Source organism: Catenulispora subtropica (genome assembly GCF_039531675.1).
Classification (GTDB): Bacteria; Actinomycetota; Actinomycetes; order Streptomycetales; family Catenulisporaceae; genus Catenulispora; species Catenulispora subtropica.
This window is the reverse complement of sequence record NZ_BAAAQM010000009.1, coordinates 56,194-113,310: the sequence shown is the minus strand read 5'-3', so window position 1 is coordinate 113,310 and position 57,117 is coordinate 56,194. Positions and strand designations below refer to the sequence as shown.

Below are 57,117 nucleotides of genomic sequence, written 5' to 3'. Positions count from 1 at the left end.
CCCTGGGGACTCTGCCGGCTCCGCTGGGCGACCGCCGCGCGCGTCGCCGCCGCGGCGGTCTGGCAGAACCGGCCGATCAGGCTGCTCGTCGAGTTCTTCAGCGCGGCCTGCGCGGCGAACGAGCCGTCGTAGTCGCCGGGCCAGTAGTCCAGGGCCAGCAGCCGGGCCAGCGCCTCAGCCAGCTCCCCCGGGTCGGCGCCGGGCGCGTACCGGGCAGCCGTGAGCTCGAACAGAGCCGTCTGCTCCTCGCGCGACAGCAGGGCTTTCGGGACGAGATGGCCGGCGTGCAGGGCGTCCTCCAGGTCGTGGACCGAATAGGCCACATCGTCCGACCAGTCCATCACCTGCGCCTCGAAGCAGGTCCGGCCGGTCTCGACGCCGGACCGCATCCACGCGAACACCGGCTCGTCGTCGGCGTAGACGCCGAACTTCGCGGTGCCCCGGGCCTCGCCCTCGGCGCGGGTCCACGGATACTTCGTCGCGGCGTCCAGCGCGGCACGGGTCAGGTTCAGGCCGCCGGGCTCACCGCCCGGGCCCAGGGCCTTGGCCTCCAGCCGGACCAGGATCCGGAACGACTGCGCGTTGCCCTCGAAACCACCGCAAGAGGCCGCGGCCAGCGCCAGCGCCTCCTCCCCGGTGTGGCCGAACGGCGGATGGCCCAGGTCGTGGGACAGGCAGGCGGCCTCCATCAGATCCGGGTCGGCCCCGAGCTCCTTCCCCAACTCCCGGCCGATCTGCGCGCACTCCAGGCTGTGGGTGAGGCGGGTACGCGGGCTGTCCAGATAGGCGCCGAACACCGAGTCGCTGGAGCCCGGCGCCACGACCTGCGTCTTGGCGGCCAGACGGCGCAGCGCGGCGCTGTGCAGCACCCGGGCGCGGTCGCGCTCGAAAGGCGTGCGGCGGACGTTGCTCGGGTGGTCCGGCAGGTGACGTTCCCGGTCGGTGTCGGTGTAGGCATCACTCACCGCCCCACGGTAACGCCCGGAGGTAACCCGTCCGGGCCAACACGAACTGAAGACTCGGCGTAGTCGCAGCTGGCTGGTCCGCGAATCCGTCTCCAGACCTTGGTGATGTGGAGCCAGGGCGCAACGCCGACGTCGGTGAGATCGTCGGCGATCCATCGATACTGATCGGTTGCTCCCAGTAAGAAAGGAAGCGAGCAGCGGACTCGCTCATGACGGCTCCCCGCTCGTGATCAATGACGTCTCACCCTCACTGACCGGCGAGGCCACCGCCACTCACCGCAGGAAGCCCGAAAGTCTCGAAGATGCCACCGCCCGCGAAGACGACGTTCGCGGTGACCAGGCCCTCGGCGACGCTGAAGACCTGCAACGTGTGCGCCCGGTGCCCGCCGTCCGCGGCCGGATCCGGCGCGTAGGCCGCCATCGCCGGCTGGCCGTTCGCGGTGGTGAGGCGGGCACTCCAGCCGGTGCCGACCATGCGGAAGACGCGCTCCATGAAGCGCGCGTAGTCGTCGCGGCCCTGATACCAGAGCGGGACCGGGGGCATCTCCATGATGACGTCGTCGGCCAGCAGTCGGACCAGCGCCGGCACGTCCGCGTCCTCGAAGGCGCGCAGATATCGCTCAACGACGGCACGCTGCTCCGGGTCATCAGCCTCGCGCACCGCCTCGGGCTTCTCCACCCCCCGCACCGTCACCCGCGCGCGCTGCAAAGCGCTGTTCACGGAGGCGACGGTCGTATCGAGCTGCTCCGCCACCTCCGAAGCGGAGAACTCCAGAACATCCCGCAGAACCAGCACCGCCCGCTGTCGCGCCGGCAGGTCCTGCACCGCCGCCACCCAAGCCAACCGCAGGTCAGCACGCGCCTCCACACTGAAGCGGCTGTCAGGGAACGGCTCCAACCACGGCACATCGAGCGCCGGCTTCAACGGCGCCTCGGTGTCACGGCTCGCCGCACCGATCCCGCTCGGCAGCGGACGCCGCTTCCGCGACTCCAGCGCCGTCAGACAGACATTGGTCGCGATGCGATACAGCCAGGTCCGCACTGACGCACGCGAGGAGTCATACTGATCCCGCGCCTTCCACGCACGCAGCAACGTCTCCTGAACCAGGTCCTCCGCGTCATGGACCGAACCCAGCATGCGGTAGCAGTAGGCGGTGAGCTCCGCACGATGTGCTTCGAGATCCACGCGATCAGAGTACGGGCAGGGGCCGACACAGCGGACACACCCTCACTACCGTTCCCTCATGACCGACAATCGCCCACCCGCCATCGCAGCCGGCGAGAAGGACACCCTCATCGCCTTCCACCGCTACCTCCGCGAAGCGATCATCCGCAAAGTCGAGGACCTCCCCGACACCGCAGCCCGCACCCCCGGCGTCCCCTCCGGCACCAGCCCCCTGGGCCTGATCAAACACCTGACCGGCGCCGAACTCGTGTGGCTGGAGTGGGCCTTCCTCGGCCGCGACCCCTTCCCCGAACTCGGCATGGACGTCACCGAGACGGACACCGTCGAGTCCTGCATCGCCGCCTACCGCGCAGCCGCGGCCCGCGCCGACGAGATCTGGGACAGCCTCGACGACCTCGACGCCGTCTCAGCACGCGAAGACCGCACCCTACGCTGGATCCTGGTGCACACGGTCGAAGAACTGGCCCGCCACGCCGGACACATCGACATCCTGCGGGAGCAGATCGACGGCCAGGTCGGACGCTGACGACGTCTCGCACCCTCGACACCCCCAGAACCGCACCACCGACCCCTGGCGCACCTTCGCACGACGTCTCGGCCCACACTTCGGCCATCGAGCGCCGCGGCCGGTCAACACAGGTTCTCGAACGCTCCGGCCCCTGGCTGCCCTCGGCACATCGACGCATCGGCGCATCGGCGCCACCGCCTTAACCGACTCCCCGCACCTCATCACTCCGCCACGCCGCCCACCAGGCGAATAAACACCCGAAAACGACCCATTTGGCGGATATCACACCACCTTACCCACAACCCACAATGGTGATGCGGCCGGGATGATCGCGACACCCGGATCCGGCAGACCCGCGACTGCTGCGCGCCAAGACGTCAGCACGCGCGACCGGGGGGATGTCCCGCAGCTCTCGATGACGATGTCGTCGACTGCTCGAGGCCGGCGTGGCGAATAGCCTCCGGCTCTTGCCAAGTCGGAGGCAACGGGGGTGCCACCCCCGGTCTCGAGCAGGTTCTCCCCGGAGGACAAGCACCGCCGGGTCCGGACACCCCACCCCAGGTAACCGGACCCGGCACCACCGGCGGCGCTCAGCACCGCCGGGCGATACCCCATGTCACCGCGAGTCGCTCTCCCCCGACTCGATCGCCGCCCGCGCAGCCTCCAACCGCGCAACCGGCACCCGGAACGGAGAACAGGAGACGTAATCCAAGCCCACCGCGTTGAAGAAGTGCACCGACTCCGGGTCGCCGCCGTGCTCACCACAGACCCCGAGCTTCAGCTCCGGCCGCGTACGCCGACCCTCCTCAGTCGCGATACGCACCAGCTTCCCAACCCCATCCCGGTCAATCGTCTCGAACGGCGACACCCCGAAGATCCCACGGTCCAGGTACGCCGAGAAGAAGGCCCCCTCGACATCATCACGCGAGAAACCCCAGGTGGTCTGGGTCAGGTCATTCGTCCCGAACGAGAAGAACTGCGCAGCCTCAGCAATCTGACCAGCGGTCAGAGCCGCCCGCGGCAGCTCGATCATCGTCCCGATCAAAGCCCGGATGTCGGCCCCGGTCCGGGACTTGACCTCATCCAGAACCGTCTGAGCCTCCTCCCGAATGATCTCCAGCTCCTGCACGGCCCCCACCAACGGCACCATGATCTCGACCCGCGCCACCCCGCCGGCCTTGGCCACCTGCGCCGCAGCCTCAGCGATAGCCCGCACCTGCATGATGAACAGGCCCGGAATCACCAGCCCAAGCCGCACACCACGCAAGCCCAGCATCGGGTTGGCCTCGTGCATCTTGTGCACAGCCTGCAACAACCGCAGGTCACCCTCATTGGTCTCACCCCGGGCCTCCGCCACGGCCACCCGCACCGACAGCTCAGTGATGTCAGGCAGGAACTCATGCAGCGGCGGGTCCAGCAGCCGCACGGTCACCGGCAGACCGCCCATCGCCGTGAAGATCGCGACGAAGTCGTCCCGCTGCATAGGAAGCAACTCGGCCAACGCCGCCTCGCGCTCCGCTTCGTCCTCAGCCAGGATCAGCCGCTCGACCAGCGCGCGCCGCTCGCCGAGGAACATGTGCTCGGTACGGCACAGGCCGATGCCCTGCGCGCCGAAGCGACGCGCGCGGGCCGCGTCCTCAGCGGTATCGGCATTGGCCCGGACGTACAGCCGGCGGCGCTCATCGGACCACGTCATGATCCGGTGCACCGCGCGCACCAGGTCGTCGGCGGACGGGGAGTCAGCGCCGAGACGGCCTTCGAAGTACTCCACCACGGGCGAAGAGACGACCGGAACCTCGCCAATGTAGACAGCACCGGAGGTGCCGTCGATGGAGATGACGTCACCCTCCTCCACAACCACGCCATTCGGCGCGGTCATGCGGCGACGCTTGGTGTCGACGTCCAGCGTCTCGGCACCGCACACGCAGGTCTTGCCCATGCCCCGGGCGACGACGGCAGCGTGAGAGGTCTTGCCGCCACGGGACGTGAGGATGCCCTGCGCGGCGATCATGCCGTTGAGGTCGTCGGGGTTGGTCTCGCGGCGGATGAGGATGACCTTCTCGCCCGAGCGGGACCACTTCACCGCGGTGTAGGAGTCGAACACGGCCTTGCCGCTGGCGGCGCCCGGCGAGGCGTTCATGCCCTTGGCGATCTTCTCGGCCTTGGCGTTCTCGTCGAAGCGGGGGAACATCAGCTGGGCCAGCTGAGCGCCGTTGACGCGCTGCACCGCCTCGTCCGGGCTGATGCGGCCCTCGTCGACGAGCTGCACGGCGATGCGGAAGGCCGCAGCGGCGGTGCGCTTGCCGATGCGGGTCTGGAGCATCCAGAGCTTGCCGCGCTCGATGGTGAACTCGATGTCGCACAGGTCGCGGTAGTGCTCTTCGAGCTTGGCCATGATGGCGGTCAGCTCGGCGTAGCTGGACTCGTCGATCTGTTCGAGCTCCTGCAGCGGCACGGTGTTGCGGATGCCGGCCACGACGTCCTCGCCCTGGGCGTTCTGCAGGTAGTCGCCGTAGACACCGGTCTGGCCCGTGGCGGGGTCGCGGGTGAAGGCGACGCCGGTGCCGGAGTCCATGCCCAGGTTGCCGAAGACCATGGAACAGATGTTGACCGCCGTGCCCAGGTCGTTGGGGATGCGCTCCTGGCGGCGGTAGAGCTTGGCGCGTTCGCCGTTCCAAGAGGTGAAGACGGCGCGGATCGCCAGGTCCATCTGCTCGCGGGGGTCCTGCGGGAAGGCGCGGCCGGCCTCCTTCTCCACGATCACCTTGAAGGCCTCGACCAGGCCACGCAGGTCGTCGGCGTCCAGGTCCAGGTCGTTGTGAGTGCCCTTGGTGCTCTTGGCCTCGTCGAGGGCGTGCTCGAACAGTTCGCCGTCGACGCCGAGGACGGTCTTGCCGAACATCTGGATGAGGCGGCGGTAGGAGTCCCAGGCGAAGCGCTCGTTGTCGGCCTGGGCGGCGAGGCCGCGGACCGAGTCGTCGTTCAGCCCGATGTTGAGGACGGTGTCCATCATGCCCGGCATCGAGAACTTGGCGCCGGAGCGGACCGAGACCAGGAGGGGGCCGTCGGGCTGGCCGAGCTTCTTGCCCATCTTCGCCTCGAGCGCGTCGAGGTACTGGCTCACCTGGTCCCGGAGCTCCGGGGGCTCCTGACCGTGCTCCAGATAGACGCGACAGGCGTCGGTGGTGATGGTGAAGCCGGGAGGGACCGGCAGCCCGAGGTTGGTCATCTCGGCGAGGTTGGCGCCCTTGCCGCCGAGCAAGTCCTTGAGGTCCTTGTTGCCTTCGGTGAAGTCGTACACGAACTTCGGCACGCAGATACTCCCTGACTGATCTGAGTGGCACACCTGCGGCGGCGGCGGGACGGTTGAGGGGAGTCCCACCGCATTGCCCTGACGCTGCGGAGCGTAGCGCGTCAGCGCCGTGCGCTCCTCACGGCTATACCCCTAATACATCGTTTCGTTCCTGTGAGCCGCCTCACCCGAGGTGGAGCCATTGTTCACCCGGGCGGACCCGTCTACGGCACACCGGGAATGAAAGTGCCGCAGGGTGTGCTGTAGCGGGACGATAGGTTAGTTGAAAGCTAAACCAAGATCGTCGCTCGCTCGAGCCAACTAGGAGGAAAGTCCGCAATGAGCACCGACTACGCGTCCCTGACCGGTGACTACACCTTCGACACCGCCCACAGCACTGTCGGCTTCATCGCCCGGCACGCGATGGTCACCAAGGTGCGCGGTGGCTTCAACGAGTTCGAGGGCAAGGTCCACATCGACGGCGCGAACCCCGAGAAGAGCAGCGCCGAGGCCTCGGTCACAGTCGCGAGTGTGGACACCCGCAACGAGCAGCGCAACGGCCACTTGCTGTCCGGAGACTTCTTCGAGCAGGACAAGTACCCGGTGATGTCGTTCAAGTCGACCGGCATCGCGGCGAAGGGCGACGACCAGTTCGTGCTGCATGGGGACCTGACCGTCAAGGACGTCACGAAGCCGGTCGAGTTCGACGTGGAGTTCCTGGGGACCACCGTGGACCCCTACGGGAACACCCGCATCGGCTTCGAGGCCAAGACCACGGTCAGCCGCAAGGAGTTCGGCATGACCTGGAACGCGGCGCTGGAGACCGGTGGTGTGCTGGTCAGCGACAAGATCCAGATCGAGCTGGAGATCTCGGCGATCAAGCAGAGCTGAGCTGCTCGTTCGCCGCAGGATGGGGCGCCGGAACCGCCTGGAGGGTTCCGGCGCCTCGTGCTGTCCCGCAGGCTGAGGTGGGTGGCCGAGGATCGAAAGCCGACGAGCGGAAACCGGCGGACGGGGCACCGATGGCGCGGAAGGCGACGAGCGCGGCAGACCGCGACGAGCGGTACGGGGTGCAGCGACGAGCGGCATGGTGCGTGCAGCAACGAGCGGCACGGGGGACGGTGGACGGGCGACGGGCGACCGGGGACGGCCAACGGTGGACGGGCGACGGGCGACGGGCGACGGGGGACCGGGGACGGCCAACGGTGGACGGGGACGGTGAACGGCTGACAGCGCACGGCGGACACACGGCGGACAGCGCGAGACGGACCACGCGAGACGGACCACAAACCGCGAACTGCGGACGGCAGACGCCAACAACGGAAGGCGGAAAGGCGGAAGGCGGAAAAGGCGCAAGGCGGAAGGCGAGCGACGGACGTCGCACCGCGAACGGCGAGTAGCACGTAGCCGGTAAGCCGAGGTCAGCGAGCCGGTGGCAGCCGCGCCTCCGGTCGACGACCGCGCATCCGTGCGAGTCTGATCACACGACACGCTCGGGCAGCAGCCGTTCCAGGGAAGCGACGAGCTCAGTCGCGCCGAACGACCGGCTGACCCCCTCAGCCCCCCGAATCCTCCATCTCAGCCCCCGTCGGCACCGTGTCGTCGTCGCGGTCCTCGAGCCAGCCGTACGGCAGCGATACCTTGCCTGGCGAGTTCGTGCGGCCGCGTGGCTTGCCGAGGGTGTCGGTTGGGAAGGGGGCGTCCGGGTCCAGGCGGGCGAAGTACTCGTCGAGTTCGCTCAGGGATGACGACATGGCCAGGGCGCGGCGGATGTCGCCGCCTACCGGGAAGCCTTTGAGGTACCAGGCCACGTGTTTGCGGAAGTCGACGACGCCGTCGCGTTCGGTGCCGAGCCAGGAGGCCAGGAGTTCGGCGTGGCGGCGCATGGTGGCCGTCACCTCGCCGAGGGTGGGGAGTTTGCGTTCGGTGCGGCCCGAGAAGGCTGCTGCCAGGTCGGCGAAGAGCCAGGGGCGGCCTAGGCAGCCGCGGCCGACGACGACGCCGTCGGCGCCTGTTTCGGTGACCATGCGGAGGGCGTCGTCGGCTTCCCAGATGTCGCCGTTGCCGAGGACGGGGATCTGGAGGGTTTCCTTCAGTTCCTTGATTGCCGTCCAGTCTGCTTCGCCGCTGTAGCGCTGGGCGGCTGTGCGGCCGTGGAGGGCTACCCAGGTGGCGCCGGCTTCCTGGGCCAGGCGGCCGGCTTCGAGGAAGGTGTGGTGGTCGTCGTCGATGCCGATGCGCATCTTGACGGTGACGGGGATGCCTGCGGGGGTGGCGGCTTGGACGGCTGCTTCGACGATCTGGGCGAAGAGTTTGCGTTTGTAGGGCAGGGCTGCTCCGCCTCCCTTGCGGGTGACGCGGGGGACGGGGCAGCCGAAGTTCATGTCGATGTGGTCGGCGAGGTCTTCGGCGGCGATCATCTCGACGGCTTTGCGGACGGTCTGCGGGTCGACGCCGTAGAGCTGGAGGCTGCGGGGGCGTTCGTCGCCGGCGAAGGTGACCATGCGGAGGGTCTTCTCGTTGCGTTCGACCAGGGCGCGGGTCATGACCATCTCGCAGACGTACACCCCGGCGCCGTGCTCGCGGCAGAGCTGGCGGAAGGCGACGTTGGTGATGCCGGCCATGGGGGCCAGGACCACGGGTGGCGCAACCGGCAGGGTGCCGAGGGTGAGGTGCGGTTTGCGGGGGGAAGTCACGGTTCCAGGATCCCATACCGCGGGGCGGCACCCGTTCGGGATATTTCGAGTCGGTGTCGGGACAACCGGCCCAGTACTCTGAACGTCATAAGGAATGAGTTAAAAAACCCGGCGGGGGGACCGCTGGAACAACGGGAACAGCGGGTAGGCGAGAGTGAGAAGCGAAGTGGTGGCAAGGAGCCGTGCCGGCGGAGGCGGCACGGACCAGGACGGTCCGCGGGGGCGGGCGCCTGAGCGGGGGCGCGACAAGCTCGCGCAGTTCCTGCTGGCCGGCGCCCTGGGCGTCTTCGTCGCGGTCGGCATCTCGGCGTGCAACACGAATCCGCACGCCGCGGACGTGCCGCCGCCGTCGACCGTGGAGCAGCAGGCCGGGCCGGGTCAGACCCCGGACAACGCTTCCTCCGAGCATCACACCAAGCAGAAGCCGGGCATACAGCTGCCGAACACCATCCAGGTGCTTTACGCGACCACCCCGGCCTTCCAGGACCTGACGCACCACATCGTGCTGTGGAACGCGTCCCAGGCCTACAAAGCCCAGTACGCGGCCGCGTACCAGCCCGTCACGGCGGCGACCGCGGACCTGAAGCGCTACTGGACCGGTGCCGGCTACGCCCAGGCGCACGGGTGGGCCCAGAACTGGATCGACACCAAGCACCAGCCGGTGGGGCAGGCGGTGCTGTCCAACGTGAGCGTGGAGAGCCTGACCGCCGAGCAGGCCACCGTCGGCTTCTGCGAGGACCTGGCCGGTGTGGTGCGCGGCGACGTGCTCACCCACACCCCGGGCAAGGCTCTGCAGGAGCACGGCACCCTGGGCAACCGGATCGTCTTCACGATGGTGCCGACCGGTTCCAAAGGACAGTGGCAGGTGAACGCCGAGGCGGTCACCAAGGCCTCGCCGCTGTGCCCGACGCCGACCGAGAAGAGGCACCGGCACTGACCTCGGGGGAAATGCATTCGCCATAAGGGCCGCCGCGTGAATCACGCGGCGGCCCTTATGTTTGCGATCAGCAATGAGGGCGATTCAGCCGGTCAAGGCCTGGAGAAGGGCCCTGGAGGGACTCAGGCGCCGATCAGGCGCGCCGCCAGGTAGCCCTCCACCTGGTCCAGCGCCACCCGCTCCTGCTCCATCGTGTCCCGCTCGCGGACCGTCACGGCGTGGTCGTCCAGGGTGTCGAAGTCGACCGTGATGCAGAACGGGGTGCCGATCTCGTCCTGGCGGCGGTAGCGGCGACCGATGGCGCCGGCGTCGTCGAACTCGACGTTCCAGTTCCGGCGAAGCTGCTGCGCCAGGTCCCGGGCCTTGGGCGAGAGGTCGGCGTTGCGCGACAGCGGCAGCACCGCGGCCTTCACCGGCGCCAGCCGCTTGTCCAGGCGCAGCACCTTGCGGACCTCCATCTGGCCCTTGGCGTTGGGCGCCTCGTCCTCGGCGTAGGCGTCCAGCAGGAACGCCAGCATGCCGCGGTTCACACCGGCCGCCGGCTCCACCACGAACGGGGTCCAGCGCTCGCCGCTGTCCTGCTCCAGCTGCGTGAAGTCCTCACCGGAGTGCTTGGAGTGGGTGGACAGGTCGAAGTCGGTGCGGTTGGCGACGCCCTCCAGCTCGGAGAACTCCTGGCCGCCGAAGTTGAACCGGTACTCGATGTCGACGGTGCGCTTCGAGTAGTGCGACAGCTTCTCCTGCGGGTGCTCGTAGAAGCGCAGGTTCTCGGCGCGCAGGCCCAGGTCGAGCCACCAGTTGTAGCGCTCGTTGAGCCAGTACTCGAACCACTTCTCGTCCTCGCCGGGCTTGACGAAGTACTCCATCTCCATCTGCTCGAACTCGCGGGTCCGGAAGATGAAGTTGCCCGGCGTGATCTCGTTGCGGAACGACTTGCCGATCTGGCCGATGCCGAACGGCGGCTTCTTGCGGGAGGCGTCGCGGACGGTCTTGTAGGACACGAAGATGCCCTGGGCGGTCTCCGGACGCAGGTAGGCCAGACCGGTCTCGTCCTGGGTGACGCCGAGGTGGGTGGTCAGCATCCCGTTGAACATGCGGGGCTCGGTGAAGGTGCCCTTGTTGCCGCAGTGCGGGCAGTTGATGTCGGCCAGGCCGTGCTCCGGCTCCCGGCCGTGCTTGGCCTCGTAGGCCTCGATCAGGTGGTCGGCCCGGAAGCGCTTGTGGCAGGACTGGCACTCGGTCAGCGGGTCGGTGAACTCCTTGACGTGGCCCGAGGCCTCCCACACCTCGCGCGCCAGGATGACCGAGGAGTCCAGGCCGACGACGTCCTCCCGGCCGGTGACCATGGCCTTCCACCACTGGCGCTTGATGTTCTCCTTCAGCTCCACGCCGAGCGGCCCGTAGTCGTAGGCGGCACGCGTGCCGCCGTAGATCTCGCTGGAGGGGAAGACGAAGCCTCGGCTCTTCGCGAGCCGGACGATGGTCTCGATCTTGTCGGCGGCCACAGTCGCTCTCTTTCTTGTTGCCACCGCATCCACGGTGGCGAAGCCCGGCCGGATGCCGGGTTTCGGATGATGCCCCAGCTTAGCCGGTCGGGTGATCCGATCCGGGGCGGTTTTCCGGCTAAGAGGAGACGGTTCGGGGACGACCGGCCGACGCGCCGCCGGACCCGCACGAGGACCTCTCAGCGGTCCAGCCTGCGGAGGTCCGATGATCAGGCAAATTGACAATCGTTTTCATTTTCAGTCACGATGGCCCCATGCCCATCCCGCGCCGCGCCGTCCCCCTCCCCCGCGCCCGCCGCACCGTTCCGGCGGCCGTAGCGGTGGCCACCGCCGCAGCCCTCGCCCTCGGCGGATGCGTCAAGGCCGCCGACCGGCCGGGCGCCGGAGGCTCCGGTGGCAAGCTCGACGTCGTGGCCGGCTTCTACCCCTTCGCCTTCCTCGCCGAGCGCATCGGCGGCGCGCACGTCGCCGTCAAGAACCTCACCAAGCCCGGTGCCGAGCCCCACGACCTGGAACTGACGCCGTCCCAGGTCGCCGCGGTCGGCCAGGCCGACCTCGCGATCTACGAGAAGGGCCTGCAGCCCCTCGTGGACTCCGCCATCGGGCAGGAGAAGCCCAAGGCCACGCTCGACGCCGCGACCGTCGTCCACCTCGAGAACCACGGCGACCTCGGCGAGGGCGGCAGCCACGACGCCGACCCGCACATCTGGCTGGACCCGGTCGACTTCGCCAAGGTCGCCGACGCCGTCTCCGCCAAGCTGCAGCGGGCCGACCCGGCTCACGCCGCCGACTACCAGGCCAACCAGGCAGCGCTGGACTCCCAGCTCACCGCGCTCGACGCGGACTACAAGGCCGGGCTGGCCCAGTGCCAACGCAAGGACGTCGTCACCAGCCACGCCGCCTTCGGCTATCTCGCCGAGCGCTACGGCCTCACCCAGGTCCCGATCTCTGGGCTGTCCCCGGACGACGAACCGTCCGCCTCCCACCTCGCGAAGATCCAGGACCTGATCAAGACTAAGGGCGTGACCACGGTCTTCTTCGAGACCCTGGCCAGCCCCAAGACCGCGCAGACGCTCGCGGCGGACACCGGGACCAAGGCCGCGGTGCTCGACCCGATCGAGGGCGTGCACGATCCCTCGAGACAGGACTACGTCTCCGTGATGCGCGACAACCTCGCCGCGCTGCGCACCGCGCTGGGATGTGCGTGATGGCCCGCGGCGCGTCCGACATAACCGCCCCGGCCGTGGCGGTGCACGAAGTGACCGTCACCCTCGGCGGCCGGCCGATCCTGCACGGTGTGGACACGACCGTCGGGCGCGGCGAGACCGTCGCGCTGCTCGGCGCCAACGGCTCCGGCAAGTCCACGCTGGTCAAGACCATCGTCGGGCTGTATCCGGTGGAGAGCGGCCGGATCGAGCTGTTCGGCACCCCGCTGCCTTCCTTCAGGGCCTGGCAGCGCGTCGGCTACGTACCGCAGCGCACCACCGCCGCGGCGGGCGTGCCGGCCACCGTCGGCGAGGTGGTCTCCAGCGGGCTGCTGACCCCGCGCGGCTGGGCCGTGCGCCGCGGCCGCTCCGACCGGGGCGCCGTGCGCGAGGCGCTGGCCACCGTCGGGATGCTGGACCGGATCGGCGACCCGGTGGCCGCCCTGTCCGGCGGCCAGCAACAGCGGGTGCTGATCGCCCGGGCCCTGGCCCGCCGCCCGGACCTGCTGATCATGGACGAGCCGATGGCCGGCGTGGACCTGGTCAGCCAGCAGGCGTTCGCCGACGCGCTGGCCGGCCTGGCCGAGCACGGCACCACGATCCTGCTGGTCCTGCACGAGCTCGGACCGCTGGCCAAGCTCATCGACCGCACCGTGGTGCTGCGCGCCGGGACGGTTCTGTACGACGGCACGCCGGTCGAGCACGGCGAGGAGGATCCCGCCCACGGGCACGAACGTCCCGGGCACGACCACGTCCACCCGCACGACACGCCGAGCGAGGCGCCCGGCACGCCCGAGTGCCCGCCCGGGCCGACGCCGGTGGAGACGCTGAAGGCGGCCACCACCCAGGCCACGACCTGGAAGGAGTCCCCCGCATGCTGAGCGGCACCATCTTCGGCCTGGCCTTCATGCAGCGCGCCTTCCTCGCGGCCCTGGTCATCGGTCTGGCAGCGCCGGCCATCGGCACGTACCTGGTGCAGCGGCGCCTGGCGCTGATGGGCGACGGCCTCGGCCACGTGGCGCTGACCGGCGTCGGGCTGGGCCTGATCACCAAGACGTCGCCGGTGTGGGGCGCGGTCGTGGTGGCGGTGGCCGGCGCGGCGGCGGTGGAGCTGATCCGCGAGCGGGCCAAGGCCAGCGGCGACGTGGCCCTGGCGATGCTGTTCTACGGCGGCCTCGCGGGCGGCTCGATGCTGATCTCGCTGTCCGGCGGCAACGCGAACCTGAACTCGTACTTGTTCGGCTCGATCCTGTCGACGTCGGACGGGGACCTGTGGGCGATCGCGGCGCTGGCGGTAGGGGTCCTGGTCGTGACGCTGGGACTGCGCCGCGCGCTGTTCGCGGTGTGCCAGGACGAGGAGTTCGCACGGGTGGCGGGGCTGCCGGTGCGGAGCCTGAACCTGCTCATGGCCGTCACCACCGCCGTGACCGTGACCGTGGGGATGCGGGTGGTCGGCGTCCTGATGGTCAGCGCGCTGATGGTGGTGCCGGTGGCGGCGGCGCAGCAGCTCACCCGGGCGTTCGCGGCCACGATGGGAGCCGCCATGGCGATCGGCGTCGGTGCCGCGCTGTCCGGCGTCACGTTGTCGTACTACGCGGACACGCCCCCCGGGGCGTCGATCGTGCTGATCGCGATCGGCGTGTTCCTGCTGGCCAGCATCGGGGCCGGGCTGCTGCGCCGGGGACGCGGACGCTCGGCGGCGGCCCGCGCGCGCCGCGCCCCGGGCGGTCCCGGCGCCCCCGGCGCTCCCGACGGCGCCGCGGTTTCGGATCCGCGGCCCCAACCACCGGCCGCGACCGCCTCGAGCCTGCCACAATGACTGCTGGCCGTCGCGCCCGCAGGCCGGCACCGCACGCCACCGCACCGCAGGGAGAAGGACCAGTGAGGACCGCAGACAACTCCGGCGACAACGAGGGCGCGCGCGGCCTGCCCTCCCAGGGCCGCTCGACCCGGCAGCGCTCGGCGGTCGCGGCCTTGCTGGACGAGGTCGACGACTTCCGCAGTGCCCAGGACCTGCACGACCTGTTGAAGCAGCGGGGGGAGTCGGTCGGTCTGACGACGGTGTACCGGGCGTTGCAGTCGCTGGCGGACGCCGGCGAGGTGGATGTGCTTCGCACGGGTGACCGCGAGGTCATCTATCGCCGGTGTTCCACGCCGCGGCATCATCACCATCTGGTGTGCCGGGAGTGCGGGAAGACGGTGGAGGTCGAGGGTCCGGCGGTGGTGGAGAGCTGGGCTGAACGGGTCGCCGCCGAGCACGGGTATTCGAACGTGTCGCACACGTTGGAGATCTTCGGCACGTGCGGCGACCACTGAGCGGCGGGTGCGACCGGTGGGCGGCGGGTGCGACCGGTGGGCGGCCGGTGAGCGTTCGCTGATCGCCCGCCGGAGCGGGTGCGACCGGTAGTTTGGGGGCGGCGCGGGGGCGCGCCGCGACCGTCGCATGATCGCGGAGCGTCCCCGGGTCACCGGGCCGTCGAGGGCAGTTCCCCGGGGCGGAGCTCCAGGTAGGTGTCGAGCCGCTTGCCGGTCGCGTCGTAACCCACGAACTTGTCTCCCTCGCTGGGATGGAAGGCTCCTGAGTTCGGGAAGACCACGACTCCCTGGGTGAAAGGCGCCGGGAGTGGGAGGACGGCCATCTCCTGCCGGAAGCCGTCGGTCCCTTCCCACGCCACCTTGGCCGTGCCGTGGGGGACGACGAACATCCACACCTGCTCGGCCTGGCTGTTTCCGATCATGACAGTGCTCTGCCCCGTGGCCAGGGGGTCGGTGGCGCCGGCCACACAGTCGGAGCTCAGGATCAGTCTCTGTCCCGCCATCCACAGCGCGAGGAGGTCACATGACTTCCCTTTCTCGCCGGTGAGATCGGGGCCGGTGTAGACGCTCGCCTGCCACGGCTTTCCGTCGGTGGTGCCGCTGGCCACGACCGGGTGGTTGTCGGGAGCAGTCTGTCCGGGAGCGAGGCCGGCCTGTACCGTCACGTGCGGCACGTACCGCGGTCCGGGTACGGTGACCGGCGCCGAGTTCGGGGCGGCCTGCGAGGTGTGCGCCAGGGCCGGAGTGCTCGAGCGCTGACCCGGCGGAAGCTGGCGTACCCCGGAGGACCCGGCGAACGCGATCCCCAGCGCGCTCGCCGTCCCCGCGATCACCACCACGCCCACGACCGCGGCCACGGCGCGCCGCCGTCCGGCCCGGCGCCGCGCCCCGGCCAGCACCGCGTCGATCGGTGGCGCACCGACGTCCAGGGACCGGGCGCGCGCGGCGAGCTCCGCCTGGAAGGCGCGCTGCGGGATCTCGTTCATGCGCGTCCCTCCTTCGGCGCGTCGAGCAGCAGGGGGTCGTCGTCGGCGAGCAGCGGGCTGACTCGTAGTTTGGCCAGGGCTTTGTGGGCCTGGCTGCGCACTGTGCCGATGGCGCAGCCGAGGATCTCCGCGGTCTGTGATTCCGAACGGTCTTCCCAGTAGCGGAGGACGATGACGGCGCGTTGGCGCCGGGGCAGGGTGGCGAGTGCGGCCAGGACGAGTTCGCGGTCTGCGAGGCGCTGTGCGGGGTCTGGGGCTGCCGGGTCGGGGGCGGCGGGGTCCGGCATGCTGGGGGCGAGGACCTCCTGGACTCGCTTGCGGCGGAATCGCGAGAGGTGGGTGTTGACGAGGATGCGTCGCACGTAGGCGTCGACGTCGTGGGCGTCGCGTACGCGGCTCCACGCCATGGCTGTTTTCTCCAGGGCGACTTGGGCCAGGTCCTCGGCGAGGTGGCGGTCTCCGGACAGGAGGTATGCGGTGCGGACCAGCGCCGGCCAGCGGGTGGCCATGAAGTCGCGGAACTCGGCCTCGTCGGTGGCTTTCACAGAGAACTGACCCCCTCTCACTCATGAGGAGTGTGAGGGGGTCGTGTTTCTATGCCTACGCGTCCGGGTCTGCGTACTCGCTTTCGTCGTACTCCCGCTCTTGTTCGGCTTCGGCGGCGAACTGTTCCTCGTTGGTGATCGCGCCGCCGTAGCGGCGGTCGCGGCCGGCGAAGACTTCGCAGGCGCGCCAGAGGTTGGTGCGGTCGAAGTCGGGCCAGAGGGCGTCGTCGAAGTAGAGCTCGGCGTAGGCGGACTGCCACATCAGGAAGTTGGAGGTGCGGTGTTCGCCGGAGGAGCGGATGAACAGGTCGACGTCGGGCATGTCCGGTTCGTCGAGGTAGCGGTTGACGGTGCGCTCGTTGATCTTCTCGGGGTCCAGGCGGCCGGCCTTGATGTCGCGGCCCATGGCGGCCATGGCGTCGGCGATCTCCCAGCGGCCGCCGTAGTTGACGCACATGGTGAGGGTCAGGAGCTTGTTGTCGCGGGTGCGTTCCTCGGCCCATTCCAGCTCGTCGATGACGGACTTCCACAGGCGGGGGCGGCGGCCGGCCCAGCGGATGCGCACGCCGAGTTCGTCCATCTCGCCGATGCGGCGGCGGATGGTGTCGCGGTTGAAGCCCATGAGGAAGCGGACTTCTTCCGGGGAGCGCTTCCAGTTCTCGGTGGAGAAGGCGTAGGCGGAGATGTGGGTGATCCCGCCGAGCTGCACGGCGCCTTCGACGACGTCGAACAGCGACGCCTCGCCGACCTTGTGGCCCTCTATGCGGGACAGGCCGCGTTCCTTGGCCCAGCGGCCGTTGCCGTCCATGACGACGGCGACGTGCCGGGGCACCAGGTCCAGGGGGATGTCCGGCGGCAGAGCGCCGTGCTTGTGCGGGAAGGGATCCCGGGTGACGCCCGGCTGCCGCTTGGCGAGGCGCTCCTCGAGGATCCGTCGGGTCAGTCTCACCGTTCCACCTATCTCGTACTGTTCATGCTAGCCGTCCGCTTGCCGCGCGGCCGCTCAGCGCTCGACCAGCCGCAGGGAGCGCAGGCCGCGCTCCAGGTGCCACTGCAAGTAGGCGGCGACCAGGCCGCTGCCTTCGCGCCGGTGCTTGTCGGCGCTGGCGTCGGCCGTGCCCCAGTCCCCCGCGAGCAGCGCTCCCAGCAGGGCGAGTGTCTCACGGGCCGGGGCCACGGACCCCGCCGGTTTGCAGTCCGAGCACACCGCCCCGCCGGCCGGCAGGTTGAAGAACCGGTGCGGTCCCGGGTCGCCGCAGCGGGCGCAGTCCTCGAAGGACGGCGCGTAGCCGGCGACGGCCAGGGAGCGCAGCAGGAACGCGTCCAGGACCAGTCCGGCGGCGTGCTCACCGGAGGCCAATGTACGCAGGCCGCCGACGAGCAGGAGGTACTGCTGCACGGCGGGCACATCATCTTCACTCAACCGCTCCGCGGCCTCCAGCATGGCCTGGCCGGCGGTGTAGGCGGGGTAGTCGGCGACCAGGGTGCCGCCGTACGCCGCCAGGGTCTCGGCCTGGGTGACCAGGTGCAGGTCGCGGCCCTGCTTCTCGAAGATCTGGACGTCGACGAAGGTGAACGGCTCCAGCCGGGAGCCGAACTTGGAGGAGGTGCGGCGCACGCCCTTGGCCACCGCCCGGACCCGGCCGCGGTCGCGGGTGAGGAAGGTGATGATGCGGTCCGCCTCCCCGAGGTTGCGGGTGCGCAGGACGACGCCTTCGTCGCGGTGCAGGGGCATTGTCCAAGTGTAGGTGGCGGCGCGGGCGGTGCGGGCCGCTTTCAGCGCTGGTGCGGCGGGTACTCCTGGGTGACGTGGGTGGGCTCGTCGGCGGGGTCCACGGGCGGCTTCGGCGGGATCACCATGGTCTCCAGGGAGGAGGTGTCCTGCGTCACAGGGGCCGGCTTGGGCGGGATCGGCATGGTCCCGAGGGAGGAGGTGTCGGTGGCCGGCTTCGGCGGGATGAGCATCGTCTCCATGGAGGAGGTGTCCTGCGCGGCCGGGGCGGGGCGCGGCGGGATCACCATGGTCTCCATCGACGACGAGGTGTCGACCTGGGTGGCGTTCTGGTCGAAGCCCCGGGGGGCGGCGTCCTGCATGGCGTTCTGGAGTCCGGGGTTCTGGACGCCGGTGCCGTGGAAGCCGGTCTGCGTCATCTGGGACGGCGCCACCGATGCGACCACCCCGGCGACGTGGGTCTGGGTCATGCCGAGCGCCGCGCCGACGGCGTCGATCACGGCGCGCTCGTCGGCGTCGACGGGCCCGTCGGCGGCGGCGACGCGGACGGCGCCGAGCACCAGCGCCTCGCGCCCGGCCTCGGGCAGCTGCCCGGCCAGTCCGGCGAGCATCTGGCTCAGGTCCTCGGGGACGACCTGCATGTCCTGCGCCAGGTTGGCTTCGTTGTAGCCGGCGGCGCCGGCCGAGACGATCTCCTGGAGGGCGATCGCGCGCGCCCCGGGGTGTCCCGCGCCTCCGCGCCTGAGCACGTTCACCATCACGCCGCGCACGCTGTTCTGCAGGAGGTCGGTGAACTGTGCGGCGGTGGGGCGGGCCAGCACGGATTCGCGGAAGTCGGTCTTGCAGTAGGCGCACCGGACGAATTCGCCGATGACTTTGAGCGGGATCAGGGGGATGAAGAACAGCGTGAAGAACCGCTGAGCGCGTCGCCGCTCGTAGTTCCGGTCGGCGCCACAGCTCGGGCATGAGAACACGCCGCTACCGACGACCCGGAAAACGGTCCGCCAACCCCAGATAAGCATCGGTACGAATCCCCTCCGTCCCGCTCTCTGCGGAACGGAGGAGATCCTGCCACATCGTGGGGAACTACCTGAAGGCCCGGTTCACCGCGGAGACGATGGCCTTCAGGGAGGCGGTGACGATGTTCGCGTCGATCCCGACGCCCCACAGCACCCGGCCGCCGATGGCGCACTCCACGTAGGAGGCGGCCTTGGCGTCCTCGCCGGAGGACAGCGCGTGCTCGACGTAGTCCAGGACGCGAACGTCGATCCCGACGCCGCCCAGCAGGTTGGTGAACGCGTCGATGGGGCCGTTGCCGACGCCTTCCAGCGTGGTGGTGGCGTCGTCGACCGCCAGGTCGACGCTGAGCTGGTCCTTCTCCTCGACCGCGGAGGACGAGTGGTGGCCCAGCAGCCGCAGCCGGCCCCACGGCGCGGCGGGGTTGGGCAGGTACTCGTCGACGAAGACGTCCCAGATCTCCTGCGGCGTGACCTCGCCGCCCTCGGCGTCGGTCTTGGCCTGGATGACCTGGGAGAACTCGATCTGCGCGCGCCGCGGCAGTTCCAGTTGGTGCTCGGTCTTCAGGATGTAGGCGACGCCGCCCTTGCCGGACTGGGAGTTGACGCGGATGACGGCCTCGTAGGTGCGGCCCACGTCCTTGGGGTCGATCGGCAGGTAGGGCACGGCCCACACGATCTCGTCGACGGTCTTGCCGGCCGCGGCGGCGTCCCGCTCCAGGTGTTCGAAGCCCTTCTTGATGGCGTCCTGGTGGGAGCCGGAGAAGGCGGTGTAGACCAGGTCGCCGCCGTAGGGGTGGCGGGGGTGCACGGGCAGCTGGTTGCAGTATTCGACGGTGCGCCGGACCTCATCGATGTCGGAGAAGTCGATCTGGGGGTCGACGCCCTGGGAGAACAGGTTCAGGCCCAGGGTGACCAGGCAGACGTTGCCGGTGCGTTCGCCGTTGCCGAACAGGCAGCCCTCGATGCGGTCGGCGCCGGCCTGGTAGCCGAGTTCGGCGGCGGCGACGGCGGTGCCGCGGTCGTTGTGGGGGTGCAGCGACAGGATGATGGAGTCGCGGCGTTCCAGGTTGCGGTGCATCCACTCGATGGAGTCGGCGTAGATGTTGGGGGTGGCCATCTCGACGGTGGCCGGCAGGTTGATGATGACCTTGCGGTCGGGGGTGGGCTGCCAGACGTCGGTGACGGCGTTGCAGACTTCGACGGCGTACTCCAGCTCGGTGCCGGTGTAGGACTCGGGCGAGTACTCGAAGAAGATCTCGGTGCGGGTGCCGTCGGGGCGCGGGGGCATTGCGTCGGCGAACTTCTGGCAGACCTTGGCGCCGTTCACGGCGATCTGGGTGATGCCGGCCTTGTCCAGGCCGAACACGACGCGGCGCTGCAGGGTGGAGGTGGAGTTGTACAGGTGGACGATGGCCTGCTTGGCGCCGCGGATGGACTCGAAGGTGCGCTCGATGAGTTCTTCGCGGGCCTGGGTCAGGACCTGGATCACCACGTCGTCGGGGATCCGGTCCTCGTCGATGATCTGCCGGACGAAGTCGTAGTCGGTCTGCGAGGCGGCCGGGAACCCGACCTCGATCTCCTTGTAGCCCATGGCGACCAGCAGCTCGAACATCTTGAGCTTGCGGGCGGGGGACATCGGGTCGATCAGCGCCTGGTTGCCGTCGCGCAGGTCCACGGCGCACCAGCGGGGGGCCTCGGTGACGACCTTGTCGGGCCAGTCCCGCTCCGGCAGGTCGACCGGGGCGAACGGCACGTACTTGTGGATCGGCATACCGGACGGCTGCTGCGGCTGTACTCGCATAGTGCTCAGGGCTCCCTGGAGGTCTCCGACGAAGGGGGACGGCCGACGGCAACACGAACTGGCCGCGGCGAGGGAGCCGGCCTGTTGTTCCTTACAGGCCCTCGCCGCGGCTGCTAAGGAGAAGCAGGCCGCGCAGGCAGGAGTTGCACATAGCGTTGCGACTCTATAGCGGTCGTCTCATCTGACGCACTTCGAGTCCGGGATCTGAGACGGCGCCCGGGCATCGTCCCGATTCCCGCCCCGGGCATCACCCGTTCAGAGTAATCGCAGGTCAGAGTGCGGGCAGAACTAGTGACGTGGCTCACATTTGCGTTCATAGTTACCGCTATGACCAGGGGAATCATCCGTGTCAAGAGCCAAAATCAAGCACTTTCGCAACCTGTCTCCACCGAGCCGCCGGTGTTCTGCGGCATCGTCCCCCCGCACATCCTGAACCGGCTGGCCGGCTCCGGTCTGCGCGTCGCCGACGCCGCCCGCCGCACCCTCGTCGCCGACGTGCGGCACCGCCTGACCCGCAGCGCCGTGCCGTGGGTGGGCGAGCGCCACCTGGCGCCGCCGGCCGAGGCGGAGCAGCGCGACGACCGGGCCGTCTACGACGACCACGACACCGAGAACCTGCCGGGGTCGGAGGTCCGGGCCGAGGGCGCGGCGCCGACCGGCGACCAGAGCGCCGACGAGGCCTACGACGGCCTCGGCGCCACCTTCGACTTCTACCTGAAGGTCTACAAGCGCTGGTCGGTGGACGGCCAGGGCCTGCCGTTGAAGGGCACCGTGCATTACGGCGTCCAGTACGACAACGCCTTCTGGAACGGTTCGCAGATGGTGTTCGGCGACGGTGACGGCGCGGTGTTCGGCCGGTTCACGTCCTCGGTGGACGTGATCGGCCACGAGCTGACCCACGGCGTGACGCAGTACACCGCGAACCTGGTCTACCGCGGCCAGTCCGGGGCGTTGAACGAGTCGGTGTCCGACGTGTTCGGCTCGATGGTGAAGCAGTACCGGCTGGGCCAGGACGCCGCGGACGCGGACTGGCTGATCGGCGCCGGGCTGTTCCTGCCGTCGGTGCGCGGCGTGGCGCTGCGTTCGATGAAGGACCCGGGCACCGCCTACGACGACCCGGCCATCGGCAAGGACCCGCAGCCGGCGACGATGTCCGGGTACGTCGACACCTCCGACGACGACGGCGGCGTGCACATCAACTCCGGGATCCCGAACCGCGCCTTCTATCTGGCGGCGACCGCGATCGGCGGCGCTTCGTGGGAGGGCGCCGGGCTGATCTGGTACGACGTGCTCACCTCGCCGACGCTGCCGGCCGCGGCGACGTTCGCGACGTTCGGCACCGCGACCGTGCACGCCGCCGAGAAGCGGTTCGGGCGCAGGTCGCACGAGGCGCACGCGGTGGCCGCGGCGTGGAGGGAGGTCGGGGTGTCGGTGCACACCTGACCGGCGAGGCGGTGTGCCGGACAGCCGTGTGCCGGACAGCGGTGTGCCGGACAGCGGTGTGCCGGACAGCGGTGCGGCCGACAGCGGTGCGGCCAGCGGCGTGGCCGACAACGGTTGTGCCCGATATTCGATCGCCGCCGACGCGGACCGGTGCCTAGCATCGGCGGCGATGACTATCGAGATCCGAGAACTGGACCCCGTGCTTCCGGAGACCCAGGAGACGCTGCTGCCGCTGTTCCAGGCCGCGAGCGCCGCCGACATGCCACGGCATCCGGAGCCGACCGCCGGCTTCCTCCGCTTCATCACCGGCCCGCGGGTCGCGCGGCACCGCCTGTGCGTGACCGCGTTCGACGGCGGGGCGCCGATCGCCTTCGGCTGCCTGAACCAGGACCTGGCGGCGAACCCGGACATGATCTTCGGCGACATCTGGATCCTCCCGGAGCGGCGCGCCGAGGCGGCCGTGGCGCTGCTGGACGCGTTCAAGGCCCACACCCGGCGCCGCGGAGCCCAGCGCATGGTCCTGGGGTTCAGCGAGTTCGCCGCGCCCGACTACGAGCCGGTGTTCGCCGCCGCGGGCGGCCGCCGGGTGTCGTGGGAGCGACGCTCACAGCTCGACCTGACCACGATCGACCGCGAGCAGTACGCCGCCTGGGCCGCGCCGTCGCCGAAGAACGCGCGCTACCGGATCCAGGCCTGGACCGTGCCCACGCCCGAGCACCTGCTGGCGCCGCTGGTCGAGGCCAACGACGCGATCCGCGACGCGCCCACCGGCGACCTGCGGCTCAATCACGCGCCGCCGGACGTCGAGCGCCGCCGCGCGGCCGAGACGCTGATCGTGGCGGCCGGGGTGCGCAAGCACATCATCGCCGCGCTCACCGAGGACGGCGAGATGGCGGGCATGCACGAGATGTTCGTGGTCCCGGGTTTCCGGATGGGCGACGTCGGCAACACCGCGGTCCCGGCGAAGTTCCGCGGGCACGGCCTGGGCCTGCGGCTGAAGGCGGACCTGGCGTTGCGGCTGCTGGCGTCCGAGCCGGAGCTCGACGTGGTCAGCACCTGGAACGACGCCGGCAACGGGCCGATGCTGCGGGTGAACGAGGCGATGGGCTATGAGAAGGCCGAAGCCTGGAGCAACTGGCAGTTCGATCTCTGAGGGCTGATAAAACCGATCGCCGCCGGCACCGGGTCCGCCTAGCATCGGCGGTGATGACTATCCAGACGCGTGAACTGGACCCGGCCGACCGGCGGACGCGGACGACGTTGCTGCCGGTGTTCCAGGCCGGTGTCGCGGCGGACACCGTGCGGCATCCCGCACCGACCGAGGACTTCCTGCGATTCCTCATCGGCCCCCGGCCCACGCGGCACCGCAGGGCGGTGACCGCGTTCGACGGCGGCACGCCGATCGGCTACGGGTCGCTGGACCAGGACTCCCAGGCGAACCGGGACATGGTGTTCGCCGACCTGTGGATTCTTCCGGAGCGCCGCGCCGACGCCACGCGGCCGCTGCTCGAAGCGTTCCTGGCATATTCCCGCGGCCGCGGCTGCGCGCGCACGGTGATCGGGTTCAGCGACCTGGCCGCGCCGGACTACGATCCGGTGTTCACCGCCGCGGGCGGCCGGCCGGTGGCCGAGGACTGGCGTTCGGACATCGCCCTGGCGGCGATCGACCGGGAGCGGTACGCCGCCTGGGCCGCGCCGTCGGCGAAGAACAAGCAGTACCGCGTCGAGCACTGGGTCGCCCCGACGCCGGAACACCTGCTAGCCACGATGGTGCGGGCCTCGCAGGCCATGGGCGACGCCCCCACCGGGGACCTGGACTTCCAGGTGCCGCCGCCGGACGTGGACCGGCGCCGCAAGGCCGAGGCGATGCTGGCGGCCGACGGCGTGCGCAAGCACTGCGTCGCGGCGTTCACCGAGGGCGGCGAGGCGGCCGGGTTCCACGAGGTGTTCGTGGTCCCGGGTTTCCCGATGGCCGACGTCGGCAACACCGGCGTGGTGGCGGCGCACCGCGGGCACGGCCTCGGCCTGAGGCTCAAGGCCGATCTGGCGCTGCGGCTGCTGGAGGCCGAACCGGAGCTCGCGATCGTGAACACCTGGAACAACGGCGACAACGAGCCGATGCTGCGGGTGAACGAGGCCCTCGGCTACATCAAGGCCGAGACCTGGAAGACCTGGCAGTTCGACCTCTAATATCAGAATTCTGTATAGAGGTGCCAGCAGTCTGAGAGGTGGGGACGCGCGTGACCGAACTGCCCGTCGCCCCGCTGGACGCCGCCACCCGGACCCTGTGCGCGCAGGTCTACTGGGACACCGGGTTCGCCCGCGAAGCCGAGGAACTGTTGCGCGGCGACGGGTACTCGGCGATCGGGCCGCCGGTCGGACTGAACCTGCCCTCGATCCTCCAGCACACGCGGCACTCGCTGCGGATCCGGCGGCGCCGGGACTGGGCGCTGCTGGCGTGCTGGGTGCTGGCGGCGTTCTGCATAGCCGGGCCGCTGCTGATCACCCGCGGCACCAAGGACTTCCCGCCGACGGTGTTCGGCGTGGCGTGCGGGGTCGGATCGGTGGCGGCGCTGGCCTGGACCATCGGCACCGCCGCCCGCTGGCTGCGGGTGTACGCGGCGTTCGCGCTGCTGCGCGCCTCGGCCTCACCGCTGGCCTCCGCGCCTCCGCTGCCAGCGGACGTGCACGGCGAGATCGTCGCCGACCAGGGCTCGAACGTGGTCTGCTACTCGGCGGCCTGCGCGACACCGTTCGACGGCTATGGCGAGGTGGTGGACGGCAAGGTGAACGTCGGTCTGCCGCTGGCGATGGTGCCGGTGTGGGGCGAGAAGGCCGACAAAGCCGGCAAGAACGGCGGGAACGGCAAATATGACGAGCACGACCGGGGAACCGCGCCGCCGGCGCGCCGGGTCGACGCCACCGACCTGCACATCTTCCTGCGCAACGAGATGTCGCGGGACAGCGGCGTCCAAGGACTTCAGGTCGTCAGCAACCTGTTCGTGCGCGGGGACGCGGCCAATGGCGTCAACGGGCTGTGGCCCGGCGGCAAAGAGACGCGGCCCTCGCGGCAGGCGCACGCGCTGATCTACTCCGCGGGCATCAACGACCCCGGGGACCGCGCGCAGACCTACCTGACGTTCCAGGCGGTGCGGCACGGCGGGATGCTGGCGGTCACGATGCACGTGCGGATCCGGCAGCAGCACGAGCGGATGTCACTGGAGATCGCCTCGGCGGTCGCCGCGCCTCTGGCCGGGAAGTACACGACCGCCGGCGGCAGCCTGCCGCGCACCGTCCGGGGGCTGCGGGCGCACGCGCGCTGGTACGCGCTGATGGAGCTGCCGGTGGCGCTGACCGAGGCGTGGTCCGGGCCGCTGCTGCGGTTCGTCACCCGGCGGCTGGTGCTGCGGGACACGGTGACGACGAGGAACGCGATCCGCGGCGGCCGGATGCCGGACCGGGGCGCCCGGACCTCGCTGCGGTGCTGGACCATGGACCCGGCCAAGATCCTCTACCAGGAGGAGGCCGACGCCAGGGACATCCTGCAGCGACTGCGCAAGGCGCTGTTCGACCACCTGGTGCGCTACTTCGAGCTGCACGGGATCGCGACCGACGAACTTCTGCGGGTCCGGGACAACATCCTGGTGGCGGATGTCAGCTTCAGCAGAGGCGTGACGAGCGCCGGATAGGCCCGGTACCGGTCGGAGCGGTCGGCGTGCCGGGCAGTCGCCGCGCTGGGCGGTCGGCGCGCTAGGCGGTCGGCGCGCTGGGCAGTCGCCACACCGGGCGGTCGGCGCGCTGGGCAGTCGCCGGTCTGGGCGGTCAGCGTGCCGGGCAGTCTGTGCGGTTGGCCACTCGGCGTGCCGGGCAGTCGCCGCGCTGGCCCCTCGCCGCGCTGCCCGCTCGGCACCAGGCTCCGACGCTCGGCGTTCCAGGCGCCGGTGGCGCTAGAACCCGAGCTTCGCGAGCTGCTTCGGGTCCCGCTGCCAGTCCTTGGCGACCTTCACGTGCAGGTCCAGGAACACCGGCGTGCCGAGCAGCGCCTCGATCTGCCGCCGGGCCCGCGAGCCGACCTCGCGCAGCCGCTCGCCGCCCTGGCCGATGACGATCGCCTTCTGGCTGGGCCGCTCCACGTAGAGGGTCGCGTGCACATCGAGCAGCGGCCGGTCGGCCGGGCGGCCCTCGCGCAGGTTCATCTCCTCGACGGTGACCGCCAGCGAGTGCGGCAGCTCGTCGCGCACACCCTCCAGGGCCGCCTCGCGGACCAGCTCGGCGACCATGACCTCTTCGGGCTCGTCGGTCAGCTCCCCGCCCGGGTACAGCGGCGGCGACTCCGGCAGCTGCTTCACCAGCAGGTCCTCCAGCAGCTGGATCTGGGTGTCGCGGACGGCCGAGACCGGGACCACCTCGGCCCACTCGATGCCGACCTCGCGGCCCAGCTCGACCAGCGCCAGCAGCTGCTCGGCGATCTGCTCCTTGGAGGCCTTGTCGGTCTTGGTGAGGATGGCGATCTTCGGGGTGCGGCGCACCTCGGCCAGCTCGGTGGCGATGAACCGGTCCCCGGGGCCGATCTTCTCGTCGGCCGGCACGCAGAAGCCGATCACGTCCACCTCGGCCCAGGTGGCGCGCACCTCGTCGTTCAGCCGCGCGCCGAGCAGCGTGCGCGGCTTGTGCAGGCCGGGGGTGTCGACCAGCACCAGCTGCGCGTCCTCGCGGTGCACGATGCCGCGCACGGTGTGCCGCGTGGTCTGCGGGCGCCCGGAGGTGATCGCCACCTTGGCCCCGACCACCGAGTTGGTCAGCGTGGACTTCCCGGCGTTGGGGCGGCCGACGAAGCAGGCGAACCCGGCGCGGAAGTCGTCCGGGAACTCGTAGCGCGGCGGGGAGTCGTCGCGCACGCCCCGGCCGTAGGCGGTCGGGGCGGGCTCGGAGTCGCGCACCCGGTCGGAGGTGACGCGGCGCTCGGCGAGCTGCTGGCTGCGCTTGACCCGCTCGGCCTTCTTCTTCGCCGCCTCGGCGTTCGCCGCCTGGCGGGACCGGGACCGTCCACTCGCGCTGCTCGTCATGGGGACCATTCTCCCCTACTCGCGGTGGTACGCCGTACGGGCCGGCCGAGCGGCCGGAAGCGGGTGCCTAGAGCTTGGGGTCGGCCAGGAACAGCCGGGGCTGCGCCCCGCTCCCCTTCATGTCCGCCGCCACCTCCAGGTCCTCGCGCCGGAACTCCTTCTCCTCGGTGACCAGCACCGCGGCCTCGATCGCCTTCGCGCCGCTGACCACGGCCATCGCGATGGCGGTCTGCAGGGCCGTCAGCTTCAGCGCCGGCAGGTCCACGGTGGTGGCGACGTAGGTGCGGCCGGTCTCGTCCCGGACCGCCGCGCCCTCGAGCGCGCCGTTGCGGGCCCGCTGGGCCTTGGCGAGGGTGTGGAGCTTGGCGTTCTCGGGGTCCAGCTGGGTGTCGGTCATGGCACCACGCTACCGAGAGCGAAGCGCACAACGACGAAGGCCCCGGATCATATCCGGGGCCTTCGTACCGAGCGGATGACGAGACTCGAACTCGCGACCCTCACCTTGGCAAGGTGATGCTCTACCAACTGAGCCACATCCGCATTGTGTTGTTCCCGCCCGGTTTCCCCGGCGACGAAGAAAACTATAGCCCATGTCCGGGGTGGGTTCGCCACCCGGTTACCGCGACGCGCTGAGCCGGATGCGGATCGGGCGCGCCGCGGCGGGGTCTTCCTATGCTGCGATCACGGCCGTCGACGTGCGGCCGCCGTCGACGTCGAGCACGGTGCCGTGGAGGTACGACGCCTCGCCGGAGGCGAGGTACACGGCCGCGTCGGCGATGTACCGCGGCTTGCCCAGCCAGCCGGCCGGGGTGCCGTTCATCATCACCTCGCCCGGGTGCGGCTCGCCCGGCGCCGGCTCCAGGATCACCCCGGGCGAGATCGCGTTGACCCGCACGCCGCGCGGTCCGAACTCCGCCGCCCAGGCCCGGGTCAGCGTCTCCATCGCGCCCTTGGTGGAGGCGTAGAGCGCGCCGACCGGCACGGCCAGCCGCGCGACCCACGAGCCCAGGTTGACGATCGCGCCCTTGCCGGCCGCGGCCATCTCCGGGGCGACGACGGCGGTCAGGAAGAACGGCGCCTTCACGTTCACCGCGTAGACCCGGTCGAAGGTCTGCTCGTCGGTCGTCGCGGTGGTGCCGGGCGGGTAGACGCCGGCGTTGTTGACCAGCACGTCGATACCGCCGCCCAGGGCCGCGGCGGCCTGCTCGGCCAGCGCCCGCGAGGCCCCCGGGCTGCCGTCCAGGTCGGCGCGCACGAAGTCGGCACGGCCGCCGGCGGCGCGGATGCCGTCGACCACCTCGGCGCCCCGCGCGACGTCCCGGCCGGACACGATCACGTGCGCGCCCTCGGCGGCGAACCGCTCCGCGATGGCCCGTCCGATGTTGCTCGTCGAGCCGGTCACCAGGGCGCGCTCGCCCTGCAGTCGTCCAGTCATGTCGCACTCCTGTCATCGGGACTTCCGGACTCCCGCACTGTCGCCCCCGACGGGGCGGCCGCACATCGGTCATGTGACGCGAAGTCACGGGAAGCCCTGGTCAGGGCACGATCCGGGGTCCGGTCAGACCTCGTCCTGCGGGACCCGCTTCACCAGCACCGTCCCGATCCGCCGGCGGCGGCCCTCGGCCGACTCCGCGGTCAGCCGCAGCCCCTCCAGCTCGATGTGCGCGCCCGGGATCGGCACCCGGCCCAGCCGCTTGGCCATCAGGCCGCCGACGGTCTCCACGTCGTCGTCCTCCAGGTCCACACCGAACAGCTCGCCGAGCTCGTCCACGCCCAGGCGCGCGGTGACCCGCGCGGCGTCCGGGGACAGGCGCTCCACCGAGGGACGCTCCACGTCGTACTCGTCGGCGATCTCGCCGACGATCTCCTCCAGGATGTCCTCGATGGTGACCAGGCCCGCGGTGCCGCCGTACTCGTCGATCACCACGGCCAGGTGGATGTGCCCGGCCTGCATGTCGCGCAGCAGCTCGTCGGCGGGCTTGCTGTCCGGGATGCACACCGGGTCCCGCATCACCGACTCCACCTCCTCCAGCGTCTCGCCGCTGGGGTGCTCGTGGATGCGCCGGACCAGGTCCTTCAGGTAGACGATGCCGACCACGTCGTCGGCGTTCTCGCCGACCACCGGGATCCGGGAGAAGCCGCTGCGCAGCGCCAGCGACAGCGCCTGGCGCAGCGTCTTGTGCCGCTCGATGAACACCATGTCGGTGCGCGGCACCATCACCTCGCGCACCAGCGTGTCGCCGAGCTCGAAGACCGAGTGCACCATGCGGCGCTCCTCGTCCTCGATCACGCTGTTCGCCTCGGCCAGGTCCACCAGGGCGCGCAGCTCGGCCTCGGAGGCGAACGGGCCCTCGCGGAAGCCGCGGCCCGGGGTGACCGCGTTGCCGATCACGATCAGCAGCTGGGCCAGCGGGCCGAGGATCTTCTGCAGCAGCGCCAGCGGGCCGGCGAAGGCCAGCGCGACGCGGACCGAGTGCTGGCGGCCGATGGTGCGCGGCATCACGCCGACGAAGATGTAGGACACCGCGATCATGATCCCGATGGCGGCGAACGTGGCGCCCCACACCGAGTCGATGCGGCGCACGCACAGCACGGCGACCACCACGGTGGCGGCGGTCTCGCAGGCCACCCGGAGCAGCAGCGCCAGGTTCAGCACCCGCGCCGGGTCGTCGACCAGCTCCTGGAGCCGGGCGGCCCGGGGCACGCCCTCCTCGACCAGTTCGGCGGCGCGGACCCGGGACACCCGGGACAGGGCGGCGTCGGCGCACGCGGAGAAGCCCGCCACCGCGACCAGCGCCACCACGGCGACGATCTCCCAGAACAGCAGGGCACTCACGCGGCCGCCCTCCGGCGCTGAGTGCCCTGCGGACGTCTATGACTGCTCATCGAGCGCCGGACCTGGCCTTCCATCCTCGCAGCAGCTGCTTCTGCAGCCCGAACATCTCGGCTTCCTCGTCCGGCTCGGCGTGGTCGTAGCCGAGCAGGTGCAGGATCCCGTGCGTGGTGAGCAGCCGGAGCTCGTCGGCCGTGGAGTGGCCGGCGTCCCGGGCCTGCTTCTCGGCCACCTCCGGGCACAGCACCACGTCCCCGAGCAGGCCGGGGACCGGCTCGTTGTCGTCCTCGGCGCGGGCCGGCCGCAGCTCGTCCATCGGGAAGGAGAGCACGTCGGTCGGGCCGGGCTCGTCCATCCACTGGATGTGCAGCTGCTCCATGGCGGCGGTGTCCACCAGCAGGATGGACAGCTCGGCCATCGGGTGGATGCCCATCTCACCGAGCACGTAGCGGGCCACCCCGACCAGTTCCTCGGCGTCGACGCCCTGGTCGGTGCCGTAGTCGGTCTCGTTGGCGATGTCGATCGACATAAGGGGTCAGTGCCTCTTCCTCGAGGCGTCCCCGCCCCGGTCCCGGTCCCGGCCCCCACGGTCCGCGCGGTCCGCGCGGCCGACGCCGTGGTGCGCGTCGTACCGCCCGTAGGCGTCGACGATGTCCCCCACCAGCCGGTGCCGCACCACGTCGGCACTGGTCAACTCCGAGAAATGGATGTCCTCCACGTCGGACAGGATATTGCGCACCACCCGCAGCCCGGACTCCGTGCCGCCCGGAAGGTCGACCTGGGTCACGTCGCCGGTGACGACGATCTTGGAGCCGAAGCCGAGGCGGGTGAGGAACATCTTCATCTGCTCGGGGGAGGTGTTCTGGGCCTCGTCGAGGATGATGAAAGCATCGTTCAAGGTCCGGCCGCGCATGTACGCAAGCGGCGCGACCTCGATGACCCCGGCGGCCATCAGCCGGGGAATGCTGTCCGGGTCGATCATGTCGTGCAGAGCGTCGTACAGCGGCCGTAGATAGGGGTCGATCTTCTCGTACAGCGTGCCGGGCAGGAAGCCCAGCTTCTCCCCCGCCTCGACCGCCGGGCGGGTGAGGATGATGCGGTTGACGGCCTTGCTCTGCAGGGCCTGGACCGCCTTGGCCATGGCCAGGTAGGTCTTGCCGGAGCCGGCCGGGCCGATGCCGAAGACGATGGTGTTGCGGTCGATGGCGTCGACGTAGTTCTTCTGGTTCAGGGTCTTCGGGCGGATGGTGCGGCCGCGGTTGCTGAGGATGTTCTGGGTCAGGACCTCGGCCGGGCGCTGGCCGACGACGTCGGCCTCGCCGCTGCGGAGCATCTGGATGGAGCGCTCGACGCTGTCCTCGGTGAGGGGGGCGCCGGTGCGCAGCATCAGCAGCATCTCCTCGAAGAGGCGCTGGACCAGGCCCACCTCGCCCGGGCTGCCGGAGACGGTGACCTGGTTGCCGCGGGCGTGGATGTCGACGCCGGGGAAGGCCTTCTCGATCACCCGGAGCAGCCCGTCTCCGGCCCCGAACACGGTGACCAGGGGGTGGCCGGACGGTATCTCGATCTTGGCCTGGACGACGCCGGGCGCCACCTCCGCGGCGGTGCCGACGCCCCCGCCGACTCCGGCGCCGAGGCCGGCGGCCGGGCTGGTGCGCGCGGTGGCCCCGTTCGATCCCGCGCGGCCGGCTCCAGCCGGCTTCCCGGTGCGGTCCGCGGCGGAGGACTGGCGGCCCTTGCCGGAGCGCGGTGCGGTGTTGTCTGCCATAGGAACGGCCGTACGGCCTTTGATCACTCTCCCGTTTCCGTGGTGCCTCCATGCTAGCCCGGCCCCTGACGACCAGGGCGGGAGATTTTCCGCACCACCCCTTTTCGTCACCCTGACACTATGCTACAGTCGACCGTGGTTATCGTCAGTTAGACGATAACCGATCCGATACCGATGCACCTTGGTGCGGGCCACGAGAAGGCGATGGGGATGGGCAGCGGACACTGGAACTACGAGGAGTACGAGGCCGCGGAGGTGTACCGCAAGGCCAACGGCCGCAGCGCCTTCGACTACAACGACCGCATCATCGTCAGCACCCCGCGCAACCAGTGGCGCGCGCACCGCTCCCTGGAGCCGTACGGCGTCGACGTCCGCGAGAGCCGGGACAGCGCCGAGCACCCCACCTCGCTGGCCATCTCCGTCCTGTTCGACGTCACCGGGTCCATGGGCGGCGTGCCGCGCGTGCTGCAGACCAAGCTCGCCGACCTGCACGGCCTGCTGCTCCGCAAGGGCTACGTCGACCACCCGCAGATCATGTTCGGCGCCATCGGCGACGCCTACTCCGACCGGGTGCCGCTGCAGGTCGGCCAGTTCGAGTCCGACAACCGCATGGACGAGCAGCTCGGCGACATCGTCCTGGAGGGCGGCGGCGGGGGCCAGATGCGCGAGTCCTACGAGCTCGCCCTGTACTTCATGGCCCACCACACCGCCCTGGACTGCTACGAGAAGCGCGGCAAGCGCGGCTACCTGTTCATCATCGGCGACGAGATGCCCTACCCGAGCGTCAACCCGCAGCACGTCTCCCGGGTCCTCGGCTACCGCCCGGAGCACGGCCGCAGCACGGCCGCGCCGGTGGAGGAGGTCGTGCGGGAGCTGACCCGCAAGTTCGACGTCTACTACATCCTCCCCGAGGGCTCCTCCTACGTGGGCAACAACGACGTGCTCGGCGCCTGGCGCGCGCTGCTGGGCCAGAACGTGATCCAGCTCGACGACCTGGACGCGGTCTGCGAGACCATCGCGCTGACCATCGGCCTGGCCGAGGACCGCATCGACCTGGACGAAGGGCTGGCGGACCTGCGCGACGTCGGGTCCCGGGCCGGCCGCTCGGTGGAGCGGGCGCTCGGCGGGCTGGACAGCCGGCGCGTCCACGACCGGCGCCACCCGCGCCGGGATCGGGATCGGGATCGGGATCGGGATCGCGACCGGGATCGGGATCGGGATCGGGATCGGGATCGCGACCGGGATCGGGATCGGGATCGGGACCGTGACCGGGATCGCGACCACCGCGGCGGCGGCAGCGGAGGCGACGGCGGCAGCGGTGTCGGCACCAGCCAGGACCCGGCCATCAGGTTCCTGCGGGCGCAGGGTGCCGGCTACACCTACGACGCCGGATACGACGGCCGCGCCTGATCGTGGAAGCCATGGACGCGATCGGCATGAAGCACGCGATAGTCGTCGACCTCGGCTTCGGCGACGCCGGCAAGGGCTCCACCGTGGACTGGCTCTGCTCCCCCGCCGCCCGGTCCGCCGCCGCGGGGGTGCGGCGGGACGGGCGGCGAGGGGACGACGGGTCCTTGTACCGCGCCGTGATCCGGTTCAACGGCGGGGCCCAGGCCGGCCACAACGTCGTCACCCCGGACGGCCGGCACCACACCTTCGCCCAGTTCGGCTCGGGCACCTTCCACGGCGTGCCGACCCACCTGTCCCGCTTCATGCTCGTCGAGCCCTTCGCCCTGGCCGCCGAGGCCGCACACCTGGCCGAGCTCGGCGTCCCCCGTCCCTTCGACCTGCTGTCGGCCGACTCCCGCGCCCTGCTCACCACCCCGTACCACCGTGCCGCGAACCGCGTGCGCGAGGCCGCCCGGGACCGCACCCCCGGCGCGACCCGCCACGGCAGCTGCGGCATGGGGATCGGCGAGACGGTCTCCTTCTCCCTGGCCGTCTCGCCCGATAAGCCACCACGGGTGGGCGACTGCCGGAGCCGGCCGACGCTGATCAGGAAGCTGACGGACCTGCGCGACCACCTGGCCGCCGACCTGGAGCTGTCCGGGCTGCGCCTGCCGGACGGCCTGCCCGGCCCGGAGTGCTGCGCGGACGTCTACCGGGCGTTCGCCCAGCAGGTGCGCATCGTGGACGAGGAGCGCAGCGGCTACCTGGCGGCGGTGCTGGATTCCGGCCCGTGCGTGTTCGAAGGCGCCCAGGGGGTGCTGCTGGACGAGTGGTACGGCTTCCACCCGCACACCACCTGGTCGACGACGACCTTCGCCAACGCCGACGCGCTGCTGGAGGAGTCCGGCCTGGAGCGGGACGCCGCCCTGCACCTGGGCGTGGTCCGCACCTACACCACCCGCCACGGCGCCGGGCCGCTCGTCACCGAGGACGCCGCCCTGACCGGCGGCCTGCCCGAGCCCCACAACGAGACCGGGACCTGGCAGGGCGCCTTCCGGATCGGGCACTTCGACGCGGTGGCGCACCGCTACGCGCTCGACGTGTCCGGCGGCGCCGACGCGCTCGCGGTCACCCACGCCGACGCCGCGGCGGACGGCCGCCGCCTGTGCTGGGCCTACCAGGCTTCGACGGACGTGCCGCCGATGACCAAGCTGCCGACCAGCCTGCTGCCGGACCTCGACTACCAGCGGCTGCTCACCAAGACGGTGTCGAAGTCGGCGCCGCTGTATCGCGAAGGTCCCGAGGACCCCCGCGCCTGGCCGGACGTGATCGGCGAGGCCCTGGGAACGCCGGTCGGCCTGGTCTCGGCCGGGCCGACGTGGCAGGACAAGGCTGTGCGGCTGCCCTGCGTGTCGTGACGGCGTGACGGCATGACGGCATGACGCCTTCACGACGCTCGGCGCGCGCCGGGGCCGCCACGAGGGCGGCGCGGCGGCGCGCGCCGAGCGTCGGTGAGTCAGCTCCCGAAGTGGGCGAGGAAGTCGCCGCCGAGTACGTGCGCGTGCACGTGGAACACGGTCTGTCCGGCGTGTGCGCCGGTGTTGAACACGATGCGGTAGCCGTCGTCGGCGATGCCTTCGGCCTTGGCCACCTCGCCGGCCTCGACCAGCAGGGCCGCGGTGAGTTCGGGCGAGTGGGCGGCGAGTTCGGCGGCGTCGGCGTAGTGGGCGCGGGGGACGACGAGGTCGTGGATCGGCGCCTGCGGGTTTATGTCTTTGAACGCGAACGTGTTCTCGGTCTCGCGGACCACCGTCGCCGGGATCTCCCCGGCCACGATCTTGCAGAACAGGCAGTCGGCTACCGGCTGTCCGTCGGCCATCGTGTCCTCCATCAGCGCCGTCGATCGAAGATTCCCGGCGATAGGCTACGGCACTATGCGCCTCCTCGACGGCTTCATCCCGGTCGCCAGCCCGGTCGGCTCGGCCACCGATGTCCCGGATCTCTCTGATGACGCGGCCGCCCCGGTGAAGGGCTTCGCGTCGGAGACGGCGGTGGCTCCGGGTGAGCCGATCGATTTCCATATCTCGGTGGCGGAGCCGAAGTCGGTGACGGTGGAGATCTTCCGTGTGGGTGCGTACGACGGTGAGCGGACGGCGCTGCTGGGCGTGAGCGAGCCGGTCGCGGCGGTCCGGCAGCCGGAGCCGGTGACGGATCCGGAGTCGGGTCTGATCACGTGTCCGTGGGAGGCGTCGTGGCGGTTGAACGTGCCCGGGGACTGGAAGTCGGGCGTGTATCTCGCCGTGCTGCGGGCGGAGGACGGTGCGAATTTCGTGCCGTTCGTGGTCCGGAGTCTGCGGCGCCGGGCGAGTTGGCTGGTCGTCGTGCCGTTCGCCTGTTATCAGGCGTACAACATGTATCCGTTCGATGGTGAGCGTGGGAAGAACCTCTATTACGGTTTCGAGGGCGGTGGCGTGCAGTCCAGCAAGCTGCGTGCTTCCTCGGTGTCCTTCCTGCGTCCGTATGAGCTGACCGGTATGCCGCGTGAGGCGGAGCGTGTCCACGACTTCATCATGTGGGCCGAGCGTCAGGGCTACGACATGGAGTACGCCGTGAGCTCCGACCTGGACGCGGGCCGGGTGGATCCGCTGTCCTACAAGGGCCTGATCTTCCCGGGTCACGACGAGTACTGGTCGGCGGGGATGCGCAAGTCGCTGGTGAAGGCGTTCGACGCCGGCGTGTCGGCGGTGTTCCTGCAGGCGAACAACGCGTATTGGCACATCCGGTATGAGGGTTCGACGATCACCTGTTTCAAGTCGCGTCAGGATCCGGTCAAGACCAGGCGTCCGGGCCAGACGGTGATGTGGCGGGATCTGCGGCTGCCGGAGCAGGAGCTGTTGGGCGCGCAGTATGTGAGTGTGGTCAAGGATGACGCCCCGCTGGTGGCGGCGAACGCCGACCACTGGTTCTGGCAGGCGGCGGGCGTCGGCGAGGGTGAGGCGTTCCCGGGGCTGGTCGGCGGTGAGGCGGACAGCGTCCAGGACAAGTATCAGAAGGCGGATTCCACCGATTTCACGATCCTGGCGCGCTCGCCGTACACCGACGGCGCGGGCGGGGACCGGGTGCAGCACACGACGTTGCACCGCAAGCCGAGCGGCGCGTGGGTGTTCGACGCGGGCACGTTCCACTGGCCGATGGCGTTGGGCCGCGAGGGGTGGGTCGACCCGCGGATCGAGGCGGCGACGGCGGCGCTGTTGGCGCGGATCGCCGCGGGTGACGGTCTGGCGTCCCGGTCGGCGCGGCGCCGGGCGGCGTTCGCGGCGGCGGTGAAGCGTGAGGCGGGCCCGGCGGCGGTGTCGGCGAAGGCGAAGCCGGTGGTGAAGCGGGTCGGGCGGAAGGTGAAGCGCACGCTCAAGCGGTCGCGTTAGTTACGGGTATCTTCGGCGCTATGACGATCAAGCCGATCAGGTCGGTGCGCCTGGATCCGATGACCGCGGACGAGTACCCGGCGTGGGAGGCGCATGCCGCAAGCGGCTATGCACAGTCCCAGGTGCAGGCCGGGCATTGGGCTGCGGAGACCGCTTTGGAGCAGGCTTGGCAGGATACCCGCCGTTTGCTGCCTTTGGGTCTGGCGACTCCGGACCAGCACGTGTGGGTCGCGCGTGATGCCGAGTCCGGGGCGGCGGTCGGGACGCTGTGGATCGCGATCCGTCGGCAGGGCGGGCGCACCGAGGCGTACATATACGACGTCGAGGTGGATCCGGAGCACCAGGGCGGCGGTTACGGCCGCGCGATCATGGAGGCCGGTGCGGCGGCGGCCAGGGGGCTGGGGGCGGAGGTCGTCGCGCTGAACGTGTTCGGCTTCAACGACCGCGCGTACAACCTGTACAAGAGCCTCGGGTACGTGGTCGCGAACCGCCACATGCGGCTGGAGCTTCAGCCCCAGCGCCCGGACCGGGCCAGCACGACGGTGGCCGCGGCGGTTCCGGCCGTGGAGGTCCGCAGCACGGTCGGGCCCATCTTGTAGGCGGTCGCGCCGGCTTCTTCGAAGGTCGCCATCTCCTGCGGCGAGATCGACCCCTCGGGGCCGATGACCAGGACGATCTCGCCGGCCGTCGCCATGGCCAGCCGGGCCAGCGGCGTCTTCGCGTCCTCGTGCAGGATCAGTGCCTGGTCGGCCGCCGCCAGCAGCTCGGCGACCTGGCGGGTGGAGTGCAGCGGCTCGATCGTCGGCCACCACGCGCGCCGCGACTGCTTCGCCGCCTCGCGGGCGGTGGCCCGCCACTTGTTCAACGCCTTCTCGCCGCGCTCGCCCTTCCACTGCACGATGGAGCGGCTGGCGGCCCACGGCACCACGGCGTCGACGCCGATCTCGGTCATGGTCTCGACGGCGGTCTCGCCGCGGTCGCCCTTGGGCAGCGCCTGCACGACGGTGATCCGCGGCGCGGGCGCGGGCTCGCGGGTCACGTCCCGGACGTCCAGTTCCAGCCAGTCCTTGTGGGCGACGGCCACCACGCACTCGGCGATCGTGCCGCGGCCGTCGGCGAGGTCGACGCGCTCGCCGGGGGTAAGTCGGCGCACCAGGGCGGCGTGCCGGCCCTCGGGGCCGTCCAGACGCACGCGGGCACCGCGTCCGGTCGTCTCGGCTTCCTGCCACAGGAAGACCGGTGCGGTGCTCACGTATGTGTCTCTCTTCAGGTGTGGTCAGCGCGCGTTGAAGGCGTCCCGCAGCCGGGAGAACAGCTTCTGCTGCCCCGGTGCGAACTCCCCGGACGGCCGCTCCTCGCCGCGCAGCTTGGCCAGCCGCCGCAGCAGCTCCTCCTGCTCGGCGTCGAGCTTGGTCGGGGTCTTCACCTCGACGTGCACGATCAGGTCGCCGCGCCCGGCGCCGCGCAGGTGCTGGATGCCGCGCCCGCGCAGGGTGATGGCGTGCCCGGACTGGGTGCCCGGGCGGACGTCGATCTCGGCCGGGCCGTCCAGGGTCTCCAGCGGCAGCTTGGTGCCCAGGGCGGCGGCGGTCATCGGGAGGGTGACCGTGCAGTGCAGGTCGTCGCCGCGGCGCTGGAAGATCGGGTGCGGCAGTTCGACGATCTCGATGAACAGGTCGCCGGCCGGGCCGCCGCCGGGGCCGACCTCGCCCTCGCCGGCCAGCTGGATCCGGGTGCCGTTGTCCACGCCCGGCGGGATCTTCACGGTGAGCTTGCGGCGGGTGCGGACCCGGCCCTCGCCGGAGCACTCCGGGCAGGGGCTGGGCACCACGGTGCCGAAGCCCTGGCACTGCGGGCACGGCCGGGAGGTCATGACCTGCCCCAGGAACGAGCGGGTGACCTGCGAGACCTCGCCGCGGCCGTTGCACATGTCGCAGGTCACGGGGTGGGTGCCCGGGGCCGAGCCCTCGCCGGAGCAGGCGACGCAGATCACGGCGGTGTCCACCGAGATCTCCCGGGCCGAGCCGAACGCGGCGTCGGCCAGTTCGATCTCGATCCGGATCAGCGCGTCGTTGCCCTTGCGGACCCGCGAGCGCGGGCCGCGGGAGGTGGCGCCGCCGAAGAAGGCGTCCATGATGTCGGTGAAGCCGAAGCCGGCGAACCCGCCGGCGCCGCCGCCGGCGGCGGCGCGCGGGTCGCCGCCGAGGTCGTACATCTGGCGCTTCTGCGGGTCCGACAGGACCTCGTAGGCCATGCCTATCTCTTTGAACCGCTCCTGTGTCCCGGGGTCCGGGTTCACGTCCGGGTGCAGTTCACGGGCCAGGCGCCGGTACGCCTTCTTGATCTCGTCCTGTGTGGCGTCCCGCCGCACACCCAGAACCGCGTAGTAATCCGTCGACACCGACATGCCCTCGCTAGACTCCGCCCTCAAACTGCATCGAATACGTCGTGCCCGAAGCTTAGGTCTCAGCCAGTATGCGCCCCACATAGGCGGCTACGGCGGTGACCGCACCCATCATGCCCGGGTAATCCATCCGGGTGGGCCCGAGCACGCCCAGGTGAGCGACCACGTCCTCGCCGCGGCCGTAGCCGCTGGCCACCATGGAGGTGCCCACCAGGCCCTCGTGGGCGTTCTCGTGCCCGATGCGCACGGTCAGCCCGGACTGCGCCTCCCCGAACAGGCGCAGCAGCACCACTTGTTCCTCCAACGCCTCCAGCACCGGGTACACGGTGTCCGGGAAGTCGTGGCGGAACCGGGCCAGGTTGGCGGTGCCGGCCATCACGATCCGTTCCTCGCGCTGCTCCACCACCGCGTCCAGCAGGGTGGCGGTCAGCGCGGCGACCCAGGTGCGGTCCTCGGCGCCGAAGCGCCCGGAGAAGTCGGCCAGCAGGGTGGGGACGTCGCTCAGGTGCTGGGCGACGACCTCGGCGTTGAGGCGGGCCCGCACCTCGGCCACGGTGCTCTCCGGCACCGGTCCGCCGCAGTCCACGATCCGCTGCTCCACCCGGCCGGTGTCGGTGATCAGCACCAGCATGATCCGGCTGGCGGTCAGCGGCACCAGTTCCACGTGCCGCACCGCCGAGCGGGTCAGCGACGGGTACTGCACCACCGCGACCTGCTGCGTTATCTGGGCCAGCAGCCGCACCGTGCGGGCCACCACGTCGTCCAGGTCGACCGCGCCGTCCAGGAACGAGTGGATGGCCCGGCGCTCGGCCGCGGACAGCGGCTTGACCTGCGAGAGCCGGTCCACGAACAGCCGGTAGCCCTTGTCCGTGGGCACCCGGCCGGCGCTGGTGTGCGGCTGGTGGATGTAGCCCTCGTCCTCCAGCGCCGCCATCTCGTTGCGTATCGTCGCCGGCGACACGCCGATGTTGTGCCGCTCGACCAGGGCCTTGGAGCCGACCGGCTCCCTGGTGGCGACGTAGTCCTGCACGATGGCGCGGAGCACGTCGAGCTTGCGCTCGTCGAGCCTGTTCTCGGTCGTCACACCCGCCTCCGCTTGCTCGGCCCCGCTCCACCGGTTCGTTCCACCGTCTACTGGCACTCAACGGGGTGGAGTGCCAAGGCATTCCTTTCAGTGTAACGGCGGGTAGCCGCCAATGGTCCTCCGGCCGGTCGGCAATCCGCTCGGACGCGGGTGGAACCTGCCGGTCACGGGCGGCCTCACCCCGCACAGTGGGCGTCGAGCAGGCGATGGACGGCCGGAGCCACCGTTGAGGCATTCGTGGGTTCCGCGAGGAGGAGGTCCAAGACCACCCCGTCGATCGCGGTCACGGAGGAGCGGGCCCGGGCGCCGGGATCGTCCACGCCGGCGCATCGAACAGCCGGCGGGCCCGGACCCGCGCGGCGGCGCCGCGCGAGGCGGCCGGGGCACGCGACGTAGGCTGCGCCGGCCCTGGCAGGATCAAAGGCATGAGTGCGTGGAAAGAGACCGCAGAAGGCGTCTTCACCCGCCGGTTCGAGCCGGTCAACATCACCGTGACCGCGGTGCTCGGCGGCGAGGGCGTCCTCGTCGCCGACACCCGGTGCAGCGTCCAGGAGGGGAAGGAACTGCGCGCCGAGCTCGCGGAACTGACGCCGCTGCCGGTGCGCTGGGTCGTCAACACCCACACCCACTTCGACCACATGTGGGGCAACGCCGCGTTCGACGTGCCGCTGATGGTGCCGCCGGCCGAGTTCTGGGGGCACCGGAACATCCCCGCCTTCGACCCCGAGGGCCCCGGCTTCCTCAAGACGCGTGAGTACCTGATCCGCGAGGGCGGACCGGAGTGGAAGGCGAAGGTGGACGAGCTGGTGGTCCGCACGCCGGATCACCTCGTCACCGCCTCGCACGCCCTCGACCTCGGCGGCCGAACGATCGAGCTGCTGCACCCGGGCCGCGGCCACACCGACAACGACCTGGTGCTGTGGCTGCCGGACGCGGCGCTGCTGATCGGCGGCGACCTGGTCGAGCAGTCCGGCCCGCCGGCCTTCGGCGCCGACTCGTTCCCCCTGGACTGGCCGGCCACGCTGGCCGCCCTGTCCGCCCTCACCACCGAGGCCACGACCTACGTCCCCGGCCACGGCGACCCGGCCGGCCGCGCCTTCCTGCGGGACATGCAGGAGTACGTCACCGCCGTCGCCGAGCAGATCAGGGCCCTGCACGCGGACGGCGTCCCGGTCGAGCGCGCCGTCGAGGCCGGCTCGTGGCCGATCGCGGACTCCTCCCACTTCGCCGACGCGGTCGTGCGAGGTTACGCGCAACTGTCCGGCGAACTCCCCTAAGGTGGCGCGCGTGCCAGAGCCCGACATCCGCAGCAAGCAGTACTCCGCCGACCTGGCCGCCGCCGCGCGCCGGCCGGCCTCCGCCGAGGTGGAGGCGGTCCGCGACCTGGTCGTCGAGGACGTCGAGACCGGCTTCTGCGGCGCGGTGGTCCGGGTCGAGAAGATGCCCGGCGGGCCGACCGTGACGCTGGAGGACCGGTTCGGCAAGCACCGCGTCTTCCCGCTCGGCCCCGGCTTCTGGATCGACGGCAAGCCGGTGTCGCTGGTGCCGCCGAAGACGTCGCAGGGGGCTGCCGCACCGCAGCGGACGGCGTCCGGCTCGATCGCCGTGCCGAAGGCGCGGGCCCGGGTGGCGCGCGCCGGCCGGATCTACGTCGAGGGGCGCCACGACGCGGAGCTGGTCGAGAAGGTGTGGGGCGACGACCTGCGCGTCGAGGGCGTGGTGGTGGAGTACCTGGAGGGCGTGGACGATCTCGCGGCGATCGTCGAGGACTTCCGTCCCGGTCCCGACGCGCGTCTCGGGGTGCTGGTGGACCATCTGGTCCCCGGCACGAAGGAGGCGCGCATCGTCGAGCAGGCGCGGCGCTCGCCGTTCGCCGGGTATCTGCTGGTGGTCGGGCATCCGTATGTGGACGTCTGGCAGGCGGTCAAGCCGTCGGCGCTGGGCGTGGAGGCGTGGCCGGTGGTGCCGCGAGGGCGGCCGTGGAAGGAAGGGGTCTGCGAAGCCTTCGGCTGGCCGGTGGACACCCCGGCGGCGTGGAAGCGGATCCTGCGGTCGGTGCGCGATTTCCGGGATCTGGAGCCGGAGCTGCTGGGGCGGGTCGAGGAGCTGATCGACTTCGTGACCGGGTAGGCGTCAGCACGGGTCACTGCGGCGCGGCGTGGTTCCCGGCGATCCACGTCGAGGTCACGAGGGCGTCGTTGCCGCAGTGCCGGGCGTCGCCGCGGAAGGCGAGGTCGACGCCGGGCGGGGTGAGGCGGAGGTAGGTGGTCTCGGCGTCGCAGGGCGGGTTGCCGTCGGTGCCGTAGCCGATGGCTTGTGCGGCCGACGTGCCGGGGGCCAGCGGGAACGGTTCGGCGTCGGGGTCGCGGTTGACGGTGACCGGCAGGGGTTTCTTGTCGGGGCCGAGGACGGCGAGTCCGGGTGCGGCCGGCAGTGTGCAGGGGGCTTTGCCGGTGTTGGTGACGACGACGTCCCAGTAGGACGTGCCGGCCGCGACGCCGTGCAGTTTGACGAGGTCGGCTTTCAGTTCGCAGCCCGGGGACGCGGTGCTGGCGGCCGGCGCGGGGCTCGCATCGGTCGCCGAGCCGCATCCGGCCAGTGTCAGAACGCTGACGGTGGCACAACCGATCGCCGCGATGTCTGTGGTTTTGCGAATCAGATGCATGGGGACCAGCACCTTCCAGTCGCGTTCCCGGGATCAGGCCTCGGATTCGTCTTCCGGCAGCCCGAGTCGCTTCCGCGCCCACTTCTTCAGCGGGGGCGCCAGCTCCTCGATCTCCAACAGCGTCGCGGCTTCGGCGCGGTCGCGGTGGAAGATCCGCGAGCCGTCGAAGACGGTGAAGCCGTGCGCGGGGCGCGAGAGGACCTCCAGTTCGTCGCCGGCGCCGACCTCGCCCTCGGTCACGACCCGCAGGTAGGCGCCGGGCCGCAGGGCTTTCTCGAAGCGGCGCGTCATCGCCGGGTCGCCGGCCCGTACGCCGAGCTTCCAGCACGGGATCCGGGGCTGCGCCACCTCCAGCTCGACCTGGCCGAGCCGCCAGCGCTCGCCGACCACGGCGTGGCTCACGCCGTAGCCGAGGATGGTGAGGTTCTCGCCGACGAATCCGTCCTCGACGTCCCGGCCGAGTTCCGCGGCCCAGAAGTCGAGGTCCTCGCGCGCGTAGGCGTAGACGGCCTTGTGGACGCCGGCGTGGGCCACCTGGTCGGCCTGGCGGTCGCCGTCGACGTGGTGGTCGACGATCTTCACCCGTCCGGGGACCGGGTCCTTGAAGATGGCGGTCTGCCTGATCTCGCCGTTCAACTCCACATCGCGAGGCTGTCCGACGTTCACCGAGATGAGGCGCGCAGGAGTCATGGCGCCCATCCTCTCAGTCGACCAAGTCCCGGACAACCGCGTCTGCCAGCAGTCTTCCCTTGAGCGTAAGGACTGCAAACCCCTCCGCCAGTGACCGGGCGTCGAGCAGCCCCTCACCGGCCGCACGGATCGCGGCCTTGCGCCCGGCCGGTCGCAGCAGGCTGACGGCGCAGCCGGAGTCCAGCCGCAGCTCCAGCAGGATCCGCTCGACCCGGCGGTCCTCGGCGTCCAGCACCTCGCGCGCGTGCGCCGGCGACTGCCCGGCGGCGATCCGCTGCGAGTAGGCGCTCGGGTGCTTGACGTTCCACCAGCGGGTGCCGCCGACGTGGCTGTGCGCGCCCGGGCCCACGCCCCACCAGTTCGCGCCGGTCCAGTAGAGCAGGTTGTGGCGGGAGCGCCCGGCCGGCGAGGCGGCCCAGTTCGACACCTCGTACCAGGAGAAGCCGGCGGCGGCCAGCGCCTCCTCGGCGATGAGGTAGCGGTCGGCGTGGACGTCGTCGTCGATCATCGGCAGTTCGCCGCGCTTGACCCGGGCCGCCAGCCGGGTGCCGTCCTCGACGATCAGCGAGTAGGCCGAGACATGGTCCGGCCCGGCGCCGATCGCGGCGTCCAGCGAGGCACGCCAGTCGTCGTCGCTCTCCCCCGGCGTGCCGTAGATGAGGTCCAGGTTGACGTGCTCGAAACCGGCCTCCCGCGCCTCCCGCACGCACGCCTCGGGCCGTCCGGGGGTGTGCCGCCGGTCCAGGATCTTCAGCACGTGCTCCCGGGCGCTCTGCATGCCGAACGAGATCCGGGTGAAGCCGCCCTCCCGCAGCCGGGCCAGATAGGCCGGGTCCACCGACTCGGGATTGGCCTCCGTGGTGACCTCGGCACCGGCGGCCAGCCCGAACTCGTCCCGGACGGCGCCGAGCAGCGCGACCAGGTCGGCCGCCGGGAGCATGGTCGGCGTGCCGCCGCCGAAGAAGACGGTCTGGACCGGCAGGTCGGCGCCGCCGAGGACCTTGCGCGCCAGCCGCACCTCTTCGATCGCGGTGGCGGCGTAGGTCGCCTGCGAGGCGCCGCCGCCCAGTTCGGAGGCGGTGTAGGTGTTGAAGTCGCAGTAGCCGCACCGGGTGGCGCAGTACGGGACGTGGATGTAGAAGGCGAGCGGCGTACCGGTCAGCTCGGGCTCGGCGAGGGCCTGCGGCGGCAGCGATCCGTCGGTGGGGACGGGTTCACCGTCGGGAAGGACACCTGGCATGCCTCCATTGTCCCTGATGCTCAGCTCGCCCCGACCCACTGCGCGGTCATGGCCTGCACGGCCGCCCCGTTCAGGTCCGCCAGTTTCGCCGCCGCGAACTCGCGCGCCCACTCCGACGTCTGCACGCGGAACGGCGGGGCCGCCGCCTGCAGCACGTCCACGATCGGGGCCGCGGCCTCCTCCGAGCGCTGGGCGTGGCCGAAGGACTTCAGCGTCCGGTCCACGTAGGCCTCGAGCGCCGGGGCGTACGGTCCCGCCGCGCCGACCAGCATCGGGATGTCCAACCGCTGGCTGGCGACGAACTCGCTGGCCACCGCGCCGGGCTCGACCACCGTGACCCGTACGCCGACGGTCGCGGCGACCGGGGCGAGCGACTCCATGAACCCCTCCACCGCGAACTTCGCGGCGCAGTAGGCCTCGTTGAACGGCTGCCCCACCACGCCTCCGACGCTGGTCACCGTGACCAGCCGCCCTCGCGAGGCCCGCAGGTGCGGCATCGTCAGCCGGGTGACCTCCACCACGCCGAAGTAGTTGACCTCCATGGTCTCCCGCACCGGCGCCATGCCCGCCACCTCGACGGTCCCGACGACCCCGGCCCCGGCGTTGTTGACGACGGCGTCCAGTCGCCCGTGCGCGGCCGTCACGCGCGCCACCGTGGCCTCGACACTCGCCGGATCGGTGACGTCGAGGCGCTCGACGTGCACTCGTCCCGCCACTCCGGCCGCTCCGGCCGCCGCCATCAGCGGATCGGCCTTGGCCGGGTCCCGCATGGTGGCCACGACCGTCCATCCCGCGCGCGCGGCGCCGACCGCCGCGGCCAGGCCGATGCCGGAGGAGGTGCCGGTGATGAGGACGGTCTTGGGGGTCGCCATGCCGTCCATTCCAACCGGCCGCCGAACCCGCCACCAGCCGTCGCCGCCATACGATCGACGGCGCCGACACGGAGCGGCTCCGAGCGGCTCCGAGTGCGCCTTCTCAGGCCGTCTCAGACCGCCGCAGCCGCCACCGGCACCGTCGCAGCCTCCGCCGCGACGTCCCCCTCCAGCACCGCCGGCGGCCGCACCCGGACCGCCCAGGGCATCGCGCACCCGGCGGCGGCGAACACGGCCCCCACCACGAACCACCCGGCCGGCGCCCAGTCCACGCAGGCCAGCGAGTAGATCCCGGGTGCCAGAGCCATCGCCCCACCGGTCATCATCGAGGCCAGGCCCTGGTACTGCCCCTGCGCGTGCTCGGCGGCCAGTCCGTAGCTGAGCTCGAACACCCCGGCCTGCTGCACGATCTCCCCCACCGAGTGCACAGCTGCGGCGACCAGCAGCACCACCACGGCCGCCCACCCGGGCACCCACCCGATCGAGCCGAACAACACAGCCGCCGCCGCGAAGATCCACCCGGAGCGGATCGTCGCGCGCACTCCCTTGGCGACCGTGTCCACACCGCGGCTCATCCGCACCTGCAACACCGCCACCAGCACCGTGTTGACGATCAGCAGGGCCCCCACGGTCCATCGCGGAGCGTGCCCCAACTTCGCGATCCACAAGGGCGCGGCGAACAACAGCACCTCGAACTGCATGCTCATCAGAGCCATGAGACCCGAGGCGGCCAGGAAGCGCCGATCCCCCAACGCGATCCAGCGGTTCGCCCCCGCCGGCACCGGCAACGGCGGCAGCCGCGGCACCCGCACCGTGATCAGGGCGGTCACGACGAACGTGGCCGCGTTGATGCCGATCAGCGTGACGTACCAAGCCCGCGTGTCGAAAACCAAGGCGAGCCCGCCCAGCACGCCCCCGAGGGCGATCCCCACATTGGTCACCGACCGCAGGTATGCCCGGAAGACCGCCTTCTCCTCGCCCCCGAACCGCGCGATCATCGCCCCTCGCGCCGCCCGCACGCTGGACGCCACCAGGTTCTCCACCACTGCGGCCAGCAGAAACTGCCAGAAGACGTGCACCAGGGTGAAGGCCGCCATCACCACCGCGGACAGCACGCCGAGCGCGACACTCACCTCACGCGGCCCACGCCGGTCGGCCAGATGCCCCACCGGCACCCCCGCGACCAGCCCGACCAACCCGGCGACCGTCAGTCCCAGCCCCACCTGCGCGGCCGGCAACCCCACCGACCGTGTGAAGTACATGACCATGACGGTCATGTACATGCCGTTCCCGATCGTGTTCACGAACGTGCCCACGGCCATCGTCCGTTGAGCCCGGTCCTGAGGCAGCAAACGCAATTCACCCTCCCTGCGGCGATCTCCCCAACGCCTTGACGGGCGAAGCCTATCGTTAGGGTCTCTCAGCGCGGAAGGCTATTACGGCTGCGAGCCCAGCCACATGCGTTCCCTCGGATCCTTCCGATCCTTCAGATCCCTGGCGGCCCGCACCGCCTCCGCCGCCCTCGCGGCCACCCCCTCTCGTAGGAGCTCTCGCACGGTAGAATCTCTCCCAGACAAAAGCCTTCCGGTTCGCCGGGAGGCTTTTCGCGTTCTCTGACCCGGCAAGGAGCCTCCATGCAAGACCAGCTCGCCTCTGTGTCCGGCCTCGTCATCCGCCCCGCGACCCCCGCCGATCGTGCTTTGCTGGAGCGGTTGTGGCTGCTGTTCCGCCACGACATGTCAGAGTTCGACCACCGCCTGCCCAACTCCGACGGCACCTTCCGCAGTGAATGGCTGGTGTCCGCCATAGAAGACGCCGACTGGACGGCCTACCTGGCCTTCCTCGACGACCACCCCACTGGCTTCGCCTTCGTTCGCGCGCGCGACCAGCCGACCCGCGTCCTCAACAGCTTCTTCATCACCCGCGGCGCACGCCGAACCGGTATCGGCATCCACTTCGCCAAACACGTTCTCGCCGCTCACCCCGGTCCCTGGGAGATCGCCTTCCAAGAGGCGAACGCCAACGGTGCCCGCTTCTGGCGCCGCCTCGCGCAGGACCTCGCCCCGGGCCTGTGGCGCGAGGAGCAACGCCCCGCCTCCCGTCCCGACCTCCCGCCGAACGTGTGGATCGTTATTCCGTAGAGCCTGTCGCCACCGGTGCCTACAGTGGCGCCATGCGAGTCCACTATCCCCGCACACCTCATCTGCCCTGGTCGCCTGGCGCCACGGCTGATGACGTGCGCGTCGGGAACCTCTCCGGACTCGCAGGGCGCCGCATCGTGGTCACCGAGAAGATGGACGGCGAGAACACGACGCTCTATCGAGATGGGCTGCACGCCCGTTCCCTCGACTCCGCGCACCACCCTTCCCGCGCCTGGGTCAAAGCGCTCCACAGCCGAGTAGCCGCACGGATCCCCGAAGGCTGGCGCATCTGCGGGGAGAACCTCTTCGCCCGCCACTCGATCCCCTACGCCACCCTCGACGGCTACTTCTACGGCTTCTCCGTCTGGAACGGCGACAACTGCCTCGACTGGGACTCCACGGTCACGTTCCTCACCGGTCTGGGCATCCCCACGCCGCGCGTGCTCTACCGCGGAACGTTCGACGGAGACGAGCGCACGCTCACCAAGGCTTTCCGGCTCGACCCGGCCCGCCAGGAGGGCTACGTGGTCCGGGCCGAGGAAGGCTTCGCCTACGACGACTTCGGCTCGCGCGTCGCCAAATGGGTCCGGCCGTCGCACGTGCAGACCGACACGCACTGGATGTTCGCCGAAGTCGTCCCCAACGGACTCGGGCCCGGCGCGCCCGGGTGGGCGGTCCGCAACGGCGTCGACGTCCCGGCGACGGAACTGGCACCGGCGATCGACGTCACCCCGGCTTCAGCCGGGCTTCTGGCCGACGCCTACTCCCGGATGGACGTCGCCGGCTGCTTCGGCACCTCGCGCCTCATCGGTGCCATGGCCGCTCTCCTCCATGAGCGCCGTCGTGCCGACGCCATGGCCGAACTCGCCGTTCCCCTCGGCCTCCCCATTGCGCGCCGCATCGCCGACGTCATCGGCCACTCCCGCCGCCTTCACAACCCCCTCGACGACGACAAGCGACGTGCCGGACTCGTGCGCATGGCCTTCGGCACCGACCTCGCCGTCCTCCACGCCATCGCCGCTGCCACGGCGCCCACTGCGGCGTCCGCCGAGAGCGTCACGTGGTCTGCGCTGGTGGCCGAGGACGCGGGTCTCCTGCCGACGTCGCCTCTGCCGGCCTTCCGATCCGCGTGCCAGGCCGCCTTCACCGACCTCCCCGATCACGCGGCGGACCGTTGTTGGGGGGAGGCACGCGAGCTGTTCGCGCAGGGCCGGATCGCGTCCGCTGAGGAAGCGGTCGCCGCTACGTGGCGGTGGCGCGACGGCGACTACCCGCGGCTGACTCACATGGTCGGCATCTCCGGAAGCGGCAAGAGCACGCTGGTCACCTCGCTTGCCAAGGCGCCCGGCACGGAAGTCGTGAGCCTCGATGATCTGCGCGCGGCACGCGGATCCCGCGCGAACCAGTCGGCGAACCAGGAAGTCTTCCGCGAGGCGGTCAGTCAGCTGGAGGAGCTCCTGGCCAAGGGCACTTCCGTGATCTGGGACGCGACGTCGTTGACGCGCTCGCAGCGAAAGCTCGTCGACCGGGTGGGACAGCGCCGCAACGCCCTGATCGAGCACCGGGTGCTCGTTCTCTCGGCCGAAGAGCTCGCCCTGCGCAACCGGAAGCGTGAGCATCCCGTGCCGGAGGACGTGCTGGCCGCCCAGATCCGCCGCTACGAGCCGTCGTATCCCGGCGAGGCGCACCGTGTCTCGTTCTCCTATGCCGACGCGGGCCTCGACGCCGATCTCGACACCGACGACGACACGCTCGCGTCGACACCGTGGGAGGACTGAGCCGCGATGCGTACCAGCCAGGAGATCTACCACCGAATACGGTGGGACGCGCGGTTCGACGCCTCGCGCTTCGTGCTCGGGGTGGAACAGCGGGGCCGGGAGCCGAAGCGGGTGCCGTTGCCGTCGTTCGATCCGCACGGGGAGATTCCCTGGCACCGGGTGGTGTTCTTCGAGGCGGACGGCGAACTTGTGTGGGACCGCGCGTCGGGCCTGGACGCGCTCGACGCCTCCGGCGCCGGGCTGGCACAGCGGGAGCGGTTGCTGGCGGCGCCGTTCTTCGCGGCTCGGACGCCGCATGTGTTCGCGTTCGCGGAGGGGCGCTGGCGACCGGCTTCTCCGTCCGCGTCGACCGCCCCCGCGACCCGCGTCGCCGCCTCTGAAATCAAGGTCCTCACGTGGAACACGCTGTGGGATCGCTATGACAGCGACCTGATCCACACCGGCGAGCGCCGCCCGATGCTCTTGACCGCGCTGGCCGAGGCCGACGTGGACGTGATCGCCCTTCAAGAGGTCGAGCCGGCACTGCTGAAGACGCTGCTGGCCGAGCCGTGGATCCGCGAGTCGTGGACGATCAGCAGCGATCCGCGCTCCTCCGACGTCCCGGACAGCGGCCTGGCTCTGCTCACCCGGCTTCCCGTGGTCGAGGCCGGATGGCACGTGCTCGGCACCTTCAAGGCGGTCACGGCCGTCGTCGTGGAGACGGCGACGGGACCGGTCGTCGTCGCCGTCACCCACCTGAGCAGCGATCACTCGACCGACGGCGCCGGGCTGCGTGCCGAGCAGTTGGCGCAGCTCGCCGAGGGGCTGACCGGGGTGGAGGTGCCGGTGGTGCTGGTCGGCGACTTCAACGACGACACCGACGCGCCGTCGATGCGGCTCGGCCTGACGGACGCGTGGACTTCCGTCCACGGTGCCGGGGACCGGACACCCACGTTCGACCCGACGGCGAACCCGCTGGCCGCGGTCTCGTCGCTGAGCGGGGAGGCCAAGCGGTTGGACCGTGTGCTCGTGCGCGGGTGGCAGGCATCCGACATCCGCCTCGTGGGCGACGTACCGAACGCCGGTGGCCTGTTCGTCTCGGACCACTACGGGATCACGGCGACCCTGGTACCCGAAGCGTCTCTCGTCTCCTCTGCCGCCTCCACTGCCTCGCTCGACGCGCGCCCCACCGCGCGGACCGCCGTCGCCTGGATCCCGCCCGAAGAGGTCTGGGATGACATTCAGGAAGTCCGGCGGCGCCACGACCCGCAGGTGCTGCGATGGCCGCCGCATGTCAACATCCTGTTCGGCTTCGTCGGCGAGCCGGAGTTCGACGCGGCCGTCCCGCTCATCAGCAAGGTCGCGGCCACGGTCCCAGCGTTCGACGTGCATCTCAGCGAGATCCGTCATTTCACGCATCGCGACGACTCGACACTGTGGCTGGAGCCGGAAGGCGACGGTTGGCGGAGTCTGCACGCCGCGCTCCTCACCCGCTTCCCGACGTGCCGCAGCCGCGACGTGTTCACACCTCACCTCACGTTGGGCAAGGTCGCGGACCCGGCGCGGACCCCGGTGAAGCTCGCACCGATCGCCACGACGGTCGACCGCCTCGCGGTTCTGTCGCGCCGGGGCGACGAGCCGATGCGGGTGCGTGCCGTGGTGATGCTGGGTACCGGCGATGTGCGCTGGGCCGACGAGGACGCGGCGGCCGAATCAGCGCTCGACGGGCCGTGCCTCGACCGTCAAGCAGACGCCCTCACCGAGCGCGTCTCCGCGACGCTCCCCGAAGCCGCGGTCCACGTCGTCGGCTCACGGCGGAGCGGGACGCACCTGCCCGGCGCCGACCTCGACCTCGTCGCGGCCCTCCCCGGGACGCCGGACGTCTTCACGCTGGAGCGACGGGTCGCCGACGCGCTCGGGGAGGAGTGCCGGGTCCGCCAGATGGTCGGTGCCCGAGTCCCCGGCCTGCGCATCGCGACCCCGCGGCTGAGCGCCGACCTGGTACTGGCGCCGGTCGCCGACGTACCGGTGACCGCCGCGGTCGAGCGGCGCGCCGAACTCGGCGAGACCATCGCCGCTTCCCTGTCCGCGGTCTCCGACGCCGAAGCGATCCTCGCGCTGCGTCCCGGTCCGCACGTCCGGGTGGTCAAGGCCTGGGCCCGCGCCCGCGGCCTGGACGCGGCCCCGCTCGGCGGCCTCCCCGGCCTGGCCTGGGCCCTGATGGCGGCCCGCTGCCGGGACCTCACCGACTTCTTCGAGACCTGGGCCGCCCACGACTGGCACGAGCCGATCCCCACCCCCACCGCACCGATCCGCGACCTCACGCTGCACCTGACCCCCGCAACCCGCGACCTCATCACCGAGGAGCTCTACAACGCCTGGGAGACGGTCACCGCCACCCGCGACCCCCTCCCCACCCTGCTCACCCCGCCACCCCTGCACCGCCGCCACCGCGGCTGGGCCGTCCTCACGCTCACCAGCCCGACACCCGACCACCGCGCCATCCTCGAAGGACGCGTCCGCGGCCGCACCCGCAGCCTGCTCACAGCCCTCGACGACGCCGGCATCCCCGACGTCCACGCGTGGCCCCGCCCCTTCCACAGCACCGCCACCGAGCTGCGCTTCGCCATCGGCCTCGGCCGCACCCCGCCGACCCGGACCGAGCTGGACGTGATCAGCAGGCACTGGCTCAAGGGGCTGACCGGCGTGACCATCGACCTCGCCGAGAACGGCGAGGTGCCGAGCCTGCGCTGAAGGTGGCGAGCAGCCGCGGGGGGCGGCGGCTTGGCCGGACTTGGCTCGGCTCGGCTCAATCGACTCAGCCCGGCTCGGCTTAGCTTGGCTTGGCCGGACTTGGCCCGGCTCGGCTCAGGTCGGCTCGGCCGGACTTGGCTTGGCCCGGCTCAGGTCGGCTCGGCCGGACTTGGCTCGGCTCGGCTCAGGTCGGCTCAGCTGGGCTCGGCTGGGCTGGGTTGGCCGGACTTGGCTCGGCTCGACTCAGCCCGGCTCCGCTCGGCTTGGTCCATCCGCTTTCCTCGGCTCCGCCGGACGCCTAATCCGTCCCGCCGACCGTCACCGTCCGCACCCCGTCCCCCGCGACCCGGCCGCCGATCTCGGCCCACCCGGCCGCCTGTGCCGGTCGCGCCCAGATCTCCGACCCCCACCCCTGTCGGATCATCACCGGCCGCCGCAGTGCCTCGACCTGCCGCATCGCGGCCGAGCCGGTGGCTTCGTCCTCGTCGACGCCGCTGTCCGCGGCGAACACCCGGGCGCGTATCAGCCCGCGTGGCTCGTCGACCCAGGCCCAGAACTGGTGCCGCCGGTACTCCGGCCCTGGTGGCACGGCCAGCATCTCGACCGCGCCTTCGTCCGCGAGCTGGACCAGGCCCCAGTCCGGGGCGTCGGCCACGCGGCCGCGGATCCACGTGAGGCCGTCCTCGGCCCAGGTCGCTACCTCGGCCGCCTTCGCCGGGCGCAGCGTGGTGACCGGGCGGCCGGCGAGTTTCGACAGCAGCCACGCGGTCCCGACCAGCGGATGCCCGGCCAGGGGGAGTTCCGCGGCCGGGGTGAAGATGCGCAGGGCGGCCTTGTCGACGTCGTCGACGAAGACCACCTCGCTGAACCGCAGGTCCGCGGCCAGTTTGGAGCCGGCCGCGGCGTCCAGGTGCGCGGCGTCCAGCACCACGCCCAGGTTGTTGCCGAACAACCCCTGCCCGTCGGTGAACACCCGGACTATGTGGACGTCAGCCATCACGCTCATAAGCCCAGGCTACTGTGCGGCACCGACCGCGACCTCGGTCACTTCCCGGCGGTCACTTCTTGGCCTTGTCGCCGGTCTCGTTGGTCAGGGCGGCGATGAAGGCGTCCTGCGGGACCTCCACGCGGCCGACCATCTTCATCCGCTTCTTGCCTTCCTTCTGCTTCTCCAGCAGCTTGCGCTTGCGGGAGATGTCGCCGCCGTAGCACTTGGCGAGGACGTCCTTGCGCATCGCGCGAACGGACTCGCGGGCGATCACCCGGGAGCCGATCGCGGCCTGGATCGGCACCTCGAACTGCTGGCGCGGGATCAGCTCGCGCAGCCGCTCGGTCATGCGGACGCCGTAGGCGTAGGCCTTGTCCTTGTGCACGATCGCGGAGAACGCGTCGACGGTCTCGCCGTGCAGCAGGATGTCCACCTTCACCAGGTCGGCCTGCTGCTCGCCGGTGGGCTCGTAGTCCAGGGAGGCGTAGCCGCGGGTCTTGGACTTCAGCGAGTCGAAGAAGTCGAAGACGATCTCGGCCAGCGGGAGGGTGTAGCGGATCTCGACCCGGTCCTCGGACAGGTAGTCCATCCCGAGCATGGTCCCGCGCCGGCTCTGGCACAGCTCCATCACCGCGCCGACGAAGTCGTTCGGGGTCAGGATCGTGGCGCGGACCACCGGCTCGTGGATCGCCATCACCTTGCCGCCGGGCATCTCCGAGGGGTTGGTGACGATGTGCTCGGTACCGTCCTCCATCACGACCCGGTAGACCACCGACGGCGCGGTGGCGATCAGGTCCAGGTTGAACTCGCGGTCCAGGCGCTCCCGGATGATCTCCAGGTGCAGCAGGCCCAGGAAGCCGCAGCGGAAGCCGAAGCCCAGGGCCGCCGACGTCTCCGGCTCGTAGACCAGCGCCGCGTCGTTGAGCTGCAGCTTGTCCAGGGCCTCGCGCAGCTCCGGGTAGTCCGAGCCGTCGATCGGATAGATGCCGGAGAACACCATCGGCTTGGGCTCCTTGTACCCGCCGAGGGTCTCGGTGGCGCCCTTGTTCTGGGTGGTGACGGTGTCACCGACCTTGGACTGCCGCACGTCCTTCACGCCGGTGATCAGGTAGCCCACCTCGCCGGCGCCCAGGCCCTGCGACGGCGTCGGCTCCGGGGAGATGACGCCGATCTCCAGCAGCTCGTGGGTGGCGCCGGTGGACATCATCTGGATGCGCTCGCGCTTGGTCAGGTGGCCGTCGACCACCCGGACGTAGGTGACCACCCCGCGGTAGGAGTCGTAGACCGAGTCGAAGATCATGGCCCGCGCCGGGCCGTTCGGGTCGCCGGCCGGGGCCGGGACGCGGCGCACCACCTCGTTGAGCACGTCCGGGACGCCGACGCCGGTCTTGGCCGAGACCCGCAGCACCTCGTCCGGGTCGCAGCCGATCAGCCGCGCCATCTCCTCGGCGTACTTCTCCGGCTGCGCGGCCGGCAGGTCGATCTTGTTCAGCACCGGGATGATCTGCAGGTCGTTCTCCATGGCCAGGTACAGGTTGGCCAGGGTCTGCGCCTCGATCCCCTGGGCGGCGTCGACCAGCAGGATGGTGCCCTCGCACGCCGCCAGCGACCGGGACACCTCGTAGGTGAAGTCCACGTGCCCGGGGGTGTCGATCATGTTCAGGATGTAGGTCCGGCCGTCGTCGGCCCGCCACGGCAGGCGCACTGCCTGGGACTTGATGGTGATGCCGCGCTCGCGCTCGATGTCCATCCGGTCCAGGTACTGGGCGCGCATGGCACGCTCGTCGACCACACCGGTGAGCTGCAGCATCCGGTCGGCCAGGGTCGACTTGCCGTGGTCGATGTGGGCGATGATGCAGAAGTTGCGGATCAGCGCCTGGTCAGTGGTCGACGGCTGCGGGATGTTCGGCGGGAGGGCGGGCACTCGGGGTCCAGTCTGTCCGGGGAACGGTGTGCTACGGGTCTAAAGCTCTACAGGTCTATGGCTCTACTAGCAGGGCTCACTACAGAGTTCACTACACTGCCCTCTATCGTCCCATGACCCGTGGGGTAACTGAGAACCGTATATAGCAACGTCACAGGCTACGTGCCCGGTTTGGGTCCGCGCACGCCCGCCTGCTAGCCTGGTCCCTTGCGTGGCGCGTGCGTTGCCTCGCGCCCACCACCTTCTATCTCACCAAGCAGAGGCATCTTTCAGTGGCGAACATCAAGTCCCAGATCAAGCGGATCAAGACCAACGAGAAGGCGCGCCTGCGCAACAAGGCGGTCAAGTCCTCGCTGAAGACCGCGATCCGCAAGACCCGCGAGGCCGTCGAGTCCGGCGACGTCGCGAAGGCGCAGGAGCTGGCCCAGGCCGCCTCCCGCCAGCTGGACAAGGCCGCCTCGAAGGGCGTCATCCACGCCAACCAGGCCGCGAACAAGAAGTCGGCGCTGGCGAAGAGCGTGAACGCCCTGCAGGGCTGACCCTCTTTCCCTTCTTGCGGTCCCTCTCGCCGCGGTAGAGAACTTCCCGATCGGCGCGACCCCTTCCCCAGGGGTCGCCCCGATCGGCTTTTCCCGGGCCGGCCCGCTTTCCCGGGCCCCGGCCCGCTTACCGCAGGCGGTGGGCCGTGCGCGCTAGGCTTTCGCACGTCGATGCGTTCTCTCGCGGGACAAACAGGGGTGGGGATTCATTCATGGAACCGCTGCGACCGGCCGATCCGAGGAGGATCAGCAGCTACGAGATCCTGAACCGGCTCGGCGCCGGCGGGATGGGGCAGGTCTACCTCGGACGCTCGCCGTCCGGCCGACGGGTCGCGGTGAAGGTGATCCGGGGCGAGCTGACCAGCGACCCCACGTTCCGTGAGCGGTTCCGCCGCGAGGTCACCGCGATGCGGCAGGTGTCGGGGTTCTTCACGGCGCCGGTGGTGGACGCCGACCCGGACGGCGACCCGGCGTGGCTGGCCACCGCCTACGTGCCCGGGCCGTCGCTGTCCGACGCCGTCAAGCAGCGCGGGCCGATGCCGCAGCAGGACGCCCTGGTGCTGGGCGCGGGCCTGGCCGAGGCGCTGATCGCGATCCACCGCGAGGGGCTCACGCACCGCGACCTGAAGCCGGCCAACGTGCTGCTGGCCGACGACGGGCCGCGGGTCATCGACTTCGGGCTGGCGGTCACCGCGCAGTCCTCCACGGTCACGCAGGCCGGCACGGTGGTCGGCACGCCGTCGTTCATGTCGCCGGAGCAGGTGTCCGGGCAGCCGGTGGGGCCGTCCTCGGACGTGTGGTCGCTCGGGGCGGTGCTGTTGTGGGCCGCCACCGGCCGCCAGCCCTTCGGCGAGGGCGGGACCATGGAGATGATGTTCCGGGTCGTCAACGGCGAGCCGGACCTGTCGGGGCTGTCCGGGACGCTGCTGCAGCTGGTGTCGGCGTGCATGACCAAGGAACCGGGCGCGCGGCCGACGCCGGAGCGGATCCTGGAGGTGCTCTCCGAGGGCGCCGGGGTCGAGGCGACGGCGGCCATGGGGTGGATCCCGCCGCAGGCCGCGCCGACGATGCCCGGGACGCCGACCTCGCAGCCGCAGGTGGTGTCGCAGCCGACGCCGCCGCACTCGATGCCGTCGGTGCCGTCGATGCCGTCGATGCCGATGACGGGCCCGGGCCAGAGCGGAGCGGCACCCCAGTTCGAGCAGTCGCTGCCCCTGCCGCAGGGGCCGCACACGCCGCCGCACTCGATGCCGTCCGTGCCGTCCGTGCCGTCGGTGCCGTCGATGCAGGTGCCGCCGCAGCAGATGGGCGGGCCCCTGTCCGGGCCGCCGTCGAACCCCTCGAACCCGTCACTCCCGACGTACCAGGGCGCGCCGCCGACCCAGGCCGCGCCGGTCGCGAATCCGTGGGCGAGCCCGCCGTCGCCGCCGTACGGCGTCCAG

Annotated in this window: 49 protein-coding genes, 1 tRNA gene and 1 pseudogene (2 of these 51 cut by a window edge); 22 read left to right on the top strand and 29 right to left on the bottom strand. The window is 70.8% G+C overall.

The window, feature by feature from the left end:
- Together ABD466_RS10685 and ABD466_RS10680 are read right to left on the bottom strand one after the other, a co-directional pair.
- A protein-coding gene (locus ABD466_RS10685; protein ID WP_344656809.1) for a deoxyguanosinetriphosphate triphosphohydrolase crosses the window boundary here: on the bottom strand, window positions 1-965 show its 5' portion. It extends 358 nt beyond the left edge of the window; the window shows 965 of its 1,323 coding nt (coding positions 1-965); its start codon is at window positions 963-965; its stop codon lies beyond the left edge, outside the window.
- Window positions 966-1,212: 247 nt separating this feature from the next.
- Window positions 1,213-2,151 carry a sigma-70 family RNA polymerase sigma factor gene (locus ABD466_RS10680; RefSeq protein ID WP_344656808.1) on the bottom strand — a complete coding sequence of 313 codons (939 nt, stop codon included), beginning with the start codon at window positions 2,149-2,151 and terminating at the stop codon, window positions 1,213-1,215.
- 58 nt (window positions 2,152-2,209) lie between these two features.
- Here ABD466_RS10680 and ABD466_RS10675 point away from each other — a divergent pair, with 58 nt between their 5' ends.
- Window positions 2,210-2,677 (top strand): DinB family protein, encoded by a 468-nt coding sequence (locus tag ABD466_RS10675; protein WP_344656807.1) that lies wholly within the window; start codon window positions 2,210-2,212, stop codon window positions 2,675-2,677.
- A 598-nt stretch (window positions 2,678-3,275) separates the two neighbouring features.
- On the opposite strand, the gene ppdK is transcribed toward ABD466_RS10675, so the two are convergent.
- Window positions 3,276-5,972, bottom strand: a complete 2,697-nt coding sequence (ppdK, locus tag ABD466_RS10670; RefSeq protein ID WP_344656806.1) for a pyruvate, phosphate dikinase — start codon at window positions 5,970-5,972, stop codon at window positions 3,276-3,278.
- A gap of 318 nt (window positions 5,973-6,290) precedes the next feature.
- Here ppdK and ABD466_RS10665 point away from each other — a divergent pair, with 318 nt between their 5' ends.
- Complete coding sequence (locus ABD466_RS10665) at window positions 6,291-6,842, top strand: YceI family protein (RefSeq protein WP_344656805.1); 552 nt, start codon at window positions 6,291-6,293, stop codon at window positions 6,840-6,842.
- A 665-nt stretch (window positions 6,843-7,507) separates the two neighbouring features.
- Here ABD466_RS10665 and dusB read toward each other — a convergent pair.
- Window positions 7,508-8,647: a tRNA dihydrouridine synthase DusB gene (gene dusB / locus ABD466_RS10660; RefSeq protein WP_344656804.1), complete on the bottom strand. Its 1,140-nt coding sequence runs from the start codon at window positions 8,645-8,647 to the stop codon at window positions 7,508-7,510.
- A 169-nt stretch (window positions 8,648-8,816) separates the two neighbouring features.
- Here dusB and ABD466_RS10655 point away from each other — a divergent pair, with 169 nt between their 5' ends.
- Window positions 8,817-9,584: a hypothetical protein gene (locus tag ABD466_RS10655; RefSeq protein ID WP_344656803.1), complete on the top strand. Its 768-nt coding sequence runs from the start codon at window positions 8,817-8,819 to the stop codon at window positions 9,582-9,584.
- 122 nt (window positions 9,585-9,706) lie between these two features.
- Here ABD466_RS10655 and ABD466_RS10650 read toward each other — a convergent pair whose 3' ends face one another.
- Window positions 9,707-11,089 (bottom strand): glycine--tRNA ligase, encoded by a 1,383-nt coding sequence (locus ABD466_RS10650; protein WP_344656802.1) that lies wholly within the window; start codon window positions 11,087-11,089, stop codon window positions 9,707-9,709.
- Between the two features lie 254 nt (window positions 11,090-11,343).
- Between ABD466_RS10650 and ABD466_RS10645 the strand changes: the two genes are divergently transcribed.
- The 4 genes from ABD466_RS10645 to ABD466_RS10630 all read left to right on the top strand — a co-directional run bounded on the left by ABD466_RS10645 (window position 11,344) and on the right by ABD466_RS10630 (window position 14,610).
- A complete protein-coding gene (locus tag ABD466_RS10645; RefSeq protein WP_344656801.1) occupies window positions 11,344-12,297 on the top strand; it encodes a metal ABC transporter substrate-binding protein in 954 nt (317 codons plus the stop codon).
- Window positions 12,297-13,175, top strand: coding sequence for a metal ABC transporter ATP-binding protein (locus ABD466_RS10640; RefSeq protein ID WP_344656800.1), 879 nt, complete (start codon window positions 12,297-12,299; stop codon window positions 13,173-13,175). The genes ABD466_RS10645 and ABD466_RS10640 overlap by 1 nt, the downstream gene beginning before the upstream one ends.
- Window positions 13,169-14,113, top strand: coding sequence for a metal ABC transporter permease (locus ABD466_RS10635; protein ID WP_344656799.1), 945 nt, complete (start codon window positions 13,169-13,171; stop codon window positions 14,111-14,113). Before ABD466_RS10640 ends, ABD466_RS10635 begins: the two co-directional genes overlap by 7 nt.
- 62 nt (window positions 14,114-14,175) lie before the next feature.
- Window positions 14,176-14,610, top strand: coding sequence for a Fur family transcriptional regulator (locus ABD466_RS10630; protein ID WP_344656798.1), 435 nt, complete (start codon window positions 14,176-14,178; stop codon window positions 14,608-14,610).
- 149 nt (window positions 14,611-14,759) lie between these two features.
- Here ABD466_RS10630 and ABD466_RS10625 read toward each other — a convergent pair whose 3' ends face one another.
- The 6 genes from ABD466_RS10625 to leuA form a co-directional block, all read right to left on the bottom strand.
- Window positions 14,760-15,596: a hypothetical protein gene (locus tag ABD466_RS10625; RefSeq protein WP_344656797.1), complete on the bottom strand. Its 837-nt coding sequence runs from the start codon at window positions 15,594-15,596 to the stop codon at window positions 14,760-14,762.
- Window positions 15,593-16,141, bottom strand: coding sequence for a SigE family RNA polymerase sigma factor (locus ABD466_RS10620; RefSeq protein WP_344656796.1), 549 nt, complete (start codon window positions 16,139-16,141; stop codon window positions 15,593-15,595). The genes ABD466_RS10625 and ABD466_RS10620 overlap by 4 nt, the downstream gene beginning before the upstream one ends.
- 55 nt (window positions 16,142-16,196) lie before the next feature.
- Window positions 16,197-17,084 carry an isoprenyl transferase gene (locus ABD466_RS10615; RefSeq protein WP_344656867.1) on the bottom strand — a complete coding sequence of 296 codons (888 nt, stop codon included), beginning with the start codon at window positions 17,082-17,084 and terminating at the stop codon, window positions 16,197-16,199.
- Between the two features lie 60 nt (window positions 17,085-17,144).
- Window positions 17,145-17,876, bottom strand: a complete 732-nt coding sequence (gene recO / locus ABD466_RS10610) for a DNA repair protein RecO (RefSeq protein WP_344656795.1) — start codon at window positions 17,874-17,876, stop codon at window positions 17,145-17,147.
- Window positions 17,877-17,917: 41 nt separating this feature from the next.
- Window positions 17,918-18,895 (bottom strand): TerB family tellurite resistance protein, encoded by a 978-nt coding sequence (locus ABD466_RS10605; protein ID WP_344656794.1) that lies wholly within the window; start codon window positions 18,893-18,895, stop codon window positions 17,918-17,920.
- Between the two features lie 64 nt (window positions 18,896-18,959).
- On the bottom strand, window positions 18,960-20,693 hold the full coding sequence (gene leuA / locus ABD466_RS10600; RefSeq protein ID WP_344656793.1) for a 2-isopropylmalate synthase: 1,734 nt from the start codon (window positions 20,691-20,693) through the stop codon (window positions 18,960-18,962).
- A 327-nt stretch (window positions 20,694-21,020) separates the two neighbouring features.
- Between leuA and ABD466_RS10595 the strand changes: the two genes are divergently transcribed.
- From ABD466_RS10595 to ABD466_RS10580, 4 genes are all read left to right on the top strand, one after another.
- Window positions 21,021-22,136 carry a M4 family metallopeptidase gene (locus ABD466_RS10595; RefSeq protein WP_344656792.1) on the top strand — a complete coding sequence of 372 codons (1,116 nt, stop codon included), beginning with the start codon at window positions 21,021-21,023 and terminating at the stop codon, window positions 22,134-22,136.
- A gap of 169 nt (window positions 22,137-22,305) precedes the next feature.
- Window positions 22,306-23,289, top strand: a complete 984-nt coding sequence (locus ABD466_RS10590; RefSeq protein WP_344656791.1) for a GNAT family N-acetyltransferase — start codon at window positions 22,306-22,308, stop codon at window positions 23,287-23,289.
- Window positions 23,290-23,342: 53 nt separating this feature from the next.
- The gene (locus ABD466_RS10585; protein ID WP_344656790.1) at window positions 23,343-24,326 is read left to right on the top strand and encodes a GNAT family N-acetyltransferase; all 984 of its coding nucleotides are present in this window, start codon (window positions 23,343-23,345) and stop codon (window positions 24,324-24,326) included.
- 50 nt (window positions 24,327-24,376) lie between these two features.
- The gene (locus ABD466_RS10580; protein WP_344656789.1) at window positions 24,377-25,825 is read left to right on the top strand and encodes a hypothetical protein; all 1,449 of its coding nucleotides are present in this window, start codon (window positions 24,377-24,379) and stop codon (window positions 25,823-25,825) included.
- A gap of 258 nt (window positions 25,826-26,083) precedes the next feature.
- Here ABD466_RS10580 and era read toward each other — a convergent pair whose 3' ends face one another.
- From era to ABD466_RS10545, 7 genes are all read right to left on the bottom strand, one after another.
- A complete protein-coding gene (era, locus tag ABD466_RS10575; RefSeq protein WP_344656788.1) occupies window positions 26,084-27,211 on the bottom strand; it encodes a GTPase Era in 1,128 nt (375 codons plus the stop codon).
- 58 nt (window positions 27,212-27,269) lie between these two features.
- Window positions 27,270-27,599, bottom strand: coding sequence for a cytidine/deoxycytidylate deaminase family protein (locus ABD466_RS10570; RefSeq protein WP_344656787.1), 330 nt, complete (start codon window positions 27,597-27,599; stop codon window positions 27,270-27,272).
- A 70-nt stretch (window positions 27,600-27,669) separates the two neighbouring features.
- Window positions 27,670-27,742: transfer RNA gene (locus ABD466_RS10565), tRNA-Gly, on the bottom strand.
- 130 nt (window positions 27,743-27,872) lie between these two features.
- A complete protein-coding gene (locus ABD466_RS10560; protein ID WP_344656786.1) occupies window positions 27,873-28,637 on the bottom strand; it encodes an SDR family NAD(P)-dependent oxidoreductase in 765 nt (254 codons plus the stop codon).
- A 123-nt stretch (window positions 28,638-28,760) separates the two neighbouring features.
- Window positions 28,761-30,038: a hemolysin family protein gene (locus ABD466_RS10555; protein ID WP_344656785.1), complete on the bottom strand. Its 1,278-nt coding sequence runs from the start codon at window positions 30,036-30,038 to the stop codon at window positions 28,761-28,763.
- Between the two features lie 46 nt (window positions 30,039-30,084).
- Window positions 30,085-30,564, bottom strand: coding sequence for an rRNA maturation RNase YbeY (gene ybeY, locus ABD466_RS10550; protein WP_344656784.1), 480 nt, complete (start codon window positions 30,562-30,564; stop codon window positions 30,085-30,087).
- A gap of 6 nt (window positions 30,565-30,570) precedes the next feature.
- Window positions 30,571-31,803 carry a PhoH family protein gene (locus ABD466_RS10545; RefSeq protein ID WP_344656783.1) on the bottom strand — a complete coding sequence of 411 codons (1,233 nt, stop codon included), beginning with the start codon at window positions 31,801-31,803 and terminating at the stop codon, window positions 30,571-30,573.
- Window positions 31,804-32,013: 210 nt separating this feature from the next.
- Here ABD466_RS10545 and ABD466_RS10540 point away from each other — a divergent pair.
- Together ABD466_RS10540 and ABD466_RS10535 are read left to right on the top strand one after the other, a co-directional pair.
- Window positions 32,014-32,946: pseudogene (locus ABD466_RS10540) on the top strand (hypothetical protein); the annotation flags it as partial.
- 278 nt (window positions 32,947-33,224) lie between these two features.
- Window positions 33,225-34,610, top strand: coding sequence for an adenylosuccinate synthetase (locus tag ABD466_RS10535; RefSeq protein ID WP_344656782.1), 1,386 nt, complete (start codon window positions 33,225-33,227; stop codon window positions 34,608-34,610).
- A gap of 98 nt (window positions 34,611-34,708) precedes the next feature.
- Here ABD466_RS10535 and ABD466_RS10530 read toward each other — a convergent pair whose 3' ends face one another.
- Window positions 34,709-35,071: a histidine triad nucleotide-binding protein gene (locus ABD466_RS10530; protein ID WP_344656781.1), complete on the bottom strand. Its 363-nt coding sequence runs from the start codon at window positions 35,069-35,071 to the stop codon at window positions 34,709-34,711.
- A 55-nt stretch (window positions 35,072-35,126) separates the two neighbouring features.
- Here ABD466_RS10530 and ABD466_RS10525 point away from each other — a divergent pair, with 55 nt between their 5' ends.
- On the top strand, window positions 35,127-36,617 hold the full coding sequence (locus tag ABD466_RS10525) for a N,N-dimethylformamidase beta subunit family domain-containing protein (protein WP_344656780.1): 1,491 nt from the start codon (window positions 35,127-35,129) through the stop codon (window positions 36,615-36,617).
- Window positions 36,618-36,637: 20 nt separating this feature from the next.
- On the top strand, window positions 36,638-37,216 hold the full coding sequence (locus tag ABD466_RS10520; protein WP_344656779.1) for a GNAT family N-acetyltransferase: 579 nt from the start codon (window positions 36,638-36,640) through the stop codon (window positions 37,214-37,216).
- Here the strand turns inward: ABD466_RS10520 and ABD466_RS10515 are convergent.
- Genes ABD466_RS10515 through hrcA form a run of 3 tightly spaced genes read right to left on the bottom strand, consistent with a single transcriptional unit; the run spans window position 37,126 to window position 40,105 of the window.
- Window positions 37,126-37,869 (bottom strand): 16S rRNA (uracil(1498)-N(3))-methyltransferase, encoded by a 744-nt coding sequence (locus tag ABD466_RS10515; protein ID WP_344656778.1) that lies wholly within the window; start codon window positions 37,867-37,869, stop codon window positions 37,126-37,128. The genes ABD466_RS10520 and ABD466_RS10515 overlap by 91 nt on opposite strands.
- A gap of 24 nt (window positions 37,870-37,893) precedes the next feature.
- Window positions 37,894-39,018, bottom strand: coding sequence for a molecular chaperone DnaJ (dnaJ, locus tag ABD466_RS10510; protein ID WP_344656866.1), 1,125 nt, complete (start codon window positions 39,016-39,018; stop codon window positions 37,894-37,896).
- A gap of 58 nt (window positions 39,019-39,076) precedes the next feature.
- On the bottom strand, window positions 39,077-40,105 hold the full coding sequence (hrcA, locus tag ABD466_RS10505) for a heat-inducible transcriptional repressor HrcA (RefSeq protein ID WP_344656777.1): 1,029 nt from the start codon (window positions 40,103-40,105) through the stop codon (window positions 39,077-39,079).
- 425 nt (window positions 40,106-40,530) lie between these two features.
- Between hrcA and ABD466_RS10500 the strand changes: the two genes are divergently transcribed.
- Together ABD466_RS10500 and ABD466_RS10495 are read left to right on the top strand one after the other, a co-directional pair.
- Window positions 40,531-41,382 (top strand): MBL fold metallo-hydrolase, encoded by an 852-nt coding sequence (locus ABD466_RS10500; RefSeq protein WP_344656776.1) that lies wholly within the window; start codon window positions 40,531-40,533, stop codon window positions 41,380-41,382.
- Between the two features lie 10 nt (window positions 41,383-41,392).
- Window positions 41,393-42,235, top strand: a complete 843-nt coding sequence (locus ABD466_RS10495) for a DUF3097 domain-containing protein (protein ID WP_425558605.1) — start codon at window positions 41,393-41,395, stop codon at window positions 42,233-42,235.
- A 13-nt stretch (window positions 42,236-42,248) separates the two neighbouring features.
- On the opposite strand, the gene ABD466_RS10490 is transcribed toward ABD466_RS10495, so the two are convergent.
- From ABD466_RS10490 to ABD466_RS10470, 5 genes are all read right to left on the bottom strand, one after another.
- Window positions 42,249-42,770 (bottom strand): DUF4232 domain-containing protein, encoded by a 522-nt coding sequence (locus tag ABD466_RS10490; protein ID WP_344656775.1) that lies wholly within the window; start codon window positions 42,768-42,770, stop codon window positions 42,249-42,251.
- Window positions 42,771-42,803: 33 nt separating this feature from the next.
- Window positions 42,804-43,460, bottom strand: coding sequence for an MOSC domain-containing protein (locus tag ABD466_RS10485; protein WP_344656774.1), 657 nt, complete (start codon window positions 43,458-43,460; stop codon window positions 42,804-42,806).
- A gap of 13 nt (window positions 43,461-43,473) precedes the next feature.
- Window positions 43,474-44,700, bottom strand: coding sequence for a radical SAM family heme chaperone HemW (hemW, locus tag ABD466_RS10480; RefSeq protein WP_344656773.1), 1,227 nt, complete (start codon window positions 44,698-44,700; stop codon window positions 43,474-43,476).
- Window positions 44,701-44,720: 20 nt separating this feature from the next.
- Complete coding sequence (locus ABD466_RS10475; RefSeq protein WP_344656772.1) at window positions 44,721-45,572, bottom strand: SDR family NAD(P)-dependent oxidoreductase; 852 nt, start codon at window positions 45,570-45,572, stop codon at window positions 44,721-44,723.
- Between the two features lie 113 nt (window positions 45,573-45,685).
- A complete protein-coding gene (locus ABD466_RS10470; protein WP_344656771.1) occupies window positions 45,686-46,930 on the bottom strand; it encodes an MFS transporter in 1,245 nt (414 codons plus the stop codon).
- Window positions 46,931-47,206: 276 nt separating this feature from the next.
- Here ABD466_RS10470 and ABD466_RS10465 point away from each other — a divergent pair, with 276 nt between their 5' ends.
- Genes ABD466_RS10465 through ABD466_RS10455 form a run of 3 tightly spaced genes read left to right on the top strand, consistent with a single transcriptional unit; the run spans window position 47,207 to window position 52,224 of the window.
- On the top strand, window positions 47,207-47,713 hold the full coding sequence (locus tag ABD466_RS10465; protein ID WP_344656770.1) for a GNAT family N-acetyltransferase: 507 nt from the start codon (window positions 47,207-47,209) through the stop codon (window positions 47,711-47,713).
- 32 nt (window positions 47,714-47,745) lie between these two features.
- Window positions 47,746-49,491: an RNA ligase family protein gene (locus tag ABD466_RS10460; RefSeq protein WP_344656769.1), complete on the top strand. Its 1,746-nt coding sequence runs from the start codon at window positions 47,746-47,748 to the stop codon at window positions 49,489-49,491.
- Window positions 49,492-49,497: 6 nt separating this feature from the next.
- Complete coding sequence (locus ABD466_RS10455; protein WP_344656768.1) at window positions 49,498-52,224, top strand: RNA repair domain-containing protein; 2,727 nt, start codon at window positions 49,498-49,500, stop codon at window positions 52,222-52,224.
- Between the two features lie 298 nt (window positions 52,225-52,522).
- Here the strand turns inward: ABD466_RS10455 and ABD466_RS10450 are convergent, their stop codons facing one another.
- A complete protein-coding gene (locus ABD466_RS10450) occupies window positions 52,523-53,230 on the bottom strand; it encodes a PhzF family phenazine biosynthesis protein (protein ID WP_344656767.1) in 708 nt (235 codons plus the stop codon).
- Window positions 53,231-53,282: 52 nt separating this feature from the next.
- Complete coding sequence (gene lepA, locus ABD466_RS10445; protein WP_344656766.1) at window positions 53,283-55,136, bottom strand: translation elongation factor 4; 1,854 nt, start codon at window positions 55,134-55,136, stop codon at window positions 53,283-53,285.
- A 272-nt stretch (window positions 55,137-55,408) separates the two neighbouring features.
- Here lepA and rpsT point away from each other — a divergent pair, with 272 nt between their 5' ends.
- Window positions 55,409-55,675 (top strand): 30S ribosomal protein S20, encoded by a 267-nt coding sequence (gene rpsT / locus ABD466_RS10440; protein ID WP_344656765.1) that lies wholly within the window; start codon window positions 55,409-55,411, stop codon window positions 55,673-55,675.
- Window positions 55,676-55,887: 212 nt separating this feature from the next.
- A protein-coding gene (locus ABD466_RS10435; protein WP_344656764.1) for a serine/threonine-protein kinase crosses the window boundary here: on the top strand, window positions 55,888-57,117 show its 5' portion. It continues 648 nt past the right edge of the window; the window shows 1,230 of its 1,878 coding nt (coding positions 1-1,230); its start codon is at window positions 55,888-55,890; its stop codon lies beyond the right edge, outside the window.

What these genes read in the sequence shown, in the direction of transcription:
- ABD466_RS10675 (WP_344656807.1), top strand. Translation starts at nt 2,210, where the DNA reads ATGACCGACAATCGCCCACCCGCCATCGCAGCCGGCGAGAAGGACACC.
- ABD466_RS10665 (WP_344656805.1), top strand. Translation starts at nt 6,291, where the DNA reads ATGAGCACCGACTACGCGTCCCTGACCGGTGACTACACCTTCGACACC.
- ABD466_RS10645 (WP_344656801.1), top strand. Translation starts at nt 11,344, where the DNA reads ATGCCCATCCCGCGCCGCGCCGTCCCCCTCCCCCGCGCCCGCCGCACC.
- ABD466_RS10640 (WP_344656800.1), top strand. Translation starts at nt 12,297, where the DNA reads ATGGCCCGCGGCGCGTCCGACATAACCGCCCCGGCCGTGGCGGTGCAC.
- ABD466_RS10635 (WP_344656799.1), top strand. Translation starts at nt 13,169, where the DNA reads ATGCTGAGCGGCACCATCTTCGGCCTGGCCTTCATGCAGCGCGCCTTC.
- ABD466_RS10625 (WP_344656797.1), bottom strand. Translation starts at nt 15,596, where the DNA reads ATGAACGAGATCCCGCAGCGCGCCTTCCAGGCGGAGCTCGCCGCGCGC.
- recO (WP_344656795.1), bottom strand. Translation starts at nt 17,876, where the DNA reads ATGCCCCTGCACCGCGACGAAGGCGTCGTCCTGCGCACCCGCAACCTC.
- ABD466_RS10605 (WP_344656794.1), bottom strand. Translation starts at nt 18,895, where the DNA reads ATGCTTATCTGGGGTTGGCGGACCGTTTTCCGGGTCGTCGGTAGCGGC.
- leuA (WP_344656793.1), bottom strand. Translation starts at nt 20,693, where the DNA reads ATGCGAGTACAGCCGCAGCAGCCGTCCGGTATGCCGATCCACAAGTAC.
- ABD466_RS10595 (WP_344656792.1), top strand. Translation starts at nt 21,021, where the DNA reads ATGACCAGGGGAATCATCCGTGTCAAGAGCCAAAATCAAGCACTTTCG.
- ABD466_RS10590 (WP_344656791.1), top strand. Translation starts at nt 22,306, where the DNA reads ATGACTATCGAGATCCGAGAACTGGACCCCGTGCTTCCGGAGACCCAG.
- ABD466_RS10585 (WP_344656790.1), top strand. Translation starts at nt 23,343, where the DNA reads ATGACTATCCAGACGCGTGAACTGGACCCGGCCGACCGGCGGACGCGG.
- era (WP_344656788.1), bottom strand. Translation starts at nt 27,211, where the DNA reads ATGGTCCCCATGACGAGCAGCGCGAGTGGACGGTCCCGGTCCCGCCAG.
- ABD466_RS10570 (WP_344656787.1), bottom strand. Translation starts at nt 27,599, where the DNA reads ATGACCGACACCCAGCTGGACCCCGAGAACGCCAAGCTCCACACCCTC.
- ABD466_RS10560 (WP_344656786.1), bottom strand. Translation starts at nt 28,637, where the DNA reads ATGACTGGACGACTGCAGGGCGAGCGCGCCCTGGTGACCGGCTCGACG.
- ybeY (WP_344656784.1), bottom strand. Translation starts at nt 30,564, where the DNA reads ATGTCGATCGACATCGCCAACGAGACCGACTACGGCACCGACCAGGGC.
- ABD466_RS10545 (WP_344656783.1), bottom strand. Translation starts at nt 31,803, where the DNA reads ATGGCAGACAACACCGCACCGCGCTCCGGCAAGGGCCGCCAGTCCTCC.
- ABD466_RS10535 (WP_344656782.1), top strand. Translation starts at nt 33,225, where the DNA reads ATGGACGCGATCGGCATGAAGCACGCGATAGTCGTCGACCTCGGCTTC.
- ABD466_RS10530 (WP_344656781.1), bottom strand. Translation starts at nt 35,071, where the DNA reads ATGGCCGACGGACAGCCGGTAGCCGACTGCCTGTTCTGCAAGATCGTG.
- ABD466_RS10525 (WP_344656780.1), top strand. Translation starts at nt 35,127, where the DNA reads ATGCGCCTCCTCGACGGCTTCATCCCGGTCGCCAGCCCGGTCGGCTCG.
- ABD466_RS10520 (WP_344656779.1), top strand. Translation starts at nt 36,638, where the DNA reads ATGACGATCAAGCCGATCAGGTCGGTGCGCCTGGATCCGATGACCGCG.
- ABD466_RS10500 (WP_344656776.1), top strand. Translation starts at nt 40,531, where the DNA reads ATGAGTGCGTGGAAAGAGACCGCAGAAGGCGTCTTCACCCGCCGGTTC.
- ABD466_RS10490 (WP_344656775.1), bottom strand. Translation starts at nt 42,770, where the DNA reads ATGCATCTGATTCGCAAAACCACAGACATCGCGGCGATCGGTTGTGCC.
- ABD466_RS10485 (WP_344656774.1), bottom strand. Translation starts at nt 43,460, where the DNA reads ATGACTCCTGCGCGCCTCATCTCGGTGAACGTCGGACAGCCTCGCGAT.
- hemW (WP_344656773.1), bottom strand. Translation starts at nt 44,700, where the DNA reads ATGCCAGGTGTCCTTCCCGACGGTGAACCCGTCCCCACCGACGGATCG.
- ABD466_RS10475 (WP_344656772.1), bottom strand. Translation starts at nt 45,572, where the DNA reads ATGGCGACCCCCAAGACCGTCCTCATCACCGGCACCTCCTCCGGCATC.
- ABD466_RS10465 (WP_344656770.1), top strand. Translation starts at nt 47,207, where the DNA reads ATGCAAGACCAGCTCGCCTCTGTGTCCGGCCTCGTCATCCGCCCCGCG.
- ABD466_RS10460 (WP_344656769.1), top strand. Translation starts at nt 47,746, where the DNA reads ATGCGAGTCCACTATCCCCGCACACCTCATCTGCCCTGGTCGCCTGGC.
- ABD466_RS10455 (WP_344656768.1), top strand. Translation starts at nt 49,498, where the DNA reads ATGCGTACCAGCCAGGAGATCTACCACCGAATACGGTGGGACGCGCGG.
- ABD466_RS10450 (WP_344656767.1), bottom strand. Translation starts at nt 53,230, where the DNA reads ATGAGCGTGATGGCTGACGTCCACATAGTCCGGGTGTTCACCGACGGG.